This is a genomic window from Agromyces cucurbitae (assembly GCF_058349945.1).
On the sequence record NZ_JBYRES010000005.1, the window covers coordinates 290334 to 341193 of the forward strand.

The 50860-nt window shown below is 72.8% G+C and carries 48 protein-coding genes and 1 tRNA gene; 23 read left to right on the plus strand and 26 right to left on the minus strand.

Annotated features, from left to right (window positions below; translation table 11 throughout):
* Positions 1-154: 154 nt before the first annotated feature.
* Positions 155-1291, minus strand: a complete 1137-nt coding sequence (locus tag AC3RJ6_RS18555; protein ID WP_491428610.1) for an NADP-dependent oxidoreductase — start codon at positions 1289-1291, stop codon at positions 155-157.
* Between the two features lie 111 nt (positions 1292-1402).
* Positions 1403-2227, minus strand: a complete 825-nt coding sequence (rsmI, locus tag AC3RJ6_RS18560) for a 16S rRNA (cytidine(1402)-2'-O)-methyltransferase (RefSeq protein WP_491428611.1) — start codon at positions 2225-2227, stop codon at positions 1403-1405.
* A 29-nt stretch (positions 2228-2256) separates the two neighbouring features.
* Between rsmI and AC3RJ6_RS18565 the strand changes: the two genes are divergently transcribed.
* Positions 2257-3918: a dolichyl-phosphate-mannose--protein mannosyltransferase gene (locus AC3RJ6_RS18565; RefSeq protein WP_491428612.1), complete on the plus strand. Its 1662-nt coding sequence runs from the start codon at positions 2257-2259 to the stop codon at positions 3916-3918.
* 40 nt (positions 3919-3958) lie between these two features.
* On the opposite strand, the gene AC3RJ6_RS18570 is transcribed toward AC3RJ6_RS18565, so the two are convergent.
* Positions 3959-4624 (minus strand): TetR/AcrR family transcriptional regulator, encoded by a 666-nt coding sequence (locus tag AC3RJ6_RS18570; RefSeq protein WP_491428613.1) that lies wholly within the window; start codon positions 4622-4624, stop codon positions 3959-3961.
* Between the two features lie 89 nt (positions 4625-4713).
* Here AC3RJ6_RS18570 and AC3RJ6_RS18575 point away from each other — a divergent pair, with 89 nt between their 5' ends.
* The gene (locus tag AC3RJ6_RS18575) at positions 4714-5757 is read left to right on the plus strand and encodes an NAD(P)-dependent alcohol dehydrogenase (RefSeq protein WP_491428614.1); all 1044 of its coding nucleotides are present in this window, start codon (positions 4714-4716) and stop codon (positions 5755-5757) included.
* A gap of 2 nt (positions 5758-5759) precedes the next feature.
* Positions 5760-6137, plus strand: a complete 378-nt coding sequence (locus tag AC3RJ6_RS18580) for a hypothetical protein (protein ID WP_491428615.1) — start codon at positions 5760-5762, stop codon at positions 6135-6137.
* Positions 6138-6236: 99 nt separating this feature from the next.
* Here the strand turns inward: AC3RJ6_RS18580 and AC3RJ6_RS18585 are convergent, their stop codons facing one another.
* The gene (locus tag AC3RJ6_RS18585; protein WP_491428616.1) at positions 6237-6566 is read right to left on the minus strand and encodes a DMT family transporter; all 330 of its coding nucleotides are present in this window, start codon (positions 6564-6566) and stop codon (positions 6237-6239) included.
* 188 nt (positions 6567-6754) lie between these two features.
* Between AC3RJ6_RS18585 and AC3RJ6_RS18590 the strand changes: the two genes are divergently transcribed.
* The 3 genes from AC3RJ6_RS18590 to AC3RJ6_RS18600 all read left to right on the plus strand — a co-directional run bounded on the left by AC3RJ6_RS18590 (position 6755) and on the right by AC3RJ6_RS18600 (position 9148).
* Entirely contained in the window at positions 6755-8050 is a 1296-nt protein-coding gene (locus tag AC3RJ6_RS18590; protein ID WP_491428617.1) for an O-acetylhomoserine aminocarboxypropyltransferase/cysteine synthase family protein, read from the plus strand.
* Between the two features lie 68 nt (positions 8051-8118).
* The gene (locus AC3RJ6_RS18595; protein WP_491428662.1) at positions 8119-8649 is read left to right on the plus strand and encodes a CoA-binding protein; all 531 of its coding nucleotides are present in this window, start codon (positions 8119-8121) and stop codon (positions 8647-8649) included.
* A gap of 67 nt (positions 8650-8716) precedes the next feature.
* Positions 8717-9148: a GNAT family N-acetyltransferase gene (locus tag AC3RJ6_RS18600; protein WP_491428618.1), complete on the plus strand. Its 432-nt coding sequence runs from the start codon at positions 8717-8719 to the stop codon at positions 9146-9148.
* Between the two features lie 2 nt (positions 9149-9150).
* On the opposite strand, the gene AC3RJ6_RS18605 is transcribed toward AC3RJ6_RS18600, so the two are convergent.
* Complete coding sequence (locus tag AC3RJ6_RS18605) at positions 9151-10185, minus strand: GNAT family N-acetyltransferase (protein ID WP_491428619.1); 1035 nt, start codon at positions 10183-10185, stop codon at positions 9151-9153.
* A gap of 69 nt (positions 10186-10254) precedes the next feature.
* Here AC3RJ6_RS18605 and AC3RJ6_RS18610 point away from each other — a divergent pair, with 69 nt between their 5' ends.
* Complete coding sequence (locus AC3RJ6_RS18610; RefSeq protein ID WP_491428620.1) at positions 10255-13608, plus strand: AfsR/SARP family transcriptional regulator; 3354 nt, start codon at positions 10255-10257, stop codon at positions 13606-13608.
* A 75-nt stretch (positions 13609-13683) separates the two neighbouring features.
* On the opposite strand, the gene AC3RJ6_RS18615 is transcribed toward AC3RJ6_RS18610, so the two are convergent.
* Together AC3RJ6_RS18615 and AC3RJ6_RS18620 are read right to left on the minus strand one after the other, a co-directional pair.
* On the minus strand, positions 13684-14499 hold the full coding sequence (locus AC3RJ6_RS18615; protein ID WP_491428621.1) for an ABC transporter permease: 816 nt from the start codon (positions 14497-14499) through the stop codon (positions 13684-13686).
* A complete protein-coding gene (locus AC3RJ6_RS18620) occupies positions 14496-15518 on the minus strand; it encodes an ATP-binding cassette domain-containing protein (RefSeq protein ID WP_491428622.1) in 1023 nt (340 codons plus the stop codon). The genes AC3RJ6_RS18615 and AC3RJ6_RS18620 overlap by 4 nt, the downstream gene beginning before the upstream one ends.
* On the opposite strand from AC3RJ6_RS18620, the gene AC3RJ6_RS18625 reads away from it, so the two are divergent.
* The 3 genes from AC3RJ6_RS18625 (at position 15517) to AC3RJ6_RS18635 (ending at position 17391) form a co-directional block, all read left to right on the plus strand.
* Positions 15517-15741 carry a hypothetical protein gene (locus AC3RJ6_RS18625; protein ID WP_491428623.1) on the plus strand — a complete coding sequence of 75 codons (225 nt, stop codon included), beginning with the start codon at positions 15517-15519 and terminating at the stop codon, positions 15739-15741. The genes AC3RJ6_RS18620 and AC3RJ6_RS18625 overlap by 2 nt on opposite strands.
* Positions 15738-17132 (plus strand): L-serine ammonia-lyase, encoded by a 1395-nt coding sequence (locus AC3RJ6_RS18630; protein ID WP_491428624.1) that lies wholly within the window; start codon positions 15738-15740, stop codon positions 17130-17132. Before AC3RJ6_RS18625 ends, AC3RJ6_RS18630 begins: the two co-directional genes overlap by 4 nt.
* A 61-nt stretch (positions 17133-17193) precedes the next feature.
* Positions 17194-17391 carry a hypothetical protein gene (locus AC3RJ6_RS18635; protein ID WP_244853156.1) on the plus strand — a complete coding sequence of 66 codons (198 nt, stop codon included), beginning with the start codon at positions 17194-17196 and terminating at the stop codon, positions 17389-17391.
* Between the two features lie 6 nt (positions 17392-17397).
* Here AC3RJ6_RS18635 and AC3RJ6_RS18640 read toward each other — a convergent pair whose 3' ends face one another.
* The 5 genes from AC3RJ6_RS18640 to AC3RJ6_RS18660 all read right to left on the minus strand — a co-directional run bounded on the left by AC3RJ6_RS18640 (position 17398) and on the right by AC3RJ6_RS18660 (position 22307).
* Positions 17398-17913 (minus strand): rhodanese-like domain-containing protein, encoded by a 516-nt coding sequence (locus tag AC3RJ6_RS18640; RefSeq protein ID WP_491428625.1) that lies wholly within the window; start codon positions 17911-17913, stop codon positions 17398-17400.
* An 84-nt stretch (positions 17914-17997) separates the two neighbouring features.
* The gene (locus AC3RJ6_RS18645; RefSeq protein ID WP_491428626.1) at positions 17998-19308 is read right to left on the minus strand and encodes a M18 family aminopeptidase; all 1311 of its coding nucleotides are present in this window, start codon (positions 19306-19308) and stop codon (positions 17998-18000) included.
* A gap of 77 nt (positions 19309-19385) precedes the next feature.
* A complete protein-coding gene (locus AC3RJ6_RS18650; protein WP_491428627.1) occupies positions 19386-20318 on the minus strand; it encodes a J domain-containing protein in 933 nt (310 codons plus the stop codon).
* 85 nt (positions 20319-20403) lie between these two features.
* On the minus strand, positions 20404-20700 hold the full coding sequence (locus tag AC3RJ6_RS18655; RefSeq protein ID WP_491428628.1) for a hypothetical protein: 297 nt from the start codon (positions 20698-20700) through the stop codon (positions 20404-20406).
* Positions 20701-20741: 41 nt separating this feature from the next.
* Positions 20742-22307, minus strand: a complete 1566-nt coding sequence (locus tag AC3RJ6_RS18660; RefSeq protein WP_491428629.1) for a DUF7059 domain-containing protein — start codon at positions 22305-22307, stop codon at positions 20742-20744.
* Positions 22308-22561: 254 nt separating this feature from the next.
* On the opposite strand from AC3RJ6_RS18660, the gene AC3RJ6_RS18665 reads away from it, so the two are divergent.
* Positions 22562-24016 carry an HNH endonuclease signature motif containing protein gene (locus AC3RJ6_RS18665; RefSeq protein ID WP_491428630.1) on the plus strand — a complete coding sequence of 485 codons (1455 nt, stop codon included), beginning with the start codon at positions 22562-22564 and terminating at the stop codon, positions 24014-24016.
* 270 nt (positions 24017-24286) lie between these two features.
* Here the strand turns inward: AC3RJ6_RS18665 and AC3RJ6_RS18670 are convergent, their stop codons facing one another.
* Entirely contained in the window at positions 24287-24955 is a 669-nt protein-coding gene (locus AC3RJ6_RS18670) for an RBBP9/YdeN family alpha/beta hydrolase (protein ID WP_491428631.1), read from the minus strand.
* A gap of 189 nt (positions 24956-25144) precedes the next feature.
* Between AC3RJ6_RS18670 and AC3RJ6_RS18675 the strand changes: the two genes are divergently transcribed.
* Entirely contained in the window at positions 25145-25477 is a 333-nt protein-coding gene (locus AC3RJ6_RS18675; protein ID WP_491428632.1) for a hypothetical protein, read from the plus strand.
* Positions 25478-25507: 30 nt separating this feature from the next.
* On the opposite strand, the gene pnuC is transcribed toward AC3RJ6_RS18675, so the two are convergent.
* The 5 genes from pnuC to AC3RJ6_RS18700 are packed head-to-tail and all read right to left on the minus strand — an operon-like array spanning position 25508 to position 30108.
* Positions 25508-26191: a nicotinamide riboside transporter PnuC gene (gene pnuC / locus AC3RJ6_RS18680; protein ID WP_491428633.1), complete on the minus strand. Its 684-nt coding sequence runs from the start codon at positions 26189-26191 to the stop codon at positions 25508-25510.
* Positions 26188-26610: a DUF3054 domain-containing protein gene (locus AC3RJ6_RS18685; RefSeq protein WP_491428634.1), complete on the minus strand. Its 423-nt coding sequence runs from the start codon at positions 26608-26610 to the stop codon at positions 26188-26190. The genes pnuC and AC3RJ6_RS18685 overlap by 4 nt, the downstream gene beginning before the upstream one ends.
* Positions 26607-28514 carry a thioredoxin domain-containing protein gene (locus AC3RJ6_RS18690; RefSeq protein WP_491428635.1) on the minus strand — a complete coding sequence of 636 codons (1908 nt, stop codon included), beginning with the start codon at positions 28512-28514 and terminating at the stop codon, positions 26607-26609. The genes AC3RJ6_RS18685 and AC3RJ6_RS18690 overlap by 4 nt, the downstream gene beginning before the upstream one ends.
* A gap of 19 nt (positions 28515-28533) precedes the next feature.
* Positions 28534-29361 (minus strand): aldo/keto reductase, encoded by an 828-nt coding sequence (locus AC3RJ6_RS18695; RefSeq protein WP_491428636.1) that lies wholly within the window; start codon positions 29359-29361, stop codon positions 28534-28536.
* A gap of 12 nt (positions 29362-29373) precedes the next feature.
* Positions 29374-30108, minus strand: a complete 735-nt coding sequence (locus AC3RJ6_RS18700) for a DUF1684 domain-containing protein (RefSeq protein ID WP_491428637.1) — start codon at positions 30106-30108, stop codon at positions 29374-29376.
* Between the two features lie 55 nt (positions 30109-30163).
* Here AC3RJ6_RS18700 and hrpA point away from each other — a divergent pair, with 55 nt between their 5' ends.
* Entirely contained in the window at positions 30164-34165 is a 4002-nt protein-coding gene (hrpA, locus tag AC3RJ6_RS18705) for an ATP-dependent RNA helicase HrpA (protein ID WP_491428638.1), read from the plus strand.
* A gap of 31 nt (positions 34166-34196) precedes the next feature.
* On the opposite strand, the gene AC3RJ6_RS18710 is transcribed toward hrpA, so the two are convergent.
* From AC3RJ6_RS18710 to AC3RJ6_RS18720, 3 genes are read right to left on the minus strand one after another with little or no spacing between them, the layout of a single operon-like run.
* Positions 34197-34991 carry an amino acid ABC transporter ATP-binding protein gene (locus tag AC3RJ6_RS18710; RefSeq protein ID WP_491428639.1) on the minus strand — a complete coding sequence of 265 codons (795 nt, stop codon included), beginning with the start codon at positions 34989-34991 and terminating at the stop codon, positions 34197-34199.
* The gene (locus tag AC3RJ6_RS18715) at positions 34988-35992 is read right to left on the minus strand and encodes an amino acid ABC transporter permease (RefSeq protein WP_491428663.1); all 1005 of its coding nucleotides are present in this window, start codon (positions 35990-35992) and stop codon (positions 34988-34990) included. Before AC3RJ6_RS18715 ends, AC3RJ6_RS18710 begins: the two co-directional genes overlap by 4 nt.
* Before the next feature lie 29 nt (positions 35993-36021).
* On the minus strand, positions 36022-36921 hold the full coding sequence (locus AC3RJ6_RS18720; RefSeq protein ID WP_491428640.1) for an ABC transporter substrate-binding protein: 900 nt from the start codon (positions 36919-36921) through the stop codon (positions 36022-36024).
* Positions 36922-37170: 249 nt separating this feature from the next.
* On the opposite strand from AC3RJ6_RS18720, the gene AC3RJ6_RS18725 reads away from it, so the two are divergent.
* The 8 genes from AC3RJ6_RS18725 to AC3RJ6_RS18760 all read left to right on the plus strand — a co-directional run bounded on the left by AC3RJ6_RS18725 (position 37171) and on the right by AC3RJ6_RS18760 (position 44504).
* Positions 37171-38379, plus strand: a complete 1209-nt coding sequence (locus AC3RJ6_RS18725; RefSeq protein WP_491428641.1) for an MFS transporter — start codon at positions 37171-37173, stop codon at positions 38377-38379.
* Between the two features lie 14 nt (positions 38380-38393).
* Positions 38394-39227 carry an aldo/keto reductase gene (locus tag AC3RJ6_RS18730; RefSeq protein ID WP_491428642.1) on the plus strand — a complete coding sequence of 278 codons (834 nt, stop codon included), beginning with the start codon at positions 38394-38396 and terminating at the stop codon, positions 39225-39227.
* Positions 39228-39367: 140 nt separating this feature from the next.
* Positions 39368-40363: a DUF4349 domain-containing protein gene (locus tag AC3RJ6_RS18735; RefSeq protein ID WP_491428643.1), complete on the plus strand. Its 996-nt coding sequence runs from the start codon at positions 39368-39370 to the stop codon at positions 40361-40363.
* A gap of 9 nt (positions 40364-40372) precedes the next feature.
* A complete protein-coding gene (locus tag AC3RJ6_RS18740) occupies positions 40373-41563 on the plus strand; it encodes an acyl-CoA dehydrogenase family protein (RefSeq protein ID WP_491428644.1) in 1191 nt (396 codons plus the stop codon).
* Positions 41564-41669: 106 nt separating this feature from the next.
* Positions 41670-41843 carry a hypothetical protein gene (locus AC3RJ6_RS18745; RefSeq protein WP_491428645.1) on the plus strand — a complete coding sequence of 58 codons (174 nt, stop codon included), beginning with the start codon at positions 41670-41672 and terminating at the stop codon, positions 41841-41843.
* Positions 41844-41853: 10 nt separating this feature from the next.
* Entirely contained in the window at positions 41854-42747 is an 894-nt protein-coding gene (locus AC3RJ6_RS18750; RefSeq protein WP_491428646.1) for a metal-dependent hydrolase, read from the plus strand.
* A 61-nt stretch (positions 42748-42808) separates the two neighbouring features.
* Positions 42809-43303, plus strand: a complete 495-nt coding sequence (locus AC3RJ6_RS18755) for a cation:proton antiporter regulatory subunit (protein ID WP_491428647.1) — start codon at positions 42809-42811, stop codon at positions 43301-43303.
* A 64-nt stretch (positions 43304-43367) separates the two neighbouring features.
* Positions 43368-44504, plus strand: coding sequence for a cation:proton antiporter (locus AC3RJ6_RS18760; protein ID WP_491428648.1), 1137 nt, complete (start codon positions 43368-43370; stop codon positions 44502-44504).
* Between the two features lie 20 nt (positions 44505-44524).
* Here the strand turns inward: AC3RJ6_RS18760 and AC3RJ6_RS18765 are convergent, their stop codons facing one another.
* On the minus strand, positions 44525-45649 hold the full coding sequence (locus tag AC3RJ6_RS18765) for an LLM class flavin-dependent oxidoreductase (protein ID WP_491428649.1): 1125 nt from the start codon (positions 45647-45649) through the stop codon (positions 44525-44527).
* Positions 45650-45859: 210 nt separating this feature from the next.
* On the opposite strand from AC3RJ6_RS18765, the gene AC3RJ6_RS18770 reads away from it, so the two are divergent.
* Together AC3RJ6_RS18770 and AC3RJ6_RS18775 are read left to right on the plus strand one after the other, a co-directional pair.
* Positions 45860-46513, plus strand: a complete 654-nt coding sequence (locus AC3RJ6_RS18770; protein ID WP_491428650.1) for an NADPH-dependent F420 reductase — start codon at positions 45860-45862, stop codon at positions 46511-46513.
* Between the two features lie 52 nt (positions 46514-46565).
* On the plus strand, positions 46566-47261 hold the full coding sequence (locus tag AC3RJ6_RS18775) for a DNA alkylation repair protein (protein ID WP_491428651.1): 696 nt from the start codon (positions 46566-46568) through the stop codon (positions 47259-47261).
* 5 nt (positions 47262-47266) lie between these two features.
* Here AC3RJ6_RS18775 and AC3RJ6_RS18780 read toward each other — a convergent pair whose 3' ends face one another.
* The 4 genes from AC3RJ6_RS18780 to AC3RJ6_RS18795 all read right to left on the minus strand — a co-directional run bounded on the left by AC3RJ6_RS18780 (position 47267) and on the right by AC3RJ6_RS18795 (position 50754).
* Positions 47267-48766: an MFS transporter gene (locus AC3RJ6_RS18780; protein ID WP_491428652.1), complete on the minus strand. Its 1500-nt coding sequence runs from the start codon at positions 48764-48766 to the stop codon at positions 47267-47269.
* Positions 48767-48862: 96 nt separating this feature from the next.
* Positions 48863-48935, minus strand: a tRNA-Ala gene (locus tag AC3RJ6_RS18785).
* A 54-nt stretch (positions 48936-48989) separates the two neighbouring features.
* Complete coding sequence (locus tag AC3RJ6_RS18790) at positions 48990-50039, minus strand: hypothetical protein (protein ID WP_491428653.1); 1050 nt, start codon at positions 50037-50039, stop codon at positions 48990-48992.
* Between the two features lie 52 nt (positions 50040-50091).
* Positions 50092-50754 carry a GNAT family N-acetyltransferase gene (locus tag AC3RJ6_RS18795; RefSeq protein ID WP_491428654.1) on the minus strand — a complete coding sequence of 221 codons (663 nt, stop codon included), beginning with the start codon at positions 50752-50754 and terminating at the stop codon, positions 50092-50094.
* Positions 50755-50860: the final 106 nt, after the last annotated feature.

Below are 50860 nucleotides of genomic sequence, written 5' to 3' on the forward strand. Positions count from 1 at the left end.
TCCTATGGGCGCATCGAGCACCATTACTGCGGAGGCTTCGGGCTCACCCGCAACGCCGCTCAATCCTCTGGGCGCATGGGATGCCTCGACGTCTGCGTTACTGCACCGCTGGTTGAGGAGCGCCCGACGAAGGAGGACGCGTCTCGAAACCCGATCACTCCGTCGCCGTCGCCCCCTCGCGCGCGTGCTCCTCGCGGTGTCGCCGCCGCACGCTGCCGTCGCCGATCGCGGGCGGGATCGCCTCGGTCACGTCGAGGTGCGCGTGCGGCGTCGGCACGCCGAGCGTGACGTCCTGCTCCTTGATCGCCGGCTCCCGCACCTTCTGGCCCGGGTAGTCGACGACCCGCAGGCCGAGCACGATCTTGCCCGGAGCGTCGCGCCGGTCGAGCGCCCGGTACGCGTCGACGATGCCGTCGAGCCCGAACACGTCGGCGATCGGCAGGCGCACGCGGCGGGCGGCGACGAGGGCGGCGACGCGCCCCATGGCGACGACGTCGCCCGTTCCGGCCGCGACGGCGTCGCTCGACGCGACCGCGTCGTGGTCGAGCACCGTCAGCGTGCGCGAGCTCGGCACGCCCAGTTCTGCGGCCGCCTCGGTCTCGCCGCCGAGGAAGTCGAGGAACGCGCTCACGGGACGCGCATGGTCGGTCTCGTCGACGATGCGGCGCACCCGGTCGGCGAGCCCGATGCCGTACCTCGTCGGGATGACGCCGAACTGGCGCAGGAAGTCGAAACGCTCCTCGGTCGTCGTGCCGATGACGGTCGCGCCGTGCATCCGCGCGAACTGGGCGGCGAGGCATCCGACCCCGCCGGCGGCCGCGGTCACGACGACGGTGTCGTCGGGGCCGAGCGCGAGGCCCTCGGTGGCGTTCCACGCGGTCGTGCCGGCGACGTAGAGCGATCCGGCGACCTCCCACGAGATGCCCGCGGGCTTCGGCAGCAGCTGCCGCTCGGGAACCGCCACGTGCGTCGCCTGGGCGCCGCGCTCGACGAAGCCCATGACCTCGTCGCCGCGCCCGAAGCGCCCGACGTCGGGTCCGGTGGCGATCACGACGCCCGCGAGATCGCGGCCCTGGGTCGCCGGCAGTTCGACGCCGCCCCCGCCGTACTCGCCGCGCCGCATCGCGCTCTCGGCGGGGTTGAGGCCCGAGGCGAAGACCTCGACGAGCACCTCCCCCGGGCCCGGTACCGGCATCGGCACGTCGTCGACGTGCAGCACCTCGGGGCCGCCGAACTCCGCATATCGAACCGCCCGGGCCGTGAAGGCCCGCGACTCGTCTCTGGTTGCCATCTCGCACCTCCTGGATCGTGCGGATGGTTCCATTGTCCCCCTTTCGGGGGCGGCGCGACAGGGGTTGTGCCGCTGCGCCGCATTCGGGGAGGATGCCGCGGCCGGTGCCGGTCAGCGCCCGTCGCGACTCGCGAGCGCGGCCTCGTAGAGCTCGCGCTTGCCGAGGCCGGTCTCGGCGGCGACGAGCGAGGCGGCGTCCTTGAGCCTCGTGCCGGATGCCGCGAGGCCGAGCACGCGCTCGAGCGCGGCGTCCGCGTCGACGACGGCCTCGCCCGCTCCCCCGACGACGACGACGATCTCGCCGCGCACGCCGTCGGCGGCCCACGCGGCGAGCTCGCCGAGCGGACCGCGACGAACCTCCTCGTGGAGTTTCGTGAGCTCGCGGCACACCGCCGCCGGGCGGTCGGCCCCGAACGCCTCGGCGAGCGACTCGAGACTCGCCGCGAGTCGCGACGGCGCCTCGAAGAAGACGAGCGTGCGCCGGTCGCCCGCGAGTTCGGCGAGGCGGCGGGCCCGATCGCCCGCCTTGCGCGGCAGGAACCCCTCGAAGGCGAAGCGGTCGGTCGGCAGGCCCGACACGGCGAGCGCGGTGACGACCGCTGACGGCCCGGGGATCGCGGTGACGACGACGCCCGCCGCGGCAGCGGCGGCCACGAGCGGGAATCCGGGATCGGAGACCGTCGGCATGCCCGCGTCGCTGAGCACGAGCAGGTCGGTGTCGCGGGCGAGGTCGACGAGCTCGTCCGCCTTCCGGCGCTCGTTGTGCTCGTGCAGGGCGATGAGCCGCGGCCGGTTGTCGATGCCGAGGGCCGCCAGCAGGCGCTGGGTGACCCGGGTGTCCTCCGAGGCGATCACGGTCGCCGACTCGAGCGCTTCGCGCAGCCGCGTCGACGCATCGCCGAGATTGCCGATCGGGGTCGCCGCGAGGATGATCATGGGTTCCAGTCTGGCTTAGGGTTGGGCGCATGAGTGTCGACGAGCCGGAGCATCGCGCAGCGACCCGGCTCGACGACCACCCGGGCGAGCCCGAGGCGGTTCCGGCCGCGCCGGACGCCCCGGCCGGGGACGCGGTCGACGTGTCCGACGAGCCGCGCGGCTCGCGCCTCGACGACTGGTGGGCGGCTGCGACGGCGACGCCGCGCCGGCGCGCGCTGTGGACCTGGGGCGGGCCGGTCCTCGTCACGCTCATCGCGGCGGCGCTGCGCTTCTGGGGGCTCGGCCATCCGCACCAGATCGTGTTCGACGAGACCTACTACGTGAAGGACGCCTGGACGCTCTGGCACAACGGCTACGAGTCGGCCTGGCCCGAGGGCGCCGACGCCGACTTCGCCGGCGGCGACCCCAACACCTACCTCGACGACCCCTCGTACGTCGTGCACCCGCCGCTCGGCAAGTGGCTCATCGGCCTCGGCATGGCGGCGTTCGGCGCCGGCGACGCCTTCTGGTGGCGGGCGACGACGGCGCTCGCCGGCACGATCGCGGTCTTCCTGCTCACGATGGTCGCGCGCCGGCTCTTCACGTCGACCTCGCTCGCGGTCGTGGCGGGCCTCCTCTTCGCGATCGACGGCAACGCGATCGTCATGTCGCGCGTCGCGCTGCTCGACAACTGGGTCATGCTGTTCTGCCTGCTCGGATTCTGGTTCATCCTGCTCGACCGGGCGCATGCCGAGCGCGCACTCGACGCGGGGCTGGCCGCCGCATGGGCGTCGGGCCGCGACCCGCACTTCGGACCCGCCCTGTGGGCCCGCCCATGGGTGGTCGCCGCCGGCGCGGCGTTCGGCGCGGCATCCGCGGTCAAGTGGTCGGGGCTCTGGTTCCTCGCGGCGTTCGGCGTGTACCTCGTCGTGGTCGACGCCCTCGCCCGCCGGCGAGCGGGCGTCCACCTCTGGGCGAGCGGTGCGCTGCTCAAGCAGGCGCCCGTCACGTTCGTGCTGCTCGTGCCCGTCGCCCTCGTCGTCTACCTCGCCTCGTGGACGGGCTGGCTCACGACCGACGGCGGGTACTACCGGCACTGGGCCGAGGAGGCGGGCAATGCCTGGACGGGCGCACTCGCCTGGGTGCCGACCTCGCTGCAGGGCCTCTGGCACTACCACGCCTCCGCGTACCAGTACCACGTCGGCGTGCACAGCGAGCACCCGTGGCAGTCGAACCCGCTGACCTGGCTCTTCATGATCCGGCCGACCAACATGTACTACTCCGACGGGGCCGACGGCAGCGTCTCGTCGATCATCGAGATCGGCAACCCGCTCATCTGGTGGGCGGCCGCGCTCGCCGCGTTCTACCTCGTCTACCGGTTCGCCCGATACCGGGAGTGGCAGGCCGCGGCGATCCTCGTCGGGCTCGCGGCGGGCTACCTGCCGTGGCTCATGTACCTGGGCCGCACGGTGTTCCAGTTCTACTCGATCGCGTTCGAGCCGTTCCTGCTGCTCGCGCTCGTGTACGTCATCGGCCTCGTCGCCGGAAGGCCGGGCGATCCGCGCTGGCGACGGCAGGGCGGGCTGTGGACTGTGGGCGTCTACCTCGTCGTCGTGATCGCGGTGTCGGCGTTCTTCCTGCCCATCTGGACGGGCATGCCGATCAGCCCCTTCTTCAGGCAACTGCACTTCTGGCTGCCGAGCTGGGGATGAGCCGCGCGATGCCGGTCACCGCCCCCGCGCGCGCGGCCGGTCAGTCGGAGGACTCCGCTGCGCCGAGCTCGGCGCGGCGCCGTTCGAGCTGGTCGAGCACGAGGTCGAGGCCGTAGCCGAACTCGTCGCCGAAGTCGTAGTCGTGCCCGAGCACCATCTGCTCGAGCATCTCGGCGAGGTGGGGGTAGTCGTCGGCCGGCAGTTCGAGCCCTTCGGCGAACGCATCGGCGCCCACGTCGGGCGTGAACGGCAGGCTGAGCTCGGTGAGCACGAAGCCGTAGATGTAGGCGTCGAGCGCCGAGTAGGCGTGGGCGGCGAGCGCGAGGTCGAAGCCGTCGTGCCGCAGCACGCCGAGCACGCGGTCATGGTGCCGGAAGACGGCCGGTCCGGGATTCGAGCGCGACTCGAGGAGGCCGAGCGCCCAGGAGTGCTGCTTGAGCACGGCGCGCATGGCGTCGGCGCGCGAGGTCATCGCGATGCGCCACGGCGTGCCGATCTCGAGCAGCGGGATCTGGTCGAACGCCGCATCGGCGAGGAGATCGAGCAGCTCGTCCTTGCCGGAGACGTGGTGGTAGAGCGACATGGCCTCGGCGCCGAGCGCCTTGCCGACGCTGCGCATGCTGACGGCCGCGAGGCCGCCGCCGTCGGCGACCTGCATGGCTGCGGCGACGATGCGCTCGCGGCTGAGCGGGGTGCGCTGGGCCATTCCGACTCCGTTCTCGGGCGACGCTTGCGTCCTTACGACTGTAAGGCTATCGTGATCCGCACAGAGACTTACACGTGTAAGGGAGCAGCATGCGCGCAGGAGTGGTCGAACGGTACGGGCCGCCGTCGGTCGTACGGATCGAAACGGTTCCCGACCCCGTCGCGGGCCGAGGCGAGGTGCTCGTGCGCGTCATGGCGGCGACCGTCAACTCGGGCGACGCGCGCATCCGCGGCGCCCGCTTCCCACGCGGGTTCGCCCTGCCGGGCCGACTCGCGCTCGGTGTGAGCGGCCCTCGCGCGAAGGTGCTCGGGGTCGTCTTCGCCGGCGTCGTCGAGTCGATCGGAGCAGATGCCGCCGTCGGCGCCCGGCGTGCGGGCGGCGCCGGCGTCGCCGCATCGGGGTTCGCCGTCGGCGACCGCGTCTGCGGCATGACCGGTGCGCGCATGGGAGCCCATGCCGAGCTCGTCGCGGTGCCCGGGTCCCGGCTCGCTCGGATCCCCGACGGCGTGTCGTTCGACGACGCGGCCGGCGTGCTCTTCGGCGGCGCGACGGCACTGCACTACCTGCGCGACAAGGCCGCCGTGCGGCCCGGCGAGCACGTGCTCGTCGTCGGTGCGTCGGGCGCGGTCGGCACGAACGCCGTGCAGCTCGCGAAGCGCTTCGGGGCCCGGGTGACCGCGGTCACGAGTGCACGCAACGCCGAACTCGTCAGCGCACTCGGCGCCGACCGGATCGTCGACTACCGCGCGACGCCGCTCGCCGCGCTCGCGTCGCGCGGCGAGCGCTTCGACGTCGTGTTCGACACGGTCGGCGCGCTGAGCCCGGCGACCGGGCGACCCCTCCTCGCCGACGGCGGGCGGCTGCTGCTCGCCGTCGCGAGCCTCGGCGAGATGCTCACCGCCCGCGGCTCGGTGAAGACGGGCACCTCGCCCGAGCGCGCTGAGGACTTCACGACGCTGCTCGACCTCGTCGAGTCGGGGGCCCTCAGGGTCGTCATCGACGAGACGCTCCCGATCGACCGCATCGCCGAGGCCCATGCCCGCGTCGACTCGGGCCGCAAGGTGGGCAACCTCGTCCTGCACCCGCAGTCGGGTGCCACCGCGGGTGCCGACGCACCCGAGCGGGCGGCCTGACCGTGGAGGCGACCCGGGTCGTCCTCGCCGGCGGGTGGATCTCGCTGATGCTCGTCTACCTGCTCGGCGACGTGCTGCGCATCTTCTCGGGCGACGCCGAGCCCGGCCGGATCGGTGACAAGGCCGCCGCGGGCTGGATGTGGGTGCTGGCCGGGCTCATCATGCTCGTGCCGATCGTCATGATCACGGTCTCGCTCATGGTGCCGGCGACGCCGCTCAAGTGGATCACCGTGATCGTCTCGGCCGCGCTCGTGGTGTTCAACCTGACCGGCCTCCCCTACAAGGGCCTCTACGACAACGTGCTCATCGTCGTGAGCTTCGGCTTCAACGCGCTCGTCATCTGGGTGGCCCTCGCGTGGCATCCAGCTCAGGAGGCCTGATCCCGGCACAGACGGCTACCTCTGGAAGGCCGTCTCGACCGCCTGACCGGCGACGGGCCGAGCGGCGGTCGAGCTCCGACCGCCGCCCGGCCGACCGGGCTAGTGGCCGGCGCCGCCGTCGACGAACTTCAGGCCGATGACGCAGCCCACGAGGCCGGCGATGAGGGCGAGCTTCAGCCACGAGACATCCGAATCGCCCGTGACCATCGCCCAGACCACCGTGAGGGCCGCACCGATGCCGACCCACACGGCATAGGCGGTGCCGGTCGAGATGTCGCGCATCGCCCACGCGAGCCCGCCCATCGAGAGCACGAGGGCGCCGAAGAAGATCACCGACGGCCAGAGCTTCGTGAACCCCTCGCTCTTGCCGAGCGCGGTGGCCCAGACGGCCTCGAGCACGCCGGACGCGATGAGGATGACCCATGCCATGACTGTTCACTCCTTGAGTGCCAGTCGTCGTGTCCGGGTACTGGGTTCCCTCGTCCGGTCGGTCGCGGATCGGGCGACCGGAATTCAGGGTAGCAACCGGGCCTGATCACCCCCTGTGCACGCATCCGTTGCCGTTCATTACGGCTCGCAGGCGAGGCGACCGCCGCGAACGCGTAGCGTTTCGTTCCATGGCAGACCGCGAATACGGCTTCAAGACCCGCGCCATCCACGCGGGCAACATCCCCGACCAGGTGACGGGCGCCCGCGCGCTGCCGATCTACCAGACGAGCGCGTTCGTGTTCGACGACACCGCCGACGCCGCGGCCCGCTTCGCGCTGCAGAAATACGGCAACATCTACTCGCGCCTCGCCAACCCGACCGTCGCGAGCTTCGAGGAGCGCATCGCGAGCCTCGAGGGCGGCCTCGGCGCCGTCGCGACCGCCTCGGGTCTCGCCGCCCAGTACATCACCTTCGCGTCGCTCGCGGGCGCCGGCGACCACATCGTCGCGTCGGCGAACCTGTACGGCGGCTCGATCACGCAACTCGACGTGACGCTTCGCCGCTTCGGCATCGAGACCACGTTCGTCGCGAGCGCCGACGCCGACGACTACGCGGCGGCGATCCGGGAGAACACGAAGGCCCTCTTCGTCGAGACGATCGCGAACCCGTCGGGCGAGATCGCCGACCTCGAGGCCCTCGCCGACGTCGCGCACGCGCACGGCATCCCGTTCATCGTCGACTCGACGATCACGACCCCGTACCTCAACCGGCCGATCGAGTGGGGCGCCGACATCGTCACGCACTCGGCGACGAAGTTCCTGGGCGGGCACGGCACGACGCTCGGCGGCGTCGTCGTCGAGTCGGGCCGGTTCCACTGGCACTCCGAGAAGTTCCCGCTGTTCGGCCAGCCGGTGCCGAGCTACGGCGGCCTCGAGTGGAGCGGCAACTTCGGCGAGTACGCGTTCCTCACGCGACTGCGCGCCGAGCAGCTGCGCGACATCGGCCCGACCCTCGCACCGCACTCGGCGTTCCTGCTCGCGCAGGGCGTCGAGACGCTGCCGTACCGCATCCAGGCGCACGTCGACAACGCGCGGAAGGTCGCCGAGTGGCTCGACGCCGACCCGCGCGTCGAGCGCGTGTTCTGGGCCGGTCTCGAGGACCACCCGCACCACGACCGGGCGAAGAAGTACCTGCCGCATGGCCCCGGCTCGGTGTTCAGCTTCGAGGTCAAGGGCGGCCGCCGGGTCGGCCAGGCGCTCATCGAGAACGTGAACCTCGCCTCGCACCTCGCGAACATCGGCGATGCGAAGACCCTCATCATCCACCCGGCGTCCACGACCCATGCGCAGCTCACCGAGCAGCAGCTCGTCGACGCGGGCGTGCTGCCCGGCGTCGTGCGCCTCTCGGTCGGCATCGAGGACGTCGACGACATCATCTACGATCTGGACCAGGCGCTCGCGACCGCGACAGGAGGCACCCTGTGACCGACACCATCACCGAGCAGGATGCTCCGGCGGAGGCCGAGCTCGAGACCGTGCGCCTCGTCAACGGGCTGAGCTGCGACCTGCCCGCCGACTCGCCGCTCGCGAAGCTGCTGCGCTCGCAGCGCACGTGGACGGGCCCCGACGCGAAGGCGCGCCTGCGCATCCTCAACGCGGCGAAGTCGGTGGCCATCGTCGGCGCCTCGCCGAAGCCGCAGCGCTCGAGCTACTTCGTCGGCACGTACCTGCAGCAGTCGAGCGAGTACCGCCTGTACTTCGTGAACCCGATGGAGACCGAGATCCTCGGCCAGCCGGCGTACGCGAGCCTGAAAGACCTGCCCGAGGTGCCCGACGTCGTCGTCGTGTTCCGCCGAGGCAGCGACATCCCGAAGGTCGTCGACGAGGTCGTCGCCGCGGGCGCCAAGACCATCTGGGTGCAGCTCGGCATCTGGAACGAGGAGGCGGCGTACTACGGCGAGGAGCAGGGGCTCACGGTCGTCATGGACCGCTGCATCAAGGTCGAGCACGCCCGCTTCCACGGCGGCCTGCACCTGCTCGGCTTCGACACGGGGCAGATCACCTCGCGCAAGACCGTGCGCTGACGCGCGCTCGGGTGGGATGCCTCGGTCGAGGCATCCCACCCGTGCCGCGTCTCGCTACGCTGGGTCGATGCCCCGCGAACTCGAGTTCTCGACCGACCCCGACCGCCTCGACCGCGAGCTCGTGCACCGCTGGCTGAGCGAGCAGGCGTACTGGGCGGAGGGGCGCTCGCGCGACGTGCACGACGCCGCGATCGACGGGTCGATGAACTTCGGCGTCTACGACGCTGCGACGGGCCAGCAGCTCGGCTACGCGCGCGTGGTCACCGACGGCGTGACCTTCGCCTGGCTCTGCGACGTCTTCGTCGATCCCGCGACGAGGGGTGACGGCATCGGCGTCGCGCTGATGGAGCACGTGCTCGAGACGCTCGACGCGCTGCACCTCAAGCGCGTACTGCTCATCACGCGCGACGCGCACGGGCTCTACGAGAAGTTCGGGTTCGCCCCGATCGAACGCACCGAGGACTGGCTGGCGCGCGTCGGGCCCGACCCGAACGTCTGAGGTCAGGCCGCGTCGCGCCCGTATGCGAGCATCTGGAAGCCCGAACCGTCGGGTCGCACGAAACGGTACTCGCGCTCGTGGAGGCGGGTGAAGCCGAGCCGGTCGTAGAGCCGCTGGGCGGCGAGCATGTCGGGGCCGGTGTTGAGCACCACCCGATCGACGCCCCTGATGCGTGCGAGCTGCAGCACGTGCCGCACGAGCGTCTCGCCGACGCCGCGTCCGCGCGCTTCGGGCGCCACGCCGAGGAAGCGGAAGTCGAGCTCGCCCGGCTGTGCGACCGGCGACATCGTCGCGCCCGCCCGCGGCGTGGAGGCCGTGCCGAGCAGCTCGCCCGTGGCCGTGTCGACGGCGACCCACACGCGATGGTCGCGCGCCCGCTCGGCGACGGCGACGATGTCGGCGCGGTAGCCGTCGCTGAGCTCGAAGTCGGCGGCGTACGCGCGCTCGACGAGCGCGGCGACCTCCGCCGTCTCGTCGGCGCGCATGAGCCGAACGGTGACGTCGTCGCGCTGCTGCAGCGGGTAGGCGTACACGACCGAGTCGACGTCGGCGTCGACGGCCGCGTCGCGGTCGGGCACGCGCTCGAAGCCGAGCCGCTCGTAGAGCGCCTGGGCTCGCGTGTTGCGGCTGCCGGTGTCGAGCACGAGCACCGAGGCACCCCATTCGAGCGCCGTCTCGAGACTCGCGCGCGTGAGGGCGGCGCCGAGGCCCGTACCCTGCGCACCGGGGTCGACGGAGATCAGCCGCACCTCGGCCTCCCCCGGGCGGGCGACCCGCGAGTATCGCGTTCCGGCGCGCAGCACGCTTGCCGTACCCATGACCGCACCACCGGCGTCGATCGCGACGAGCACCGAGCCGTCGGCGGCGCGGCCCACGGTGTCGGCTTCGAAGGCGGCACGCTCGGCGCTCTTCGGCAGGTGCCCGTAGGGCCCAGCGGCGAAGGCGCGCACGATCACCCCCGACTCCGCCGCGGATTCCGCTGCCCTGACCGGGCGGATCGTCATCGGTGCGGGCGAGGTCTGGGCGGCGGTCGACATCGCCTGCCAGCCTACGCCCACGCGCGGGCACGACGGCCCGTCGCCTCCCGCCGCCGGTAGGCTCGACGCGTGCTGACCGATCGCCGGGATCTCCGCGTCGCGCTGCTCGGCCCGGTCCTCGTCGAGGGTCGGTCGGGCGAGCCGATCGAGCCCGCCGGCGCGCTCGCGAAGGCGCTCCTCGCCGCGCTCGTCGGCTCCGACGGCCGCGGCGCCGGGCGCACGCACGGCATCGACGCGATCGCCGACGACGTCTGGGGCGACGAACGCCCGGCGAACGAGCGCGCCGCACTGCAGTCGCTCGTCTCGCGGGTCCGCTCCACGAGCGCCCCGGGCCTCGTCGTGTCGCGCCCCGGCGGGTACGCGGTCGACCTCGAGGTCGCGCAGACCGATCTCGGCCTCGCCGGCGACCTGGGCCTGCGCGCCGCCGAGCTCGCACGGTCCGGCGACCCCCGCGCCGCGATCGATGTGCTCGACGAGGCCCTCGCACTGTGGCGGGGCGAACCGGGCCTCGACCTCGGCTCGGCGCCGATCGGTGTCGAGCTCAACGACCGCGCCGGGGCCCGTCGCATCGGCCTGCTCGAGTTCCGCGCCCGCTGCCTGCTCGACGCCGGCGACGCCGAGGCCGCCGTCGAGGCGCTCACCCCGCTCGCGGCGGCCGACCCGCTCGACGAGCACTTGCACAGCTCGCTCATCTCGGCGCTCGCGGCGGCCGGCCGGCGGGCCGATGCGCTCGAGGCGTTCGCCCGAATCCGCGCCGCGCTGCGCGACGAGCTCGGCGTCTCGCCCGGGCAGCACCTCGTCGATCTCAACGCGCGGCTGCTCGACGACCGCAACGAACCGTTCGCGGTCGCATCCTCACCGGCCCCCGCTCCCGCGCTCGCCCGTGATTCCGACGTCCGCCCCGGGGCATCCATGACCATCGCGCTGACCCGCGCACCCGACGCCCCGGGCGGCGTCGGCGACGGCCGGACCCGGCTCGGCCTGCGCGCCGCGCCGAACCGGCTCATCGGCCGCGACGCCGACCTCGATGCGGTCGCCGGGCTGCTCGCCGGGCATCGCCTCGTGACGGTCCTCGGAGCCGGTGGGCTCGGCAAGACGCGGGTCGCGCAGGCGGTCGCCGAGCGATCCGACCTGCCCGCCGTCGCGGTCGCCGAGCTCGCGGGCGTGCGCGACGACGACGACGTCGAGCTCGCGCTCGGCTCCGCCCTCGGGCTGCGCGAGGCGCGGTCGTCGCGGCTCTCCGATGCCGCCGGCCGGCCCGACCTGCGTCGGCGCATCGAGGCGCGCCTCGCCGAAGCGCCGACCCTGCTCGTGCTCGACAACTGCGAGCAGGTGATCGACGGCGTCGCCGCCTGGACGACCGACCTGCTCGCCGCGGTGCCGACCCTGCGCGTGCTCGCGACGAGCCGAAGCCCGATCGCGATCGGCGCCGAGCAGGTGTACCCGCTCGAACCGCTGCCGGCGCGCATCGCCGACGAGCCGGGCCCGGGCGTGCAGCTCTTCATCGAACGCGCCCTCGCCGTGCGCCCCGACGCCGCGCTTCCGCGCGACGTCATCGAGCGGTTGTGCGCCCGCCTCGACGGTCTGCCCCTCGCGATCGAGCTCGCCGCGGCGCGCATGCGCAGCATGACCGTCAGCGAGATCGAAGCGCGTCTCGACAACCGCTTCGCCCTGCTCGCCGGACGCGATCGCAGCGCGCCGCCCCGGCAGCGCACCCTCGAGGCCGTCATCGAATGGAGCTGGGCGCTGCTCACCCCCGACGAGCAGCGCGCCCTGACCCGCCTCTCGGCCTTCGTCGACGGCTTCGGCCTCGACGCGGCCGAGGCGGTGCTCGACTCCGCGCCGCTCGGCACGCCCGCGGTCGACGCGCTCGACGGGCTCGTCGACCAGTCCCTGCTCACCGTGCGCGACGAACCGCTCACGGGCGCCACCCGGTACCGCATGCTCGAGACCGTGCGCGAGTTCGGCCTGGTCCGACTCGAGCGGGCCGGCGAGGTGGCCGACGTGCGCGAGGCCATGGCCGGCTGGGCCGAACGGCTCGCCGACATCACCGTCATCGGCGGCGGCGCGACGCAGCTCGCGGCGCTGCGACGGCTCCGCCTCGAGGAGGAGAACCTCGTCGAGATCCTGCGCCGGGCCAACGCCGATCGGCGCGTGCCGACGGCGCTGCGGCTCTACGCGGCGCTCGGCTACCTCTGGAACGTGCGCAGCGCGCACGAGGAGGTGCTCGTCTTCGGCGAGGCGATGCTCGATGCGACCCGGCGCGGCGCGCACGATCGCGACCTCGCCGTGCCGGCGATGATGTCGGCGGTGTTCGCGGCCGGCACCGCCCTCGCATACAGCGCCCCGGTGGCGACGCGGGCGCTCGCACGGCTGCGCTCGCACCTCGCCGACGGCTGGCCGCTGCCGCAGTGGCTCGCCGCGGTCGCACGGGTCATCGGCGCGACCGACTTCGACGCCGCGCTCGCCGAGCTCGTCGTCATGTCCGACTCGGCCGACGAGCCGACGGCGCTCATCGGCGCCATGCTGCGCTGCCAGTTCGACGAGAACGCGGGCGAGCCCGCACTCGCGATCGACCACGCCCAGCGCGCGCACCGGCTCGCGAAGCGGCTCGGCGACGGCTGGGCCGAGTCGATGAGCTCGATGATGATCGCGCAGCTCGCGAGCCAGTCGGGCGACCCCGAGCGGGCGCTGCACTGGTCGGCCGTCGCGGCCGAGGGCCTCGTCGCGCTCGATGCCGAGCCCGACCTGCTCCAGCTCGAGTGGATGCGCGCCGGCAACCTGCTCTCGGCCCGACGCTTCGACGAGGTGCGCCCGCTGCTCGACGAGCTCGCGGCGAGCGAGCGGCGTACGGCCGACGGCCTCGCCCTCGCCACCGTCGGAGCGCTGGGTCGCTCAGAGCTCGCCCGGGCCGAGGGGCGCATGGACGACGCCCGCCGGCACGCCCATGAGGCGGTCGACTCGTTCGGCGTCCACGAGCGCTCGACGCCGTGGTACCTGATGGTGCTCGCCGACCTCGTCTCGGCGGCGGTGTTCGACGATCGCGACGCCGACGACGCGGGCCGGTGGGCGGCGCGCATCCGCAACCGCACGGTCGCGCTTCACCGCGCCTGGCCGGCCTTCACCGACAAGCCCGTGCTGGGCACGGCCGCGCTCGGCTGGTCGGCGTGGGCGATGCACGATCCGCGCCTGCGGGCGCGCGCCGTCGAGCTGCTCGCACTCGCCGAACGTCTGCACCCCCGGCAGGACCTCCCGGCGCTCCGCCTCGAACCGCACCTCGCCGCGGCCGAGCGCCTCGCGGGTGCGGCGGCCCTCGAGCAGGCGCGCGCCGAGCACGCCGACCTCACCCAGCCCGAGCGCGCCGAACGGGCGCTGCGACTGCTCGCAGCGCCCGTCGCGCGCGGCCCCGAGACCTCGGCCTGACCGTCACCCGCGTCGAGCGTCCCCCGGCGGGAGACGCCGGCGCCGCGGCATCCCGTCGCCGGGCTCGGTCAGCCGCTACGCCTTGCGCATGTACGCGCGCACCGTGAGCGGGGCGAAGATCGCGACGACGACGGCCGCACCCACGAGGGTCGCGAGCAGGTCGCCCGTCACGTCGGTGCCCATCGTGATGCCGCGCGCCGCGGTCACGAGGTGCGAGACCGGGTTGATGTTCACGAACCACTGCAGCCAGTCGGGCATCGTGTCGGCCTGCACGAACGCGTTCGAGAGGAACGTCAGCGGGAACAGGATGAGGAACGAGATGCCCTGCACCGAGCCCGCCGAGCGCGCGATCACGCCGAAGAACGCGAAGATCCAGCTGAGCGACCAGGCGGCGACGACGACCACGAGGCTCGCCGTCATGACGCTGCCGAGGCCCGCCTCCGGCCGGTAGCCCATGACGTAACCGGCCACGAAGGTGAGCACGGTCGCGATGCCGTAGCGCACGGTGTCGGCGAGCAGGGCGCCGGCGAGCGGGGCGACGCGTGCGATCGGCAGCGAGCGGAACCGGTCGAACACGCCCTTGTCCATGTCCTCGCGCAACTGCACGCCCGTGACGACCGAGGTCGTGATGACGGTCTGCACGAGGATGCCGGGCAGGAGGAACGGCAGGTAGGTCATCGCGTCGCCCGCGATCGCGCCGCCGAAGATGTAGGTGAACATGACCGTGAACAGGATCGGCTGCACGGTGACGTCGATGAGCTGCTCGGGCGTGCGCTTGATCTTGAGCAGTCCCCGCCAGGCCATGCTGAACGAGTTGCGCACCGTCTGGCCGAAGCCGACGTGGTTCTTGAGCGTGCGGGCGGCGCCCGGCACGATGGTCGCGGTGGTCATGCGCGGCTCCCTTCGAGCTCGAATTCGGTGCTGGATGCCTCGTCGCCGTCGTGCTCGGACTCGGCGGTGTGGCCGGTGAGGGTGAGGAAGACCTCGTCGAGCGTGGGCTTCTGCACGCTGAGCTCGGCGAGGTGGATGCCCGCGTCGCGGAACGTGACGAGGAGCTCGGCGACGAGGTCGGCGTCCTGCATGGGCGCCGTGAGACGTGCGGCCTCGGGGCTCGCGGTGGCGTGCACGCCGAGCACGCGTTCGATCGCGGCCCCGGCGTCGCCGAGGTCGCGCGGGTCGACGAGCCGCAGCTGCAGGCTCGACTCGCCGACCGAGGCCTTGAGCTCGTCGCCCGTGCCCTCGGCGACGACGCGCCCGCGGTCGATGACGGCGATGCGGTCGGCGAGCTGGTCGGCCTCGTCGAGGTACTGCGTCGTGAGCAGCACGGTCGAACCGGTCGCGACGAGCCGGCGGATCGTCTCCCACATCCGGGCGCGGGTTCGCGGGTCGAGGCCCGTCGTGGGCTCGTCGAGGAAGATGAGCGGCGGCTGGGCGATGAGGCTCGCCGCGAGGTCGAGTCGGCGCCGCATGCCGCCCGAGAACTGCTTGAGCGGGCGCTTCGCGGCCTCGGTGAGGCCGAACTCCTCGAGGAGCTCCGACGCCTTGCGCTTCGACTCGCGTCGGCCGAGTCCGAGCAGCCGCGAGAAGAGCACGAGGTTCTCGGTCGCCGACAGCGTCTCGTCGACCGAGGCGTACTGCCCCGTGACGCCGATCAGCTGGCGCACGACCTGCGCCTCGCCCTGCACGTCGTGGCCGAAGATGCGCGCCGAGCCGGCGTCGGGGCGCAGCAGCGTCGCGAGCATCGAGATGGTGGTCGTCTTGCCGGCGCCGTTGGGGCCGAGCACGCCGTAGACGGTCCCCGTCGCGACGCGCAGGTCGACGCCGTCGACCGCGCGGTTCTCGCCGAAGACCTTGACGAGGCCGTCGGCCTCGATCGCCCAGTCCCCCTGGGCTCGTGTGGTGATGTCCATGCCGATCATGCTCGCGGCACGCGCTTCCGACGCGCTGTCGCGGCGCTGTCGTCGCGCTGTCGCGGATGCCGCCGCCCCGACCCGGCCGGGCGTCGGCGCCGAGCTCGCGCGCCCCGACGTCGACGATGCTGCCGCCGGATTGCGTGCGGACGCCCGGGTACGCACGATTCTTCGAACCGCAGCGGCATCCGTGCGCGCCCGGGGACGTACCCTTGAATGGTGACAGCGTTCGTCTCTGCCCTCGATCTCTTCTCGATCGGGATCGGCCCCTCGAGTTCGCACACCGTCGGCCCCATGCGGGCGGCTCGCATGTTCGCCGAGTCGCTCGAGTCGAGCGGTGTGCTCGGCGACGTCTCGCGCGTGTCGTGCTCGCTGTACGGCTCGCTCGGCGCGACCGGCCTCGGCCACGGCACCCCCGACGCGGTCGTCGCGGGCCTCGCCGGCCTCGAGCCGCACGACTGCGACCCCGACGACGTGCGCGACGCGTGGACGCGCCTCGCCGACGCCGGCGACGCGGGCGCCGAGATCCGCCTGCTCGGCACGCAGCCGATCCGGCTGCGGCAGACCGACATCTCGCTCGAGCCGCGCACCCGGCTGCCCGGCCACCCGAACGCGATGACCCTGCAGGCGTACGGCGAGGGCCCGCTGCCCATCGCCGAGGAGACCTACTACTCGGTCGGCGGCGGGTTCATCCGCCGCGACGGCGACCCCGCGGCCGAGGCCGAGGCGCTGCGCCACCCCCTCCCGTATTCGAACGCCGCCGAACTGCTCGCCCTCTGCGAGGAGCACGGCGTCTCGTTCTGCGACGTCGCCCGGCACAACGAGGTCGCCGTGCACGGCGAGGCCGGCATCGACGCGGGTCTCGACGCGATCTGGGACGCGATGGCCGAGTGCGTCGAGCACGGTCTCGAGACCGAGGGCACGCTGCCCGGCGGCCTCCGGGTGAAGCGCCGCGCGCCCGAGGTGCGCCGCCGGCTCGAGGCATACGACCGCGACGAGCTCGAGTCGTCGCAGCACCGCGACACGTCGACCGAGTGGCTGCACGCGTTCGCACTCGCCGTGAATGAGGAGAACGCGTCGGGCGGCCGCGTCGTGACGGCGCCCACGAACGGCGCCGCCGGCATCCTGCCCGCGGTCGGCCACTACTACCTGCGCTTCGTGCCGGGCGCCGACCGGGCGGGCATCCGCCGGTTCCTGCTCACCGCGTCGGCGATCGCGAGCCTCGTGAAGAAGAACGCGTCGATCTCGGGCGCCGAGGGCGGCTGCCAGGCCGAGGTCGGATCGGCCTGCGCCATGGCGGCGGGCGCGCTGTGCGCCGTGCTCGGCGGTACCCCGCAGCAGATCGAGAACGCCGCCGAGATCGCGATGGAGCACCACCTCGGCCTCACGTGCGACCCCGTCGCGGGCCTCGTGCAGGTGCCCTGCATCGAGCGCAACGCGATCGCCGCGTCGACCGCGGTCTCGGCCGCCCGGCTCGCGCTGCACGGCGACGGCACCCACCTCGTCTCGCTCGACACGGTCATCGAGACCATGCGGCAGACGGGCCTCGACATGATGACGAAGTACAAGGAGACGAGCGAGGGCGGCCTCGCCGTCAACGTCGTCGAGTGCTGAGGGCCGTGTCCCCCACTCGGGGACTCTCCCGGACGCGCCGCGTTTCTGCCATGGTGGCCCCATGGACAGCGACCCGACGATCGATCCGAACTTCTTCCTGGGCGCGGGCCTCATCGGCCTGATCATCGGCCTGGTGATCTACCTCGCCGTGCTCGCCCTGATGCTGTGGATCGGCTACCTCATCATCAAGGCCGCGGTGCGCAACGGCCTCCGCGAGCACACCCTGTGGCTCGAGAGCCGGCGCGGACCGCTGCGCTGAGGCGCCTCAGCACGCGCAGGTGATGCCGGATGCCTCGGCCGGGGTCACCCGAACACCGCCGGGGCCGCTGTCGGCGACGTTGGTGAGCGCGTCCGCGGGGCGCTGCACGAGTCCGTCGTCGGTCGCGTAGGCGAATCCCTCGCGCACCCAGTACTCGAAGCCGCCGATCATCTCCTTGACCGGGTACCCGAGCCTCGCGAACTCGAGCGCTGCCCGGGTCGCTCCGTTGCACGCGGGACCCCAGCAGTAGACCACCACGGGAGTCCCCGCGGGCGGCATCCCCGGCGTTCCCTCCGCGATGAGCCGGCCCGGCAGGTGCACGGCACCGGGCACCCGGCCCTGCGCCCAGGCGGCGTCGTTGCGGGTATCGACGAGCACGAAACCGGGTTCGCCCGCGGCGAGCCCGGCCGCGACGTCCGAGACATCGGTCTCGAACGCGAGGCGCCCCTCGAAGTGGCGGATCGCGGTCGCGGCGTCGGCCACGTGGGCGAAGAGCGGTGGGGTCGTGATCGTTGAGGTCATGCGCCCAGACTGGCAGGAGCGACGTCGGACGGGGCCCGGAAATCGCGCCAACCCGGCGCGAGATCCGGCCAACCGTCGTTCTGGTCAGTCCTCGGCGAAGAACGCCGTCACGGCCGCGCCGAGCGCCGCGAGGTCGTCGACGTGCGCGAGCTCGCGCGCCGAGTGCATCGACAGCAGCGGCACGCCGACGTCGACCGTGCGGATGCCGAGCCGGGTCGCCGCGAGCGGCCCGATCGTCGACCCGCACGGGATCGCGTTGTTCGACACGAACGGCTGCGTCTCGACGCCCGCCCGCCGGCAGACGCCGGCCCAGAGCGCGCCGCCCACCGCGTCGGTCGCGTACCGCTGGTTGGCGTTGAGCTTCAGCAGCGGTCCGCCGCCGAGCACGGGACGGTTCGCGGGGTCGTGGCGCTCGTGGTAGTTCGGGTGCACGGCGTGGCCGGCGTCGCTCGACACGATCCAGCTCGCCGCGAAGGCGCGGCGCCGCTCGTCGTCGGAGGCGCCGAGTCCCGAGGAGATGCGCCCGAGCACGTCCTCGAGGAACGGCCCGCTCGCACCCGAACGCGACTCCGAGCCGAGCTCCTCGTGGTCGAAGGCCGCGAGCACGCTCAGGTGGCCGGCGTCGGCGGGGGCGCGCAGGATCGCGACGAGGCCCGCGTACACCGAGCTCAGGTTGTCCATGCGTCCCGAGGCGAACAGCTCGCCCGAGCGTCCGAAGCGCGCGGGGGCGGCCGTGTCGGCGACGAGCACGTCGTGGCCCACGATCTGCTGCCCGGGCACGCCCGCCGCAGCGGCGAGCTCGGCGAGCAGGTCGACCTCCTCGTCGGCGGCGACGACTCCCCAGATCGGCTGGGTGTGCCGCTGCTTGTCGAGGTGGAGCCCCTTGGTGTTGACCTCGCGGTCGAGGTGGATGGCGAGCTGCGGGATGCGCAGCATCGGCCCCGTGCGCACGAGGTGCACCCCGCCGTCGGCGGTCGCGACGCGGCCCGCGAGCTCGAGCTCTCGGTCGAGCCAGCTGTTGAGCAGCGGCCCGCCGTACACCTCGACCGAGGCCTGCAGCACGCCCTCGCTGACGGTCTGGCCGTTCGGCTTGAGCTTGAACGAGGGCGAGTCGGTGTGCGCGCCGAGGATGCGGTACGGCGCGGTCGGGCCGGCCGCCTCGGGCTGCACCCACGCGATGACGGCACCGTCGCGCACGACGACGCGGCGCCCCGGCCCCGTCGGCCAGGCCGCGGTCTCGTCGAGGCGCTCGAACCCGGCTTCCTCGAGACGGCGGGCGACCTCGGCGGCGGCGTGGTACGACGAGGGCGAGGCCTGCACGAAGCTCGCGAAGTCGGCGATGTAGTCGTCGAGGTCGGGCAGGGAGCGGGATGCGGCGGCGGAGTCGGTCGGCATGCCTCCATCCAACACTGCGAGCGGCGCACGGGCGAACCGGAGGGTTCGGCGAGCGCCCACGGTGACCGTCGGGTCGCTCAGGCGAACCGCACGACGGCCTGCAGGCGCGAACGCACCTCCATGACCTCGGTGCCGCCGAGCTGCGCCGACCCCGGCAGTCCCTCGCGCACGGCGCTCGCGAGCCGCGAACGCCGGACGAGGGCGACGACGGCACCGCGCACGGTGCCGCCGAGCTCGAGGGGCTCCGCCGCGTGCTCGTCGGGAACCACGATCATGAGCGCGGTCGGCTTCGCCTTCGCGGCGCGCCCGATCGACTTCGCACGTGCCGCGAGGGCCTTGAACGGGCGTTCGCCCGCGAGGGCCTCGCCGACGAGCTCGCCGCGCTTGAGTGCGACGGGCCCGCCCCAGTCCTCCGACTGGATCGCGAAGAGCCCGGTGGGGCCGAGCACGAGGTGGTCGAGCTTCGGCGGGAGACCGTGGCCCGCGGCATCCGTCGCGATGTCGTGCCAGATCGTGTACGCGATGCCGAGCGTCGAGAGCGACCGCGCGCTCGCCTCCTCGGCGAGCGCGTCGGCGAGGAGGTGCCGGATGCCGCGCGGCGCGCCGCGCACGAGCGCCGGGTCGTACGGATCGGGCAGGGAGGCGCCGCGCCCCACCCATTCGCGGATGGACTCGAGGTAGCGCTCGCGCGACAGGCCGCCCGGGTGCCCGTACGACCTCGCGAGCGGGCGGGAGTCGCGTCGCGGACGCGGTGCCGCGGGCGCCCAGGCCTCGCGGCTCGGTGCGGTGCCGGCCGTGCCGCGGCCCCGGTCGAACGCGGCGCGAGCGGCCGGGGTGCCCACGAGCGCCCACGCCGACTGCACCGCGTGGAACTTCGCCGGATCACCGCCCGTGTCGGGGTGCGCCTCGCGCAGGGCACGACGGTAGGCGGCGCGCAGGGTCGCCTCGTCGACGTCGGCTGCGACGCCGAGCAGTTCGTACGGCGACGCTGACAGGGGACTCTCGGGCATGGGCTCGCTTTCGTTGCGAGCACGAGAATACCGCGCGAGGAGGGCCGGTTCCCCGGAATGGGAGAACCGGCCCTCGCTTCGGGGATCAGGCGACGGGAACCGTCGCCGCCGACGTCTTGGCGATCGTCTGGTACCCGCTCAGTGCACCGGTCACCTTCACGGTGATCGCCTTGCCCTTCTGGGTCGTGGTGGGCACGAACGTCGACTTCGTCGCGCCGGTGATCGCGGCGCCCGCGGCGTACCACTGGTAGGTGAAGACGGTGCCCGTCGTCCACGTGCCGGGCTTCGCGGTCAGCGTCGAGCCGACCTTCACCGTGCCCGAGATGGTCGGCGTCGCCACGGTCGCGACCTTGGCCGTCGCCGCCGAGCGCCCGATTCTCACACAACCGGAGGATCGTCTCCGATCCCCGCCGACGCGCGGCGTCACTCCGCCGGCAGCAGCAGCAGCCCGTCGTCGATGAGCTCGCGCACCTCGGGCAGCAGCTCGGCGGCGAGCGCCGCCTCGTCGACCTCGAGCAGCTGCGCGAGCGCCGCGACGATCGCGCCGACGGACAGCTCGCCGTCGCAGGCGCCGACGAGTGCGGCGAGTGCCGTGCCGGGCGCGATCGTGCGCGCGAACCCGCCGCCCTGCCGCAGCAGCATGGCCGTGGGATCGGCGGCGCCGGGCCAGTGGTGGCGCTCCTCGGTGACGTCGCCGGCGACCGTCAGGTGCACGGCGGCGAGCGCCGCATCGTCGAGCGCAGACTCGAGATCGTGCGCGTCGAGGCACTGCGCGAGGTATCCGCCGAGGCCCGCGGGGTTCGACCCGATCGCACCGTGCCGACGCTCGACGCGAGCGAGCCGGGCGGTCGAGGATGCCGCGGCCGAGGCATCTCCGTCGAGCGGGCGTCGCACGAGCACGTAGCCGAATCCGACCTCGGTGACGCCCCGCGCGGCGAAGTCGTCGAGCCACGCGCCGTACAGGCGGTCGAACGCGGGCGTGCCCGACCGGGTGCCGCCGTCGCGGATCCAGGTCTCGGCGTACTCGGTGACGGGCTGCACCTCGCGCTCGACGATCCAGTGCTCGAGCGCACCCGCCCACGAGGCGGCGCGCTCGAGGCCGTCCACGCCGTCGCGGTACTCCCAGTTCGCGAGCAGCTGCGCGACGCCGCCGGGCTCGAGGTGCTCGGCGCATCCGCGCACGACCGCCTCGACGAGCGCGTCGCCGACCATGCCGCCGTCGCGGTACTCGTACTCGGGCACGCCCTCGGTGCGGGGCGTGATGACGAACGGCGGGTTCGAGATGATGCGGTCGAACCGCTCCCCCGCGACCGGCTCGAACAGGCTGCCGAGGCGCAGCTCGACGCCGTCGATGCCGTTGAGCTCGAGGTTCATGCGGGCGAGCGCGAGCGCCCGCTCCGAGATGTCGGTCGCGACGACGGCGCCTGCGAACCGCGAGGCGTGCATGGCCTGGATGCCGCAGCCGGTGCCGAGGTCGAGCACGCGACGCGCCGGCGTCGGGAGCATGAGCCCCGAGAGCGTCGTCGAGGCGCCGCCGACGCCGAGCACGTGGTCCTCCCGGAGCGCATGCCCGAGAGCGAGCTCGCCGAGGTCGGAGATGATCCACCAGTGCGCGCTGCCGTGCGCATCGGTGAAGGCGTAGGGGCGCAGGTCGAGCGCGGCGGCGACTGTGCCGTCGGCGGCGCGAGAGATCAGCCCGAGGGCGACCGCATCGTCGAGCCCGAGTCCGGGTAGCGCCTCGGCGACCTCGGCAGCCGGAACCGGGAGGCCGAGTACGAACAGCTCGGCGAGTGCGGCGAGCGGCGCCGACGCACCGTGCTCGCGCCGGCGGGCATCGAGCACGCGGCGCGCGGGCACACGTTCGCCGCGGTGCAACGCGGCCGACGCCGTCTCGCCCCACAGCTCGTCGAGCGCATCGACCGTGAAACGAGCCGCGCGGAGGTCGGCGGCGAGGCGGTCGAGGGGCGTGTGCGTGCGATCGATGTCCACCCCGACATTCAAGCAGCGACCCGGCTCCGACGGGTCGCCGGTCGAGCTCGTCGGTCAGGTCGGTCGGGTCGGTCGGTCAGGTCGGTCAGTCAGGTCGGTCGGGTGAGTCGGTCGGGTAGCGCCCGACGGTGGAGGGCGCGTATCGAGACCACGTTCGGGAGGGTCTCCCGCTCCCGGGTCCGGGGTCGGCAAAAGTTCTCCACAATCCTCGAACATCTCTTCGAATCTCGGGTGGTTCCGGGTAGACTCGGAACATGTCCGAACCCGCCGGAATACCCGCCCTGACCGGGGTTTCAGCCGCCATCAACGGGCTTACTGAGGTGTGGGCCGGTGCCCGGCTCGCGGGCACGCCGGGCTCGGTCGACGCGGCCGCCGACGTGCGCCTGATGAGCGATGACGGGCTGGTCCGGGCGACCGAAGCCCTCGGCGAACTCGTGCGGCAGGTGCAGGCGTTGCAGGCGCCCGTCGCGGCCGAACTCGCCGCCCGCTCCAAGCCCGGCACCGACGAGGTCGCCCGCAAGCACGGGTTCGCCTCCGCGGAACGATTGATCGCGTCCGCGACCGGCGGCCGCTACCAAGACGCGGTGAAACTCGTCGCCGTGGGGCAGGCGACCGCACCCCGCGCTTCGTTCACCGGTGAAGTCCTGCCACCCAGGCACCCGCACCTCGCCGACGCACTCGCCTCGGGCACGATCTGCGTCGACGCGGCCGACGTGATCCGCCGGTTCTGCGACCGCGTCGCACCCCGCGCCGACCGGGCCGAACTCTCCGACGCCGAACAGTTCCTCGTCGAACGCGCCCCGACCGTCGGGGCCGACGGGTTGCACCGGCTCGTGAAACTCCTCGAAGCCCGCCTCGACCCCGACGGTGTGAAACCCCGCGAAGACGAGTTGCGGGCCGCCCGCGAGCTCCGCATCTGGGAAGACGAGCACGGCATGCTCCGATTCACCGGCGCCGCCGACCCCGCCAACGGCGCCCCCATCAAACTCGCGATCGAGACCCTCGTCGCCGCCGAACTCCACCAAGCCCGCGACGCGAAACGACCCGCGCCCGCAACCACCGGCAGCCCCGATGACGTGTTCGCCGAGCAGCGCACGATCGCGCAGATGAACCTCGACGCCCTCGCCGACCTCGCACGCCACTCCCTCACCGCCGCCGACGGCCCCGCACCCCTCCGGCAGGCGACGGTCGTCGCCCGCATCGACACCACCGCACTGCAGACCGGGCGCGGGCACGGCACCATCGACGGCATCGACCAACCCGTCTCGGCCGCCACGATCCAAGAACTCGCGATGTCCGCCGGCATCGCACCCCTCTACCTCGGCGACGGGCACGAGAACCTCCAACTCGGCCGATCCCGCCGCCTGTTCACCCAAGCCCAGAAACTCGTCCTCACCGACCGCGACGGCGGCTGCGCCTGGCCCGGCTGCACCAGACCCCCGTCCCACACCCAAGCGCACCACCTCCGATGGTGGACACGACACAACGGCCGCACCGACCTCGACAACGGCATCATGCTCTGTTCGCATCACCACCACCGCATCCACGACGACGGATGGACCATCATCATCGACCACGGGCACACCTGGTTCATCCCACCCGCACACCTCGACCCCACCCGCCGACCACGCCCCGGCAACCGACGACTCCCCTCCATCACGCCACCACCACCCGACGTGAGCAGGCTCCTCGCCGCGGCCGCAGCCTGAATCCGAGGGGTTCCCGGGCGCGGCAGCGGTGCCTGCACCCTGCACCGACGTGCCGGGGCCACGACCGCATGATCGTGCGCGGCGCGCATGACGAGGCCCCGCGGCCATGACGAATGCGCCGCGCTCATGACGAGGCCCCCGCGGTCGTGACGAGTGCGCCGCGCTCACGACGCGTGCGCGGCGCTCACGACGCGTGCGCCGCGCTCACGAGTACGCCGCGCTCACGACGAGCGTGAGCGTTGACGGCGCGCGGAGGTCACGCCGCGATCGTCACCCGACCGCCAGGTCGACCGAGGCGTCGCTCGCCGCGACGCCCAGCACGAGGTCGAGCACGACCGGCAGCGGACCGAAGCCGTCCCCGATCGTGAGATGCCCGCCCCCGGGAACGATCAGTCGCTCGAGCCCGTGCGCCTCGGCGAACGAGGTGGTGCCTGCGGGACTGCAGGGGTCGGCGTCGCTCTGCACGACGATCGGCGGCTCGGTGCTCGCTGCCGCGAGCGACGCCGCCAGGCGCGAGCGCGCGACCTCCGACCCAGCCTCGTGCGAGGGCCCGGCCTCGTCACGTCGAGCGGCGTCGGCGGTGACGAAGGCGGCGATCTCGGGAGTCCGCTCGAGGAATCCGTCGGACGGCGGGGCCACGAGCACGACGCGAGCGGCGGCGGGCTCGGTGCGGCCCGCGCGCGCCCGCTCGACGGCGTACGCGAGCCACAGCGAGCAGCCGAGACTGTGCGTCACGACCGTGAGCTCCGAGGGCGTCGTGCCGGCGAGCTCGGCCTCGAGGGCGGCGAGCCAGTCCGCACGCACGGGGTGGTCGGCATCGGGCAGCTGCGGATATCGCACCGCATGACCGCGTGCGGTCAACCCGTCGGCCAGCCAGCGCTGCCAGTGCCCATCGGGCCGATGGTTCTGCCAGCCGTGCAGGATGAGCACCTCGCCCACGTACGCTCCCTCGTTCGCGCGGCGCCCGTCGGCCGCGGGCACCATTCAAGCGCGTCCGGAGCCGATGCGCCCGCTGATCGTCACACACCCGTCATCTGCGCGCCATCTGGCATTGCGCCCCGTAACCCGCCTGTCACACGGTGCGCGTAGCGTGGGCGTACGATCGTGGCAGGCGAGGGAGGGTCGCATATGACGGAGTCACCGGCGCTCGAACGCCTGCGTCAAGACGCGCGCGACGAGCTCGCCGCACTCATCGAGCTGCGCTGCCGCCTCGGCGAAGACCCGTGGATGTTCCTGCCCGACCTGCCCTCGGTCGACGAGCAGGTCGTCGCGACCCTGCGCGAAGAACGACTCCAGTCGGAGACGTGGGGGCCCGCCAGGTCGCGCGCGTACCACCCTGCGGCCCGCCCCGGCGAGGCGGCGCGGTTCGAGTTCGAGCTGCTGCGGGGCATCGCACTGGAGCATCCCGAGTTGAGCGGCGCCGTGTGGGCGCTGCTCGATCGCGTGCCCGCCCCCTGGTGAGGCCCCGCGCCAGCGGGCGACGAACCGCCGTCAGGCGGGTTCGGCCGACGCCGCCTCGCGACGGCGTTGCACGCGCAGCCAGGTGAAGAACCCGAGCAGCGTGAACGCCCCGTAGAACAGGTAGAGCAGCGCCGACGCGTAGTAGCCGGCCGACACGAGCAGGGGCACGCCGACGATGTCGACGGCGACCCAGATGAGCCAGAACTCCGTCCAGCCCTTCGCCATGCCCCACGTCGCGAGCAGCGACCCCATGAAGATCCACGCGTCGGCCCACACCGGCTCGAACGAGCCGAGCGCGCGGAAGATCGGCGTGAGCACGAGCGTGCCGCCGACGAGCAGCACGACGAGCAGCACGCGCTCGCGACCCGTCGCCCAGCGCGGGTCGACGGCGTTCGCCGACTCGTGGCGGTGCCGCGACCACTGGATCCAGCCGTAGATCGACACGACGATGAACATGAGCTGGCGCGCCGCCTGGCCGAGCAGGTTGACCGGGTTCGGGGTGTGGAACACCGCGCCCATGAACACGGTGAAGAGCAGCGCGTTGCCGATGATGCCGACTGGCCACGCCCACACCTTGCGCCGCATGCCGCCGAGCGCCGACGCCAGGCCGAACAGGTTGCCGACGATCTCGCGCCAGAGGATCACCTGGCCGCCGATGACGAGCTGCGCGTCGAAGAGCCACTCGATCGGGCCGGGCTCCGCTGCGGGCATCATGCCGAGGTCCGTGCCCGGCTGCGGATCCGGCGCACGAGCGCGGCGAGCGCGCGCCAGCCGATGAGGAACAGCGCGAGGGTCAGCGTCGCGACGATCATGAACGCCGGCTGCGCCGTGTCGCCCGCGACGACCCGGAGTGCGAGCCCCCCGGCGACGGTCACGGCCCACACGATCAGACCGGTCGGCCACACGGCGGTCGGCCTGCGCCACGCGCGCGCGATCGCCCAGCCCGCGAGCGCGGCGACGACGAAGGGCCACGCCGTCGCGGCGATGCCGGCGACGTCGAGCGCCTCGGCGTGGCTGCGGCGCCCGATCAGCACGAACACCACGACGAGTACGAGGTCGAGCGCGAGGCTCGCGAGGGCGACCGACGTGCTCGATCTGCCGGTGCTCGCCGGTTCGGCGACGGTTCCGCTCATCCCTCCATCGTACGGAGCGCGGCGGCATCGACGACCGGCATCGCGCACACGAACTCGCGGCAGCGGTACGCGGCGGCCGCACCGTCGCGCAGCCCGCGGCCGGCGAACAGCTCGAATCCGGCCTCCGCGAAGCGGCCGGCCTCCTCGGCCGTCACGACGACGGCGACGGATGCCTCGTGCGTGCGGCTCTCGGCGACGAGTGCCGCACCGCGCTCGTCGTCGGGCATGGCCCGCCCGGCACGGTCGGGCACGACCGTCACGAGCTGCACGACGGGGGCGGCGAGTTCGGCCATGAGCCCGAGTGCGCCGCCGAACGCGATCGGACGTTCGACGGCGACGCCGGCGACGCGCGTCATCGCAGCCTCCGCGGCCGCGCGGTAGCGATCTCCCGCCCCGATCAGCCACAGTCGCCACGCCGCCTCGGCGCACGCGGTGGCGCCCGACGGCGTCGCTCCCTCGGCGGGATCGTCGGGCAGTGCGAGCCCCCTGGCGGCGAGCACGGGGTCGGGCCCGCCCGGTACTGCGAACGGAGCGCCGCCGGCCGACCCGGCACGGGCGGCGACCTCGGCGGCGTCGAGCACCGCGTCGACCAGCTCGCGCGCGACCTCGGCGTACCGCACCTCTCCGCTCGCGAGCGCGAGCTCGACGAGACCCGCGGCGAGCATGCCGTGGTCCTCGAGTGCGGCCGAGGCCGCCGAGATCCGGCCGTCGCGCGAGGCCCGCACGAGGCGCTCGCGGTTCGCGACGTGGTGCCCGATCACGAAGTCGGCGGCGTCTCGCGCGTCCGCCAGCGCGCGCTCGCCGTCGCCTCCGCCGAGGGTCTGCGACGCTCGCGCGAGCGCGCCGATCGCGAGCCCGTTCCACCCGGTGAGCACCTTCTCGTCGAGTGCGGGCGGCTCGAGCGAGCGCCGCTCATCGGCATCGGCGAGCGCGTACCCGCCCTCGGTGCGCACGCCGTCGACGACGCTCTCGGAGTCCTGCGCCGCGGCGAACCCGCCGGTTCGCAGCCGCATCGTCGCGCCGAGGAACGAGGCCGTGCCGCGGGCGACGTCGAGCAGCGCCGCGTCGTCGCGCGCGAGGTCGGCGGCCACCGCGAGCAGGAGGGCGTTGTCGGTGAGCATGCGCTCGTAGTGGGGTTCGCTCCAGTCCGCACGCGTGGCGTACCGGAAGAAGCCGCCGTCGAGCGGGTCCCGCAGCGGCGACGCCGCCATCGCCCGCACCGTTCGGCGGGCCAGTTCGCGCCCGTCGGCGCCGCTGCGACCGAGGAAGCCGAGCACGGGGGCGACCGGGAACTTCGGGGCGCCGCCGAAGCCGCCGTGCACGCGATCCTCCTGCGCCGCGAGCGCTCCCACCGCGGCATCCAGCTCGACGGTCGTGGGCAGGCCGCCCGCGGTCTGCACCGTCGCCGCCGCGGCGAGCGCCCCGGCGACCGCCTCCGCGGTGTCGGTCAGCTGCTCGCGCCGCTCTCGCCACGCCTCGTCGACCGCCGCGAGCACCTGCCGGAACGACGGCATGCCCCGCTGCGGCACGGGCGGGAAGTAGGTGCCTGCGTAGAACGCCCGCCCGTCGGGGGTCGCGAAGACCGTGAGCGGCCAGCCGAGCTCGCGCGTGAACGCCGAGGCCGCCGCCAGGTAGCTCGAGTCGACGTCGGGGTGCTCCTCGCGGTCGACCTTGATCGAGACGAACCGCTCGTTGAGCACGCGCGCCGTCTCGGGGTCGCTGAAGCTCTCGCGCGCCATGACATGGCACCAGTGGCAGGTCGCGTAACCGATCGAGATCATGACCGGGATGTCGCGGACGCGGGCCTCGTCGAAGGCGTCGCCGCCCCACGGGAACCAGTCGACGGGGTTCCCGGCGTGGGCCCGCAGGTAGGGGCTGACGGCGTCTGCGAGACGACGGCCCATGCGCCCAGCCTAGCCCCGCTCAGTTCACCTCGTCGGGGTGGGCGCTCACCCGGCCCTCTCGCTCCAGCGCCGTGATGGCCTGCATCTCGGCCTCGTCGAGCTCGAAGTCGAAGACGTCGAAGTTCTCGGCCATCCGCGCCCGGTGCGTCGACTTCGGGAAGACGACGTGCCCGCGCTGGAGGTGCCAGCGGATGACGACCTGGGCGGGGGTCCTGCCGTGGACCGCCGCCGGCCCGGCGATCTCGGGCAGCTCGAAGAGCGGGTACTTGCCCTGGCCGAGCGGTCCCCACGCCTCGATCGCGATGCCGTGCTCCTCGGCGAAGGCGGCGGTCGCCGGCTGCTGGTGCGCCGGGTGCAGTTCGATCTGGTCGACGGCCGGCACGACGTCGGTCTCGTCGAGCAGCCGTTCGAGGTGCGGCACGAGGAAGTTCGAGACGCCGATCGAGCGCACCCGGCCGCTCGCGCGGATCTTCTCGAACTCGCGCCACGTGTCGACGTACCGATCACGGGCGGGGCTCGGCCAGTGGATGAGGTAGAGGTCGACGTAGTCGAGGCCGAGCCGGTCGATGCTCGCCTCGAAGGCGTCGTGCACCGACTGCGTGCCCTGGTCGTCGTTCCAGAGCTTCGTCGTGACGAACAGCTCCTCGCGCGGGAGGCCCGACGCCGCGATCGCACGCCCGACCCCCGACTCGTTGCCGTAGATGCGAGCCGTGTCGAGGTGCCGGTACCCGACCTCGAGTGCATCCGTCACGATGCGTTCGGTCTCCTTCGGGTCGACCTTGAAGACGCCGAAGCCGAGCTGCGGGATGGAGTGGCCGTCGTTGAGCTGGATGCGGGGAACCGTCATGCGGCCATCACATCACGAAAGCACGGGCATCCGCTCCCCCGCGCGCACCGGCACCCGCCAGCGGTTGCCCGCCGAGGGCAGCGGGCAGACGTACTGGTCGCTGAACGCGCACGGCGGCAGGTAGGCGCGGTTGAAGTCGATCGTGACGGTGCCGTCGCCCTCGGGCTCGCCGACCACGAGGAACCGGAATCGATAGGCCTCGTCGCCGCTCGTCGCGTCGGCGAACACGGCGCCGAGCCCGCCCTCGTCACGGGTCAGCGTGAGCTCGACGGGCGTGCCGTCGACCTCGAACCGGGCGATGCCGCCCGCCGCCTCCGTCGAGGCGTGGCCGTCGATGCTCGTGACGTCGATCGCGCCGTCGGCGGCCTCGAACCGGGCGCGGACCACCCATTCCGGGGCGAACGGGTACGCGTCGATGCCCGTGAGCGACGTGCGGGTCGGCGCCTCGGGATCGAGCACGCGCAGCGCGAGCGCCCCGTCGCGCTCGAACGCGCGCAGCAGCTTCGCGCCGACCTCGAGCTCGTCGCCGGGTGCGAGGCGCACCGGCCCCGCGGCATCCTCGAGCCCGACGCCGACCACCGCGCCGTCGTCGACCGACCAGCTGCCGGGCGCGCCCTCGACCGCCTCGGGCTCGGCACCGAGCCAGTGGGTGTGCCGCAGGGCGGCGAGCCCGTGCGGTGCCGTCGCCCTCGCCGCTCGGGCCGCACGCCAGGCGAGCCAGTCGCTCTCGGTGGGTTCGCTCGTCATGCTCCAACGCTACCGAGCGGCGCACCCGCTGCGGCTCGTCATACGATGGAGGGCTATGTCATCGCCCGCCGCCCCGATCCCCGTGATCACCTATCCCGCCGAGCTGCCGGTCTCCGCGCAGCGCGACGAGATCGCGCGCGCGCTCGAGGCGCACCAGGTCGTGATCGTCGCCGGCGCGACGGGCTCGGGCAAGACGACGCAGCTGCCGAAGATCTGCCTCGAGCTCGGTCGCACGTCGATCGCGCACACGCAGCCGCGGCGCATCGCCGCGCGCACGATCGCCGAGCGCATCTCGGAGGAGCTCGGGGTCGAGCTCGGCGGGCTCGTCGGCTACCAGGTGCGTTTCACCGACCGCGTGAGCGATTCGACGCGCATCAAGGTGATGACCGACGGCATCCTGCTCAATGAGATCCACCGCGACCGCGAGCTGCGCCGCTACGACACGATCATCATCGACGAGGCGCACGAGCGCAGCCTCAACATCGACTTCCTGCTCGGCTACCTCAAGCGCCTGCTGCCGCGCCGCCCCGACCTCAAGGTCATCGTCACGAGCGCGACGATCGACCCTGAGAGCTTCGCCGAGCACTTCGCGTCAGCGCCCACCGACGACGGGCTGGGCGAGCCCGCCCCCGTCATCGAGGTGTCGGGGCGAGCCTATCCCGTCGAGGTGCGCTACCGGCCGCTCGTCGCCGAGGCCGTTGCGGGCGACGACGAGGACGACGAGGGCGCCGCCGCCGAAGACAAGGACGTGCAGCGCGGCATCATCGAGGCTCTCGACGAGCTCGACCGCGAGTCCCGCGGCGACGTGCTCGTCTTCCTCTCGGGCGAGGGCGAGATCCGCGACGCCGAGCAGGCGGTGCGCGCCCGCTACGCGGGCGGCCGCGGCGGCGAGACCGAGGTGCTGCCGCTCTACGGCCGGCTCTCCTCCGCCGACCAGCACCGGGTGTTCGAGCCGTCGAAGGTCGCGGGCGTGCGGCGACGCGTCGTGCTCGCGACGAACGTCGCCGAGACGAGCCTCACCGTGCCGGGCATCCGGTACGTCGTCGACGCCGGCACGGCGCGCATCAGTCGCTACTCGGTGCGATCGAAGGTGCAGCGGCTGCCGATCGAGCCGATCTCGCAGGCCTCGGCGAACCAGCGCTCGGGCCGGTCGGGCCGCACGAGCGACGGCATCGCGATCCGGCTGTACTCCGAAGACGACTTCGAGCGGCGGCCCGAGTTCACCGATCCCGAGATCCTGCGCACGAACCTCGCGGCCGTCATCCTGCAGATGGCCTCGCTCGGGCTCGGCCAGATCGAGGAGTTCCCGTTCCTCACCCCGCCCGACGCGCGCGGCATCCGCGACGGCCTCGAGCTGCTGCGCGAGCTCGGCGCGCTCGACGACGGCGCCGAGGGCGACGGGCCGCAGCTCACCCCCATCGGTCGCCAGCTCTCCCGGCTGCCGATCGAGCCGAGGTTCGCCCGCATGGTGCTCGAGTCGAAGACGCAGGGCGTCTCGCGCGAGGTGCTCGCGATCGTCGCGGGCCTCACCATCCAGGACCCGCGCGAACGGCCGCTCGAGCGGCGGGAAGAGGCGAACGGGTTCCACGCCCGGTTCGTCGACCCGACGAGCGACTTCCTCACGATCCTCAACCTCTGGAACCACCTCGAGAAGCAGCAGCGCGAGCTCTCGGGCAGCGCGTTCCGCCGCATGTGCAAGTCGGAGTTCCTCAACTACCTGCGCGTGCGCGAGTGGCAGGACCTGTACCGCCAGCTCGTGCGCCTCGCGAAGCCGCTCGGCCTGCACGTCGCCGAACGGGCGGGCGAGCCCAACGGCGACGGCATCCACCGGGCACTGCTCGCGGGCCTGCTCTCGCAGATCGGCCTCCGCGACGACGCGAAGACGTCGACGGGGCGCGGGGGCGCCGGTGCCGCACGCGATGCCGACCGCAGAGGGCGCCGACGCGACGCCGAGTTCGTCGGTGCCCGCAACACGCGCTTCGTGATCTTCCCGGGCTCGGCGCTCGCGAAGAAGCCGCCGCTGGCGCTCATGAGCGCCGAGCTCGTCGAGACGAGCCGGCTCTTCGCCCGCACCAATGCGGCGATCGACCCGGCCTGGGCCGAGCAGCTCGCCGGCCCCCTCGCCAAGCGCAGCTATTCGGAGCCTCGCTGGGAGCGCAAGCAGGGCTCGGCCGTCGCCGACGAGAAGGTGCTGCTCTTCGGCGTGCCGATCGTCGCGAAGCGACGCATCCAGCTCGCCCGGGTCGACGCCGAGCTCGCCCGCGAGCTGTTCATCCGGCACGCGCTCGTCGACGAGGACTGGGATACCTCGCGCCTCGACCGCCGGCTCTTCGCGTTCATGCGGCAGAACCGCGCGCTCCGCCGAGAGCTCGGCGAGGTCGAGGAGCGCACCCGTCGGCGCGACCTGCTCGCCGGCGACGAGGCGGTCGTCGCGTTCTACGAGGCGCGCGTGCCGCACGACGTCGCCGACGTGCGATCGTTCGAGCGGTGGTGGCGCGGCGCGCAGCGCACGAGCCCCGACCTGCTCAGGATGCGGCGCGAGGACCTGCTCGGCGACGAGGCCGCCGACGGCCGCGACGACGGATTCCCCGATCGGTGGAGGCAGGGCGACCAGACGCTCTCGCTCTCGTACCGCTTCGAGCCCGGCGCCGACGACGACGGCGTGAGCGTGGTCGTGCCGCTCGTGCTGCTGCCGAGGATCGAGGCGACCGGGTTCGACTGGCAGGTGCCCGGCCTCCGCGACGAGCTCATCACGGCGCTGCTGCGCTCGCTGCCGAAGGTGCTGCGCCGGCAGGTCGTGCCGGCCGCCGAGTGGGCGGCGAAGATCGCCGCCGAGCTTCCGAGCGGGCCCGAGTCGGGCGAGGCGCGCGAACCGTTCACGGCCGAGGTCGGCCGTGCCATCCGCAGGCTGACCTTCACGCCGGTCGACCCGGGCGACTTCGACCTCGACCGCGTGCCGCCGCACCTGCGGGTCACCTTCCGGGCGGTCGACGAGCGCGGCCGCGTACTCGGCACGTCGAAGGACCTCGGCGAGCTCCAGTCGCGCCTCGCCGACCGCACCCGCGACGCCGTCGCCCGTGCCGTGAGCGGTGCGGGCGCCGACCGGCGCGCACGGCGCGACGCACGCACCCCCGACGCCGGCACCGCCCGACCGCGGGGGCCGGTCGCGGCGACCCCGCCGCCCGAGCTCGCCGAGCGCGGCGGCATCACCGCGTGGGAGTGGGAGGCGCTGCCCGAGCACCTCGACACGAACCAGGCCGGCAACGTCATCCGCGCCTACCCGACGCTCGTCGACGAGCGCGACTCTGTCGCGCTGCGACTCGTGGCGACCGCCGAGGAGCGCGATCGAGCCCTCCGCCGCGGAATCCGGCGCCTCATCGTGCTCGCCACCCCGACGCCCGTCGCGTACGTGCAGGAGCACCTGTCGAACGACGAGAAGCTCGCGCTCGCCTCGAGCGCCTACCCGTCGACCCGTGCACTGCTCGACGACTGCCTCGCCGCCTGCGTCGACGCCGAGCTGCGCGCCCGGCACCCCGACGGCATCCTGCGCACGCGGGCCGAGTTCGACGCCGTGCGCGACGCGGTCGCCGCGGCGATCGTCGACCGGCTCTTCGAGACGGTGTCGCTCACCTCGCGCATCCTGAAGACGGCCCGTGAGGCCGACCGCGCCGTCTCGGGCGCCTCGAGCATCCAGCTCATGGCGGCCCTCGCCGACATGCGCGAGCAGCTCGCCGCGCTCGTGCCCAACGGCTTCGTGTCCACGACGGGACTTGAACGGCTGCGGCACCTGCCGCGCTACCTCGAGGCGATCACCGTGCGGGTGCGCAAGCTCGTGGACAATCCGGGACGCGACCGGCAGCTCATGAACGAGTACGACGCCGCCCGCCAGGCCTACGAGCAGGCCGGCGGCACGCTGCCGATCGGCCCCGACGCCGACCCGGTGCTCGTGCGGGTGCGGTGGATGCTCGAGGAGCTGCGCGTCGGGCTCTTCGCGCAAGAGCTGCGCACGGCCGAGACCGTGTCGGTGCAACGCGTGCAGAAGGCGCTCGCCGGCTGAGCCGGCGAGCGCCTCCTGGTCGGCCTTCGGCCTAGAGCACCTTCGAGAGGAAGGTGCGGGTCCGCTGGTGCTGCGGGTTCGACAGCACCTCACGCGGGTCGCCCGACTCGACGACGACGCCCCCGTCCATGAAGACGAGCGTGTCGGCGACCTCGCGGGCGAAGCCCATCTCGTGCGTCACGACGATCATCGTCATGCCGCTCTTCGCGAGCTCCTTCATGACCTCGAGCACCTCGCCCACCAGTTCGGGATCGAGCGCCGACGTCGGCTCGTCGAACAGCATGAGCTTCGGCTCCATCGCGAGCGCCCGGGCGATCGCGACGCGCTGCTGCTGGCCGCCCGAGAGCTGCGCCGGGTAGTAGTCGCTCCGCTCGGCGAGGCCGACTCGGGCGAGCAGCTCGAGCGCGCGCGACTTGAGCTGCGCCTTCGACTGCCCCTTCTTCAGCAGCGTCGGCGCGAGCATCACGTTCTCGACGGCCGTCATGTGCGGGAAGAGGTTGAACCGCTGGAACACCATGCCGATGTCGCGGCGCTGCTTCGCGGCGTCCTTCGGGTGCAGCTCGTAGATCTTGTCGCCGTGCTGGCGATAGCCCACGAGCTCGCCGTCGACCGACAGCCGGCCGGCGCTCACCGTCTCGAGGTGGTTGATGCAGCGCAGGAAGGTCGACTTGCCCGAGCCCGACGGACCGACGAGGCAGAGCACCTCGCCGCGCTTCACCTCGAGCGAGATCGAACGCAGCACGAGGTTCGAGCCGTACGACTTCGACACCGCCTCGGCCTTCACCATGGGGGTCTGCGTCGTCGTGGACGACTGGACGGCGCTCATGCTCCTCCTCCGGCGTGGTGGTCGGACGGCGGAACCGCGCCCCCGTCGGCGTCGAGGTCGACGGCCGAGACCGCCTTCGTCTCGACCGTCGGCTTCTGCGGCGCGGGCCGCTGGTCGATGCCCTTGGCGTAGTGCTTCTCGAGGTAGTACTGGCCCACCATGAGGATCGAGGTGATCGCGAGGTACCAGATCGACGCGACGATGAGCATCGGCACCGGCTGGTACGTCTTGGCCGCGATGTCCTGGGTACGGGTGAACAGCTCGAGCGTGAACGGCACCGCGATGACGAGCGAGGTGGTCTTCAGCATCGAGATGACCTCGTTGCCGGTCGGCGGGATGATCACGCGCATGGCCTGCGGCAGGATGACGCGGCTCATGGTGTGCCACCAGCCGAGGCCGAGCGCCGTGGCCGCCTCCTCCTGGCCGCGGTCGACCGCGAGGAGGCCGGCGCGCACGATCTCCGCCATGTAGGCGGCCTCGTTCAGCGCGAGGCCGATGATCGCGAGGGCGAAGTAGCTGAGCAGGTCGCTCGTGACGATCGAGATCCACGGCTCGTTGCCCGGGATGCCGATGTCGATCGACTTGTAGATGACGCCGATGAGGCCCCAGAACACGAGCTGCACGTACACCGGGGTGCCGCGGAACAGCCAGAGGTACACCCACGCCACCGACTTCACGACGGGGTTGGGCGAGAGGCGCATGACGGCGAGCACGATTCCCAGGATGATGGCGATGACCATCGAGTACACCGTCAGTTGGAGGGTGTACCCGGCGGCTTCGACGACTCGCGTGTCGAACAGGTACTTGCCGACCTCGTTCCAGTTGTAGACCGGCCGGTTGACGGCCGCATCGACCACGAAGAGGACGACGAGCACGATGAGCACGACGGCGAGCACCATGCGCCACGGGTGGCGCAGCTTGATGGCCTTGATCGCCTCGGGCGGCGTGTCGCTTCCGGTGCCGGCCGGCGGGGCTTCGGACCCCGCCGGCCGGGACTGCATGTCGGACATGACTGCGGTGACTTACCGGATCAGTTGGTGGCGCCGTTGATGGTCGCCTCGTCGACCGCGCCCGACTCGATGCCGGCGGCCTTGAGGATCTCGAGGTAGGTGCCGTCGTCGATGAGCGACTGCACCGCGGCCTGCACGGCCTTCGTCATGTCGCTGTCCTTCTGCGTGGCGAAGCCGTAGGGCGCGGCGTCGAACATCTCGCCGACGGTCTCGAGCTGGCCGTCGAGGTTGGCGACCGCGTCGCCCGTCACGGGCAGGTCGGCCGAGAAGGCGTCGGCCTTGCCGTTGACGACCGCGTTCGTGACCTCGGGCTGGCCCTCGAACGGCAGGATCTCGATGGGCTCCTCGCCCGCGTCGACGCACGCCTGGCTGCGGGCGGGCAGCTCGTCGGTGTGCTGGATGGTGCCGGACTGCACGGCGACGGTCTTGCCGCACGCGGTGTCGGGGGTGATGTCGCTGCCGGCGGGGGCGGCCCACAGGCTGCCCGCGTTGAGGAAGTCGACGAAGTCGACCGACGCCTGGCGCTCGACCGTGTCGGTGAACGACGACGAGCCCATGTCGAGCGCACCCTCCTGGATGCGCGGGATGATGCTGTCGAAGCTCAGGATCTCCCACTCGGGCTCGAGGCCGAGCTTGGCCGAGACGGCCTCGGCGAGCGTGACGCCCCAGCCGACCGGCTCGCCGGCGTCGTTCTTGTACTCGTTGGGCGGGTACTCCGCGTCGGTGCCGATGCGCAGCACGCCCGAGTCCTTGACCTCGGCGGGCAGCAGGGCGACCGCGGCGTCGTCGGCCTCGACCGAGGTCTTGGGCGCGGTGCTCTCGGCGCCGCCCTCGCTCTCGGAGTTGTTGACGCAGCCGGTGAAGAGCAGGGCCGCGGCGGAGGCGATGGCGGCCGGCAGGAGGAGTCGGCGGATGTTCATGTTGGTACCTCTGTCGTCACGCGATGATGGGGACAAACGACCGAGCGCAAAGTGAGGCTCCGTCGCCGTAGACCGAGCCTAATCCACGGCACGCACGACGCAAGCATTCCGGCAGATCACGATTCGGCCGCGATTCGAAACCACCGCTTCGTCGCCTCGAGACGCAAGATTCCGTCTTTTCGGCACCGGATGCCGCACCGCAACGCCGCCCGGAACGCCGGTGGCACCGCTCGATAGGCTTGGCGCACCGTGGGAACCTACTCCGAACTGCTGAAGTCGCGAGGCGTCGCGCGCATCATCGCCGCCCAGCTGACCGCGCGCTTCCCGGCGGGCATGCTGTCGCTCGCCTTCCTCCTGCACGTCGAGCAGCAGACCGGGTCGTACGGCGCCGCGGGCCTCGTGCTCGCCGCGACCTCGATCGGCCAGGCCGTCGCCGGCCCGTTCACGAGCCGCCTCATGGGGCGCTTCGGCATGCGCCCGGTGCTCGTCGTGACCCTCGTGATCTGCGTGACGGCGATCGTCGCGATCGGCGTGCTGCCGCTCACCGTGCCGCTGTACATGGTCGTCGGCCTCATCGCGGGCCTCGCGACGCCGCCCATCCAGCCGGCCGTGCGCACCATCTACCCGAAGATGGTGAACTCGCGCCAGATCACCCCGCTCTACTCGCTCGACGCGTCGGCGCAGGAGATCATCTGGGTCGTCGGCCCCGTCGTCACGACGTTCGTCTCCACGCAGATCGGCACGGTCTGGGGCATCCTGCTCGCCGCCGTCCTCATGGTCGTCGGCGGCGCGTGGTTCATCTCCTCCCCCGAGCTCGGCCGCGTCCGCATCCCGCGGTCGAAGCGGCGCTTCGGCACGGTCCTCGCGCGGCCGGCGGTGCTGCTCGCGACGATCGTGGGGTTCCTCCTCATCGGGGCGTGCGCCGCGATCGAGGCGGGCGTCGTCGCCGTCTTCGGCCACGACGGCAGCGAGGCCGGCATCGTGCTCGCGATCTTCTCCATCGGCTCGCTCGCGGGCGGCCTGTTCCTCGGCCACGTGCCCATCGGACCGTGGTCGACGGCCCGCCGCATGCTCATCGTCTTCGCGGGCACGGCCCTCGCCGCCTTCGTCATGGACTTCTGGTGGCTCTCGATCACGCTGTTCATCGCTGGCATCGGCATCGCCCCGGCACTCGCCGTGCTGTTCTCGATCGTCTCGGCGAGCGTCAAGTTCTCCGACACCGCCGAGGCCTACGGCTGGGTCGGCACGGGCCAGCTCATCGGCGCCGCGCTCGGCTCGGCGCTCGCGGGCTTCCTCATCGACGGCTTCGGCGCGCAGGGCGCGTTCTGGGCGGCCGGGGCGATCGCGCTCCTCGGCGTCGCGGCCGCGGTGATCGGCCGTCCGTGGCATCCCGACCTCCGCGGCCGCGACGCGAGCCCCATCCCCGACACCGAACCGGTGCCGCTCCAACCCAGTTGACGAAAGGCGGCAGGATGCCCCGACCGCTCCCCCTCGCACCGTCGGTGCCGCTCGCCGACGGACGGTCGATCCCGCAGCTCGGCTACGGCCTCTACAAGGTGCCGGCCGACGACGCGGCCCGCCTCGCCGGCACGGCGATCGCGACGGGCTACCGGCACCTCGACACGGCGGCGTTCTACGAGAACGAGCGCGGCGTGGGCGAGGCGGTGCGCGCGGCCGACGTCGCACGCGACGAGCTCTTCGTGACGAGCAAGGTCTGGAAGGACGACAACGGCTACGACGAGGCGCTCCGCGCGTTCGACGCCTCGATGCGGCGGCTCGCGCTCGACCGGCTCGACCTGTACCTCATCCATTGGCCGGTGCCGTCCACCGATCGCTACGTGGAGACCTGGCGGGCCCTCGTCCGGCTCCGCGACGAGGGTCGCGTGCGTTCGATCGGCGTCTCGAACTTCCACGCGCACCACCTCGAGCGCATCATCGGCGAGACCGGGGTCGTGCCCGTCGTCAACCAGGTCGAGCTGCATCCCCGGCTGCCGCAGGCCGCGCTCCGCGAGTTCCACGCCGCACGGGGCATCCGCACGGAGGCCTGGTCGCCGCTCGCCCGCGGCCGGCTCCTCGACGACCCCGTGCTCGCGCGGCTCGCGGCCGAGCACGGGCGCAGCCCCGCGCAGGTCGTACTGCGCTGGCACGTGCAGCTCGGCAACGTGGTGATCCCGAAGGCGTCGTCGCCCGAGCGAATCCGCGAGAACCTCGACGTCTTCGACTTCGAGCTCGGCGCCGCCGACCTCGCCGCGATCGACGCGCTCGCGACCGGCGAGCGCACCGGCCGCGATCCCGACGACGACTGAATCGCCCGAGGCGGAGGAGGCAGCTCCATCACGACCTGGTCACGGGTCGATCACGGTCGGGTCACAGCGCAATCCGATCGTGACCGCTCTCCCAGCCGACGCTCAGACATCGCTGCATCGACCGGCCCTAGCCTGACCGCATGAGACGACTCGCACCCGCGGCGGCGTCCGCCGCGATCATCGCCATCCTGCTCGCCGGCTGCTCCATGGACGCGGGCGGTTCGAGCTCGCCCGGCGTCGCCGAACCGGGGATGCGGGGACCCGCGGAAGGCGGCACCTCGGGCGCCGACGACGGTGCGGCGGACGAGTCCGTCGCCGCCCCCGACGTCCAGGACGAGAGCATGATCACGACCGCCTGGATCTCGATCACCGTCGAGGACCCGATCGACGCCGCGGAGGAGGCGGCCGGGATCGCCGAGCGAGCGGGCGGCCGCATCGACAGTCGCACCGAGCACCCCGGCACGGACTCGTCGTCGGCGAGCGCGCAGCTCGTGCTCCGCGTGCCGGCCGACGAACTCGACGACGTGGTCGACGAACTCCGCGAGCTGGGGCACGTCGACTCGGTCCAGACGGAGTCCTCGAACGTCACGCAGCAGCGCAAGGACCTCGACGCGCGGATCGGGGCGCTCTCGACCTCGGTGAAGCGACTCGAGCAGCTGCTCGCGAAGGCCGAGAACATCGACGACCTCATCGCCATCGAGTCGGAGCTGACCACCCGGCAGGCCGAGCTCGACAGCCTCACCCAGCAGCGCGACCTGCTCGTCGACCAGGTCGACTACTCGACCCTCACACTCGACCTCACGACGCCGGCGGACGCACCGTCGCCGGCCCCCGACGACTTCTGGAGCGGCGTCGTCGCCGGCTGGACGGCGCTCGTCGGCTTCGCCTCGTCGCTCGCCGTCGTGTTCGGCGTCCTGCTGCCGTGGTTCGCGCTGCTCGTCGTCATCGCCGGCGTCGTGACGCTCATCGTCGTGCTCGCCGCCCGCGGGCGGCGCCGCTCGACGCCGACGGGCGAGGCGATGCCCGAGGCGACGGCTCCCGCGACGACGCCCCCGGCGACGACGACTCCCGCGTCGCCCGACGACGAGGCATCCGAACCGGTTCGCACCCCCGCCGGGCCGGCCCCGCGGGCGTAGTCTGGCGACGTGAGCGCGACGACCGAGACCACGACGCAGAGCCCGACCCCCGAAGCCCTCCTCGACGACGACCTCCTCGAGCGCTTCCGCGCCCGCGCCGCCGAGTACGACCGCGACAACGCGTTCTTCGACGACGACCTCGACGAGCTGCGCGCGGCCGGCTACCTGACCGCCCTCGTGCCGGCCGAGTACGGCGGGCTCGGCTGGAGCCTCGTCGACGCCGTGCACGCCCAGATGCGGCTCGCGGGCGCCGCGCCGGCGACCGCCCTCGCCGTCAACATGCACCTCGTCTGGACGGGCGTCGCGAAGGTGCTGCGCGACCGCGGCGACGACTCGCTCGACTTCGTGCTGCGCGAGGCCGGCGCCGGCGAGGTGTTCGGGTTCGGCATCTCCGAGGCGGGCAACGACCTCATGCTCTTCGGCTCGCGCACGACGGCCGAGCCGCAGGCCGACGGCGGCTACCGGTACGCCGGGCGCAAGATCTTCACGTCGCTCTCGCCCGCGTGGACCCGGCTCGGCACGATGGGGCTCGACACCGACTCCCCCGACGCGCCGAAGCTCGTGTACGGCTTCATCGACCGCGAAGACCCCGACGTGCGCATCCTCGACGACTGGAACACGATGGGCATGCGGGCGAGCCAGAGCCGCACGACCGTGCTCGACGGCGCCTACGCCGCCCCCGACCGCATCGTGCGCCGGCTCGACCCGGGCCCCAACGCCGACCCGCTCATCTTCGGCATCTTCGCGAACTTCGAGCTCCTGCTCGCGGCCGTCTACACGGGAATCGGCCGGCGCGCCCTCGACCTCGCGGTCGCCGCGGCGGGCCGGCGCACGTCGATGAAGAACGACGGCCGCCCCCTGGCGCACGACCCCGACATCCGCTGGCGCGTCGCCGACGCGGCGATCGCCTACGACGCCATCCCACCGCAGCTCGAGTCGGTCGCGCGCGACCTCGACGACCTCGTCGACCACGGTGCGGGATGGTTCGCGAAGCTCGTGGGCGTGAAGGTGCGCGCGACCGAGACCGCGAAGCACGTCGTCGACCAGGCCGTGCGCGTCTCGGGCGGGTCGACCTACTTCGCCGGCTCCGAGCTCGGTCGGCTCTACCGCGACGTGCTCGCCGGCATCTTCCATCCCTCCGACGACGAGTCGGCGCACTCGACGGTCGCGAACGCGTGGCTCGGCCCGGTGCCCGACTGATCCGGCGCCACCCCGTTCCCCGCACTCGGAGGCACGGCCCCGCACCGGCCCGATGGATAGACTGGCGGAGGCGGCGAACGTCGCCCCCCGCACTCTGGAGGTCGTTGTGAACGTCGTCGCCACCGTCATCGCCCTGGGACTCTTCGTCTTCGGCATGTGGATCATGGGCGTCGCGCCCGAACTGGCCGAGTTCCAGGCGCTCGTCTTCTTCTCGGGCATCCTCGCGGTCGCCGCCGCGCTCGCGATCCCGTTCCACATCCTCGGCCGCGCCGACGACTGACGCCGCCTCGATGACGCTGCCCGCCCACGACACGATCGTCACCTACCCCGCCGGCGAGCTCGAGCAGCGCGCGACCGTGCTGCACACGGCGCCCGCCGGTGACGGCCTCATCGCCGTGCTGACCGACGCGACGCCGTTCCACCCCGTCGACGCGGCCTGGCCCGACCAGCCCGCCGACGCGGGCTCGCTGCGGCCGGCGGCTGCGCCCGCCGGCACCGGCGAGCTGCCGATCCGCGACGCGGTCGTCGCCGCGACCGACGGCGCCGAGTTGCACCTCGGCGGCGACATCCCGGTGCGCAAGGGCACCGACGGCTGGGCCTTCGTCGTCGCGCACCTCGTCGACGGCGATGCGGCGATCGCCGAGGGCGACGAGGTCGTCATCACGGCGGATGCCTCGGCCCGACGCGCGCTCTCGCTGGGCCACACGGCCTGCCACGCGGCATCCCTCGCCCTCAACCGCGCGGTCGCGTCGCGCTGGTCGAAGCCGGCCCGCACCGATGCGCTCGGCAGCCCCGACTTCGACGGCATCGCGATCGCATCGAGCCGCATCGAGCCGTTCGGCTCGGTCGACCGCTACCGGCTCAACAAGTCGCTGCGCCGCGCGGGCTTCGACGCGACCGATCTCGCCGACGGGCTCGACGAGCTCGCCGCGACCGTCGGGGCGACCGTCGGCGAGTGGATCGCCGCCGGCTCGGCCGTGCGCATCGAGCGCGAGGGCGACCGGCTCACCGACCGGCGCAGCTGGGTCGCGGAGCTGCCCGACGGCACCGCCCGCATCGCCTGCGGCGGCACCCACGTCGACTCGCTCGGCGAGCTCGGCGGGGTGCGCGTCGCATTCGAGCTCGTCGACGACGGCGGCACGCCCGTGCTCGAGATGCGCACCGGGGTCGACTCGGCCCGCTGACCCGACGGCGCCCCGGCCGCGACCGGCCGAGGCATCCTCGAACGGGGTTACGATTACGGGCGTGGGTATTCGCATCGAGAAGGTCGACCTGCCCGGCATCGGCGTACGTCACGACCTCGTGACCGAAGCGGGGCGGCGCATCAGCGTGGTCTCGCACCGTGACGGCGAGCGCGACCTCGGCGTGTTCGACATCGACGACCCCGACGCGTGCCGCGACTCGGTCGCGCTCAACGACGACGAGGCCGCCGCCCTGGCCGACGTGCTGAGCGCCTCGGTCATGCTGAGCCGCCTGACGAGCCTCTCCGACGAGACCGCGGGCCTCTACACCGAGCAGATCGCGCTGCCGACCGACTCGCCGTACCTCAACCGCACCCTGGGCGACACCAAGGCCCGTACGCGCACGCACGCCTCGATCGTCGCGATCGTGCGCGACCGCCAGGTCATCGCCTCCCCCACGCCGTCCGAGCCCCTGCGCGCCGGCGACGTGATCGTCGCCGTCGGCACCCGCGAAGGGCTCGACGGCGTCTCGCGACTGCTCGCCAACGGACCCGACTGACGCCGGGCCCCGCATGCACGAGACGACGCTCCTCCTCATCGAAGTCGGCGCGCTGCTTCTCGGAATGAGTCTGCTGGGCCGGCTCGCGCTGCTCATCGGCCTCTCGCCGATCCCGTTCTACCTGGTGCTCGGCCTCGCCTTCGGCTCGGGCGGCATCATCCCGTTCGACGCGAGCATCGAGTTCCTGCAGACCGGCTCCGAGATCGGCGTCATCCTGCTCCTGGCCCTCCTCGGTCTCGAGTACACGGCGACCGAGCTCTTCGACAGCCTGAAGTCGGCGCGCATGCCCGGCGTCGTCGACGGGCTGCTGAACGCGCTGCCCGGTGCCGCGCTCGCGCTCATCCTCGGCTGGGGCCCGGTCGCGGCGGTCGCCCTCGCGGGGGTCACCTGGGTGTCGTCGTCGGGCGTCATCGCGAAACTGCTGCGCGACCTCGGCCGCCTGTCGAACCGCGAGACGCCCGCGATCCTCGGCGTGCTCGTCATCGAAGACCTCGCGATGGCGTTCTACCTGCCCGTGCTCTCGGCCATCGTGATCGGCGTGAGCCTCGTGCAGGGGGCCGTTGCGGTCGCGATCGCGGTCGCGGTCGTCGTCGTGATCCTCTACATCGCGCTGCGGCACGGCCACCTCGTCTCGAGGCTCTTCCCCGCCGACCACGCCGAGCCGCTGCTGCTCGGCGTGCTCGGCCTCACGATGCTCGTCGCTGGCCTCGCCCAGGAGGTCTCGGTGTCGGCCGCGGTCGGCGCGTTCCTCGTGGGCATCGCGCTCTCGGGCCGGGTGGCGGCGAACGCGAGCCAGGTGCTCACACCACTGCGAGACCTGTTCGCCGCGACGTTCTTCGTGTTCTTCGGGCTCACGACGGATTCGTCGCAGCTCCTCACGATGATCGTGCCCGCACTGCTGCTCACGGTCATCACGATCGCGACGAAGCTCGTGACCGGCGCCTACGCCGCGGCTCGCGCCGGGGTGGGCACGCTCGGACGCTGGCGCGCCGGCTTCTCGCTCGCCCCCCGCGGCGAGTTCTCGATCGTGATCGCCGGCCTGGCGGTGACGGCCGGCGTCGAGCCGGCGCTCGCCTCGCTCGCGACCGACTACGTGCTCATCACGATCATCGCCGGCACGTTCCTCGCCCGGGTGCCCGACGCCATGTGGTTCCGCCAGGCGGTGCGCCGGCGGCAGCAGCGGGCGCGCCAGGCCGCCTGACCCGGCGCCCCGCCCCCGGATCAGTCGGCGAGGTCGGCCGCGGCCGCGTCGGCGCGATCGGCCCGACCGAGCGCCGCCGCCGCATCGAGCTCGGCGTCGGCCGCGTCGGCCGCGGCGAGCAGTTCGCGCACGCGGGGCACGACCTCGGTCGCGTAGCGCTCGATGCTGCCCATCATCGCCTCGTGCGGCAGGGTGCCGTTCGAGTACTTGAGGTCGAAGCGCACCGCGCCGATCGAGCGCATCGCGGCGGCGATCTTCTGCGCGACCGTCTCGGGCGAGCCGGCGTAGAGCGCGCCGTGCGACGACGCCTCGGCCTCGAAGTGCTCGCGCGTCGCGGGACCCCAGCCGCGTTCGCGGCCGATGCGGTCGATGATCACCTGGTAGTGCGGCCAGAGCGTGTCGAGCGCCTCCTGGTCGGAGTCCGCGATGAAGCCCGGCGAGTGGATCGCGACCGGCTGGGCGGGCTTGCCGAACTGGGCGAGCGCCTTGCGGTAGAGATCGGCGAGCGGCGCGAACCGCGCGGGGCTGCCGCCGATGATGGCGAGCACGAGCGGCAGGCCGTAGTGCGCTGCGCGCACGACCGACTCGGGGCTGCCGCCGACGCCGACCCAGGTCTTCAGGTGCCCGTGCTCGACGGGCGGGTAGACGAGCTGGTCGGTGAGCGGCGGGCGGAGCCGCCCCTCCCACGTGACGGGCTCCTGCTCGAGCAGCGCGGCGAACAGCTCGAGCTTCTCCTCGAAGAGCTCCTGGTACTGCCCGAGGTCGAAGCCGAAGAGCGGGAAGGACTCGATGAACGAACCGCGCCCGAGGATGACCTCGGCGCGCCCGCCCGAGAGGCCGTCGAGCGTCGCGAAGCGCTGGAAGACGCGCACGGGGTCGTCGGAGCTCAGCACGGTGACCGCGGAGCCGAGGTGGATGCGCTCGGTGCGGCCGGCGATCGCGCCGAGCACGACCTCGGGCGCCGAGACCGCGAACTCGTGCCGGTGGTGCTCGCCGATGCCGAAGAAGTCGAGCCCGAGCCGGTCGGCGAGCACCGCCTCCTCGACGACGTTGCGCAGCACCTGCGCGTGCGGCAGCGTCGCGCCGTCGGCGGCGGCCGTGACGTCGCCAAAGGTGTCGAGTCCGAATTCGTAATGCTCGGTCATGCCGGCCTCTCTCGTCGTCGCCGGGCTCCGTGCACCCGGCGGAAATCTTCGCATGCATACGCATGCATTCAGTCGAACCAGCCCCACGCCGAGACTATTCCTGCGTGCGCCCGGGGCTCCAGCGGGAATTGCGCCGGCCGGGCCGGCGTTGTGTTCCATGTCGATGCATGGAACGAGCAATGCATCGAGCGGAATGGGAGCATGGAGACTGTGACGGATCGCCCGGTGATCGGCATCTACGGAGCGGGCAAGGTGGGCACGGCCCTCGCTCGCCTGCTCGTCGACGCCGGCTACGAGGTGCTCATCGCGGGGTCGCCCCGGCAGACCGCACTCGAGCTGCTCGTCGGCGTCGTCGCGCCCGGCGCGCACGTCGTCGCCTCCGACGCACTCCCGGCCCGTGCCGACGTCATCATCGTCGCGGTGCCCTTCGGCAAGGCCGGCACCGTGCCGTGGGCCGCCTTCGACGGCCGCATCGTCGTCGACGCGATGAACTACTGGCCGCCCGTCGACGGCAACCTCGCCGACGTCGACGCCGACCCGCGTACGACGAGCGAGCAGAACGCCGCGCGCAACCCGCGCGCCCGCGTCGTGAAGTCGCTCAACCACCTCGGCTATCACGAGATGGAGGACGACAGCCTGCCCGCAGGCGACCCGCTGCGGCGCGCGCTCGCCGTCGTCGGCGACGACCCGGGCGCTCGTGCCGAGGTCGCCGCCCTCATCGACGCGATCGGGTTCGACCCGGTCGACGGCGGGGCGCTCGAGCACGGGGTCGCGCTCGAGCCGGGGCATCCCGCCTTCGGTCGCGAGCTCAGCGCCGCCGAGCTGGCCGCGCTCATGACCCCGGCCGCCCACCTCGCGGCCTGACGCCCGCGGCCGCGCCCGCTAGCCTGAAGCGACGATGCGAAGGGGCGAGGGCATGACGGATGCCGCGGGCTTGATCTCCGCACTCGAGGCGATGGCGAACGAGACCGAGCGGGTCAAGTACCGCCGCTACTTCCCCGACGACGCGACGGCGCCGTTCATCGGCGTGCGCATGGGCGCCGTCTTCGACCTCGCGAAGACCGCGCTCGACCTGCCGACCGGCGAGCTCGAGCGGCTGCTCGCCGAGCCGACCCACGAGGTGCGCGCGCTCGCGTGCAGCATCATGGGCAGGTCGGCCGCGCGGCGTGCGACCGACGAGGCGCGACGAACCGAGCTGTACGACCTCTACCTGTCGCGGCACGACCGCATCGACCAGTGGGACCTCGTCGACCTCGCCGCGCGCGACGTGGTCGGCGGTCACCTCGTGGCGCACGATCGAGCGCCCCTCGGCCGCCTCGCGGCATCCGCCTTCTGGCCCGAACGCCGCACGGCGCTCGTCGCGACGTTCGCGTTCCTGAAGCGGGGCGAGACCGACGACGCGTTCGCGATCGCCGAGCGCCTCGCCGCCGACGAGGCGCCGTTCGTGCAGAAGGCCGTCGGCTGGGTGCTGCGCTCGGCGGGCGACCTCGCGCCCGAGCGCCATCTCGCGTTCGTCGAGGCGCACGCCGCGACGATGCCGCGAGTCGCGCTGCGCGCCGCGATCGAGCATCTCCCGAACGACGAACGGACGCGCGTCCTCGCGATCCGCTGACGGGCTCAGCCCTCGCCCGGTTCCGCCGGCGGCTCGCCGAGCGGCCGCCGCTCGCGCCGACGCGCCCCGAGGTCGGCGACGCCGATCGCGAACGCGATCGCCACGAACACCGCGACCGCGAGCATGCCGAGGCCGTACGCGTCGTGGTACACGGCGAGGTCGGGCTGCCCGTCGGACTCGCGGAAGATCGTCGAGTAGAAGAGCGAGAGCGTCACGGCGGTGCCGATCGCGGTGCCGATGCGCTGGCCGAGCTGGCCGACCGAGCCGGCGAGGCCGCCCTGCTTGACCGGGACGTCCATGAGCGTGAGCGTCTGGTTGGGCGACACGACGAGCCCGCCGCCCGCGCCCCCGATCACCATGGCCCCCGCCATCGCCCACGGCGTCACGGCGGGCGGGGTCGCGAGCGCCGCGAGCACGAGCAGGCCGATGCCCGCGAGCAGCAGCACGAGGCCCCACACGACGAGCGGCCGCCCGAGCCGGTTCACGAGGTTGCCGCCGATCCACGACGTGAGCGCGCTCAGCAGGGCGAAGCCGATGCCCACCATGCCCGCGAACACGGCCTCGAGCCCGAGCCCGTGCTGCAGGTACAGGGTCGTCAGCAGGAACATCGACGGCATCGCCGCGAAGTAGACGCTCGCGAGCGAGATGCCGTTGCGGAACGAGCTCACGCCGAAGAGGCCGAGCGGCACGAGCGGGTGGCGGCCGGATGCCGCGTAGCGGCGCTCCCACGCGATGAAGGCGGTGAGCGCGAGCACGAAGACGACGAGCACCCACCAGCGCGCCGGGTCGTCGTCGGGCGATCCGGTCGTGAGCAGGAACGGCCACATGAGCGCGACGACCGTCACGGCGAAGAGCACCAGGCCGACCGGGTCGAGCGACAACGGCTTGTCGGACGGATGCCGCGTGACGGGCAGCAGCCAGATCGCGAGCGCGATCGCGATGAGCGCCAACGGCACGTTGATCCAGAAGATGCCGCGCCAGCCGTCGGTCGGGCCGCCGATCGCGATCATGAGGCCGCCGAGCGTCGGTCCGAACGCCGTCGCGAGCCCGATCGTCGCGCCGAACAGGCCGAACGCCTTGCCGCGCTCCGCCCCGTGGAACAGCTCCTGGATGATGCCGAGCACCTGCGGCATCTGGATGCCGGCCGCGACGCCCTGCACGAGCCGGGCGACGAGCAGCACGGTCGCGTTCGGCGCGAGCGCCGCGACGAGGCTCGTGAGCGTGAAGAGGCTGAGGCCGACGACGAACAGGGTCTTGCGCGAACGCTGGTCGCCGATGCGGCCCGCCGGCACGAGCGTGAGGCCGAAGGTCAGCACGTAGCCCGCCACGATGAGCTGCAGCTCGGTCGAGGTCGCCCCGAAGGCGTCCTCGATCGAAGGCAGGCCGACGTTGACCTTCGACAGGTCGAGGATCGTGAGCGCGGCGACCGCGACGCAGACCCAGTACGCGCGCCAGCGGTGCTCGTCCGAGAGCGGGATGGAGCGGGTCACCGGCGGCTGAGACATCCGTTCCAGCCTATGCCCGGTGCTCGCCGCGCCGCGGAACCGCGCCCGACGGGTGGAATGCCGAAGGCCCCCGCCGAAGCGGGGGCCTTCTCTCGGTGGACCCAGGGGGATTCGAACCCCCGACCTTCTCATTGCGAACGAGACGCGCTACCAACTGCGCCATGGGCCCGAGCCGTGAACGAGCCTACCATCCCTCGAGGGGTGCTCTTGACCACTCGCCCGATCAGCCGGCGGCACGCCGACGTCGCAGCACGGCGTCGAGGTCGTCCATGCCGGGGCGCGCGTCGTCGACGATGCCCATGCGCGCGTACGGGTTCGCCGTCGCCGCGGGGCTCGCGCCCGCCTCGGCCACGCGGGCGGCACGATCAGGCGCGGATGCCGCGGGCGTGAGCTTCGGCACGGGCGGGGCGATCCGCGCGGCGCGCCTGGCGAGCAGCGCCTCGCTCTCGGCGCGCTTGAGTTCGGCGGCGGCCTCGATGGAGGCCATGGCGGTTGCGGCGATCGTGCCCCGCGACAGGTGGAGCGGCTTCGGCAGCGGCCGGGGGGTCCAGCCCTCCACCTCGGCTTCGGCCTCGGCGAACTCGATCGGCTCGAAGGCCACCGGTGCCGCCGGCGCGACCGGCGCGGACGCGGCGACGGGCTTCGGCCGCGCCTTCGCGAGGCGTGCCAGCCCGAACACGGCGCCCAGGAAGGCGACGCCGCCCGCCGCGGGAATGAGGAGCGACGCGCCGAACGCCGCGGCGATGAGACCCGCGACGATCGTGATGAGTGCGATGAACGCGACGAGCGTGCACGCGGCACGACGGCGTCGAACAGCCCGGCGCGCCCGTCGGGCGGCGTCGTACGATGCCGCCTCCGACGTGCTCGGGGTCGCTCCTGCCGACGCCGGCGCGATGACCGCGACGGGTTCGGTGACGACCGCGTGAGCGGCGACGGCGGCCGCCGCACGTGCACGCGCGGCATCCGCCGCCTCCTCAGCCGCTCGCCGCTCGGCGATGGCGGTCTGCTCGGCGGCCTCGGCCGCGAACCGGGCCGTCTCCTCCTGCTCGTGCAGGATGCGCTGCTGCGTCGCGACTTCACGAGCGGTGGCCTCGACGACCACCGGCTCGGGGGTCTCGGCGGTCTCGGCGAGGATGCGGAGGGTCTGCTGCAGGCGCACGGCGTTGCGCTCGGTGGCGAGGTACTGCCTGCGGCGCAGCCAGTTCGGCAGCAGGTACGCGACCCACAACGCGGCCGCCACCGCGATCAGGATCCCCCCGCCGATCACATCCATGCGATAACGCTAGGACACGCGCGACCGCACGCTCGAATCGGCGCGGGCGTGTTCAGCGATCTGTCAGGCGGAGGGGCTCGGCCGAGGCCGCGAGGTCCTCAGCGGTGATGCGCGCGGCGTCGGCCGGCACCCGGCCGTCGCGCCAGCGACGGAGCACGCCGCGGGGCACCTCCTCCGTCACGAGCGCGAACGCGAAGTGGTCGCACCACGCGCCGTCGATGTGGATGAACCGGCGGCGCAGCCCCTCGTAGCGGAACCCGAGCTTCTCCACGACGCGCAGCGAGGGCCCGTTCTCGGGACGGATGCAGATCTCCATGCGGTGCAGGCGCAGCACGCCGAAGCAGTAGTCGGTCGCGAGCGCCACCGCGGTCGGCGTGATGCCGCGGCCCGCGACGTGCTCGGAGACCCAGTACCCGATCGTCGCCGACGACAGCGAGCCGTAGCTGATCGACGAGACGTTGAGCTGACCGACGAGCTCGCCGTCGACCTCGATCACGAAGGGCAGCCCGTGCCCGCCGCGCGCGTGGGCGAGCAGGTTGCGGATCGACGCGCGGGCGTCGATGAACGACCCGCCGCCGGGGTAGGTCGCCTCCCACTGCTTGAGCCATCCGCGGTTCGCGAGCAGCACGCGTTCGAGCGCCTTCGCGTCGCGCACCCGGATGGGCCGGAGCACGACCTCGCCGTCGCGCAGGGTGGGCAGGGACGGGGCGGCCATCGTCAGGCGGTGGGTTCTTGGAGGGTGCTGGTGTAGTCGATGAGCCAGTGCTTGAGGTCTCGGCCGAGGTCGTCGCGGTCGACGGCGAGCTGGATCACGGCCTTGA

Excerpts from the sequence above, each read along its gene's own strand:
- AC3RJ6_RS18765 (WP_491428649.1), bottom strand. The coding sequence starts at position 45,649 with ATGACCGAGCATTACGAATTCGGACTCGACACCTTTGGCGACGTCACG.
- AC3RJ6_RS18675 (WP_491428632.1), top strand. The coding sequence starts at position 25,145 with ATGACGGAGTCACCGGCGCTCGAACGCCTGCGTCAAGACGCGCGCGAC.
- AC3RJ6_RS18790 (WP_491428653.1), bottom strand. The coding sequence starts at position 50,039 with ATGGATGTGATCGGCGGGGGGATCCTGATCGCGGTGGCGGCCGCGTTG.
- AC3RJ6_RS18780 (WP_491428652.1), bottom strand. The coding sequence starts at position 48,766 with ATGTCTCAGCCGCCGGTGACCCGCTCCATCCCGCTCTCGGACGAGCAC.
- pnuC (WP_491428633.1), bottom strand. The coding sequence starts at position 26,191 with ATGATGCCCGCAGCGGAGCCCGGCCCGATCGAGTGGCTCTTCGACGCG.
- rsmI (WP_491428611.1), bottom strand. The coding sequence starts at position 2,227 with ATGATCATCCTCGCGGCGACCCCGATCGGCAATCTCGGCGATGCGTCG.
- AC3RJ6_RS18700 (WP_491428637.1), bottom strand. The coding sequence starts at position 30,108 with ATGACGAGCGAACCCACCGAGAGCGACTGGCTCGCCTGGCGTGCGGCC.
- AC3RJ6_RS18640 (WP_491428625.1), bottom strand. The coding sequence starts at position 17,913 with ATGACCTCAACGATCACGACCCCACCGCTCTTCGCCCACGTGGCCGAC.
- AC3RJ6_RS18730 (WP_491428642.1), top strand. The coding sequence starts at position 38,394 with ATGCCCCGACCGCTCCCCCTCGCACCGTCGGTGCCGCTCGCCGACGGA.
- AC3RJ6_RS18555 (WP_491428610.1), bottom strand. The coding sequence starts at position 1,291 with ATGGCAACCAGAGACGAGTCGCGGGCCTTCACGGCCCGGGCGGTTCGA.
- AC3RJ6_RS18750 (WP_491428646.1), top strand. The coding sequence starts at position 41,854 with ATGACGCTGCCCGCCCACGACACGATCGTCACCTACCCCGCCGGCGAG.
- AC3RJ6_RS18795 (WP_491428654.1), bottom strand. The coding sequence starts at position 50,754 with ATGGCCGCCCCGTCCCTGCCCACCCTGCGCGACGGCGAGGTCGTGCTC.
- AC3RJ6_RS18590 (WP_491428617.1), top strand. The coding sequence starts at position 6,755 with ATGGCAGACCGCGAATACGGCTTCAAGACCCGCGCCATCCACGCGGGC.
- AC3RJ6_RS18720 (WP_491428640.1), bottom strand. The coding sequence starts at position 36,921 with ATGAACATCCGCCGACTCCTCCTGCCGGCCGCCATCGCCTCCGCCGCG.
- AC3RJ6_RS18620 (WP_491428622.1), bottom strand. The coding sequence starts at position 15,518 with ATGGACATCACCACACGAGCCCAGGGGGACTGGGCGATCGAGGCCGAC.
- AC3RJ6_RS18615 (WP_491428621.1), bottom strand. The coding sequence starts at position 14,499 with ATGACCACCGCGACCATCGTGCCGGGCGCCGCCCGCACGCTCAAGAAC.
- AC3RJ6_RS18695 (WP_491428636.1), bottom strand. The coding sequence starts at position 29,361 with ATGACGGTTCCCCGCATCCAGCTCAACGACGGCCACTCCATCCCGCAG.
- AC3RJ6_RS18690 (WP_491428635.1), bottom strand. The coding sequence starts at position 28,514 with ATGGGCCGTCGTCTCGCAGACGCCGTCAGCCCCTACCTGCGGGCCCAC.
- AC3RJ6_RS18710 (WP_491428639.1), bottom strand. The coding sequence starts at position 34,991 with ATGAGCGCCGTCCAGTCGTCCACGACGACGCAGACCCCCATGGTGAAG.
- AC3RJ6_RS18605 (WP_491428619.1), bottom strand. The coding sequence starts at position 10,185 with ATGTCGACCGCCGCCCAGACCTCGCCCGCACCGATGACGATCCGCCCG.
- AC3RJ6_RS18585 (WP_491428616.1), bottom strand. The coding sequence starts at position 6,566 with ATGGCATGGGTCATCCTCATCGCGTCCGGCGTGCTCGAGGCCGTCTGG.
- AC3RJ6_RS18685 (WP_491428634.1), bottom strand. The coding sequence starts at position 26,610 with ATGAGCGGAACCGTCGCCGAACCGGCGAGCACCGGCAGATCGAGCACG.
- AC3RJ6_RS18775 (WP_491428651.1), top strand. The coding sequence starts at position 46,566 with ATGACGGATGCCGCGGGCTTGATCTCCGCACTCGAGGCGATGGCGAAC.
- AC3RJ6_RS18645 (WP_491428626.1), bottom strand. The coding sequence starts at position 19,308 with ATGCCGACCGACTCCGCCGCCGCATCCCGCTCCCTGCCCGACCTCGAC.
- AC3RJ6_RS18650 (WP_491428627.1), bottom strand. The coding sequence starts at position 20,318 with ATGCCCGAGAGTCCCCTGTCAGCGTCGCCGTACGAACTGCTCGGCGTC.
- AC3RJ6_RS18735 (WP_491428643.1), top strand. The coding sequence starts at position 39,368 with ATGAGACGACTCGCACCCGCGGCGGCGTCCGCCGCGATCATCGCCATC.
- AC3RJ6_RS18760 (WP_491428648.1), top strand. The coding sequence starts at position 43,368 with ATGAGTCTGCTGGGCCGGCTCGCGCTGCTCATCGGCCTCTCGCCGATC.
- AC3RJ6_RS18635 (WP_244853156.1), top strand. The coding sequence starts at position 17,194 with ATGGACAGCGACCCGACGATCGATCCGAACTTCTTCCTGGGCGCGGGC.
- hrpA (WP_491428638.1), top strand. The coding sequence starts at position 30,164 with ATGTCATCGCCCGCCGCCCCGATCCCCGTGATCACCTATCCCGCCGAG.
- AC3RJ6_RS18665 (WP_491428630.1), top strand. The coding sequence starts at position 22,562 with ATGTCCGAACCCGCCGGAATACCCGCCCTGACCGGGGTTTCAGCCGCC.
- AC3RJ6_RS18715 (WP_491428663.1), bottom strand. The coding sequence starts at position 35,992 with ATGCAGTCCCGGCCGGCGGGGTCCGAAGCCCCGCCGGCCGGCACCGGA.
- AC3RJ6_RS18575 (WP_491428614.1), top strand. The coding sequence starts at position 4,714 with ATGCGCGCAGGAGTGGTCGAACGGTACGGGCCGCCGTCGGTCGTACGG.
- AC3RJ6_RS18625 (WP_491428623.1), top strand. The coding sequence starts at position 15,517 with ATGCCGATCATGCTCGCGGCACGCGCTTCCGACGCGCTGTCGCGGCGC.
- AC3RJ6_RS18570 (WP_491428613.1), bottom strand. The coding sequence starts at position 4,624 with ATGGCCCAGCGCACCCCGCTCAGCCGCGAGCGCATCGTCGCCGCAGCC.
- AC3RJ6_RS18600 (WP_491428618.1), top strand. The coding sequence starts at position 8,717 with ATGCCCCGCGAACTCGAGTTCTCGACCGACCCCGACCGCCTCGACCGC.
- AC3RJ6_RS18565 (WP_491428612.1), top strand. The coding sequence starts at position 2,257 with ATGAGTGTCGACGAGCCGGAGCATCGCGCAGCGACCCGGCTCGACGAC.